Source organism: Pseudomonas sp. N40(2020) (assembly GCF_014472415.1).
Classification (GTDB): domain Bacteria; phylum Pseudomonadota; class Gammaproteobacteria; order Pseudomonadales; family Pseudomonadaceae; genus Aquipseudomonas.
Map to the genome: position 1 here is coordinate 1 of NZ_JACSZV010000043.1, position 55870 is coordinate 55870.

The 55870-nt window shown below is 56.5% G+C and carries 52 protein-coding genes and 4 pseudogenes; 35 read left to right on the forward strand and 21 right to left on the reverse strand.

What is annotated here, in order from left to right; translation table 11 throughout:
* Positions 1-128: 128 nt before the first annotated feature.
* From IAI51_RS22965 to IAI51_RS22975, 4 genes and pseudogenes are all read right to left on the reverse strand, one after another.
* Positions 129-200, reverse strand: a pseudogene (locus tag IAI51_RS22965) (DUF2256 domain-containing protein); the annotation flags it as partial.
* Positions 201-287: 87 nt separating this feature from the next.
* Positions 288-639, reverse strand: a pseudogene (locus IAI51_RS28035) (GTP cyclohydrolase I).
* Between the two features lie 162 nt (positions 640-801).
* The gene (locus IAI51_RS22970; protein ID WP_187680549.1) at positions 802-1362 is read right to left on the reverse strand and encodes a fasciclin domain-containing protein; all 561 of its coding nucleotides are present in this window, start codon (positions 1360-1362) and stop codon (positions 802-804) included.
* A 363-nt stretch (positions 1363-1725) separates the two neighbouring features.
* Entirely contained in the window at positions 1726-2631 is a 906-nt protein-coding gene (locus IAI51_RS22975; protein WP_187680550.1) for an AraC family transcriptional regulator, read from the reverse strand.
* A gap of 108 nt (positions 2632-2739) precedes the next feature.
* Between IAI51_RS22975 and IAI51_RS22980 the strand changes: the two genes are divergently transcribed.
* The 3 genes from IAI51_RS22980 to IAI51_RS22990 all read left to right on the forward strand — a co-directional run bounded on the left by IAI51_RS22980 (position 2740) and on the right by IAI51_RS22990 (position 4096).
* The gene (locus IAI51_RS22980; RefSeq protein WP_187680551.1) at positions 2740-3081 is read left to right on the forward strand and encodes a carboxymuconolactone decarboxylase family protein; all 342 of its coding nucleotides are present in this window, start codon (positions 2740-2742) and stop codon (positions 3079-3081) included.
* 176 nt (positions 3082-3257) lie between these two features.
* Positions 3258-3833, forward strand: a complete 576-nt coding sequence (rclC, locus tag IAI51_RS22985) for a reactive chlorine resistance membrane protein RclC (protein ID WP_187680552.1) — start codon at positions 3258-3260, stop codon at positions 3831-3833.
* A gap of 29 nt (positions 3834-3862) precedes the next feature.
* Positions 3863-4096, forward strand: coding sequence for a DUF2790 domain-containing protein (locus tag IAI51_RS22990; protein ID WP_187680553.1), 234 nt, complete (start codon positions 3863-3865; stop codon positions 4094-4096).
* 163 nt (positions 4097-4259) lie between these two features.
* On the opposite strand, the gene IAI51_RS22995 is transcribed toward IAI51_RS22990, so the two are convergent.
* Positions 4260-4454: a cytochrome P460 family protein gene (locus tag IAI51_RS22995; RefSeq protein ID WP_316249782.1), complete on the reverse strand. Its 195-nt coding sequence runs from the start codon at positions 4452-4454 to the stop codon at positions 4260-4262.
* A 136-nt stretch (positions 4455-4590) separates the two neighbouring features.
* Entirely contained in the window at positions 4591-5367 is a 777-nt protein-coding gene (locus IAI51_RS23000) for an alpha/beta fold hydrolase (protein WP_187680554.1), read from the reverse strand.
* A 536-nt stretch (positions 5368-5903) separates the two neighbouring features.
* Between IAI51_RS23000 and IAI51_RS23005 the strand changes: the two genes are divergently transcribed.
* On the forward strand, positions 5904-6374 hold the full coding sequence (locus tag IAI51_RS23005) for a chemotaxis protein (protein WP_187680555.1): 471 nt from the start codon (positions 5904-5906) through the stop codon (positions 6372-6374).
* 685 nt (positions 6375-7059) lie between these two features.
* The gene (gene gorA, locus IAI51_RS23010; RefSeq protein ID WP_187680556.1) at positions 7060-8421 is read left to right on the forward strand and encodes a glutathione-disulfide reductase; all 1362 of its coding nucleotides are present in this window, start codon (positions 7060-7062) and stop codon (positions 8419-8421) included.
* A 25-nt stretch (positions 8422-8446) separates the two neighbouring features.
* Here the strand turns inward: gorA and IAI51_RS23015 are convergent, their stop codons facing one another.
* Positions 8447-9379 (reverse strand): alpha/beta fold hydrolase, encoded by a 933-nt coding sequence (locus IAI51_RS23015; protein ID WP_222944258.1) that lies wholly within the window; start codon positions 9377-9379, stop codon positions 8447-8449.
* Between the two features lie 334 nt (positions 9380-9713).
* On the opposite strand from IAI51_RS23015, the pseudogene cynR reads away from it, so the two are divergent.
* The 4 genes and pseudogenes from cynR (at position 9714) to IAI51_RS23035 (ending at position 13393) form a co-directional block, all read left to right on the forward strand.
* A pseudogene (cynR, locus tag IAI51_RS23020) lies at positions 9714-10598 on the forward strand (transcriptional regulator CynR).
* A gap of 135 nt (positions 10599-10733) precedes the next feature.
* Positions 10734-11363, forward strand: coding sequence for a glutathione S-transferase family protein (locus IAI51_RS23025; RefSeq protein WP_187680557.1), 630 nt, complete (start codon positions 10734-10736; stop codon positions 11361-11363).
* 198 nt (positions 11364-11561) lie between these two features.
* Complete coding sequence (locus IAI51_RS23030) at positions 11562-12482, forward strand: LysR family transcriptional regulator (protein WP_187680558.1); 921 nt, start codon at positions 11562-11564, stop codon at positions 12480-12482.
* Positions 12482-13393 (forward strand): LysR family transcriptional regulator, encoded by a 912-nt coding sequence (locus IAI51_RS23035; RefSeq protein ID WP_187680559.1) that lies wholly within the window; start codon positions 12482-12484, stop codon positions 13391-13393. The genes IAI51_RS23030 and IAI51_RS23035 overlap by 1 nt, the downstream gene beginning before the upstream one ends.
* 37 nt (positions 13394-13430) lie before the next feature.
* Here the strand turns inward: IAI51_RS23035 and IAI51_RS23040 are convergent, their stop codons facing one another.
* Positions 13431-14207: an alpha/beta fold hydrolase gene (locus IAI51_RS23040; RefSeq protein ID WP_187680560.1), complete on the reverse strand. Its 777-nt coding sequence runs from the start codon at positions 14205-14207 to the stop codon at positions 13431-13433.
* A 264-nt stretch (positions 14208-14471) separates the two neighbouring features.
* Here IAI51_RS23040 and IAI51_RS23045 point away from each other — a divergent pair, with 264 nt between their 5' ends.
* From IAI51_RS23045 to IAI51_RS23060, 4 genes are all read left to right on the forward strand, one after another.
* Positions 14472-15095, forward strand: coding sequence for a DJ-1/PfpI family protein (locus IAI51_RS23045; RefSeq protein ID WP_187680561.1), 624 nt, complete (start codon positions 14472-14474; stop codon positions 15093-15095).
* A 41-nt stretch (positions 15096-15136) separates the two neighbouring features.
* Entirely contained in the window at positions 15137-15334 is a 198-nt protein-coding gene (locus IAI51_RS23050) for a hypothetical protein (RefSeq protein WP_187680562.1), read from the forward strand.
* Positions 15258-15938: a glutathione S-transferase family protein gene (locus IAI51_RS23055; RefSeq protein ID WP_187680563.1), complete on the forward strand. Its 681-nt coding sequence runs from the start codon at positions 15258-15260 to the stop codon at positions 15936-15938. Before IAI51_RS23050 ends, IAI51_RS23055 begins: the two co-directional genes overlap by 77 nt.
* 203 nt (positions 15939-16141) lie before the next feature.
* A complete protein-coding gene (locus tag IAI51_RS23060; protein ID WP_187680564.1) occupies positions 16142-18214 on the forward strand; it encodes a pyridoxamine 5'-phosphate oxidase family protein in 2073 nt (690 codons plus the stop codon).
* Positions 18215-18235: 21 nt separating this feature from the next.
* Here the strand turns inward: IAI51_RS23060 and grxC are convergent, their stop codons facing one another.
* The 5 genes from grxC to IAI51_RS23085 all read right to left on the reverse strand — a co-directional run bounded on the left by grxC (position 18236) and on the right by IAI51_RS23085 (position 21203).
* Positions 18236-18499 (reverse strand): glutaredoxin 3, encoded by a 264-nt coding sequence (gene grxC / locus IAI51_RS23065; protein WP_187680565.1) that lies wholly within the window; start codon positions 18497-18499, stop codon positions 18236-18238.
* Positions 18500-18525: 26 nt separating this feature from the next.
* Positions 18526-19188, reverse strand: coding sequence for a carbonic anhydrase (locus IAI51_RS23070; RefSeq protein WP_187680566.1), 663 nt, complete (start codon positions 19186-19188; stop codon positions 18526-18528).
* 38 nt (positions 19189-19226) lie between these two features.
* A complete protein-coding gene (locus tag IAI51_RS23075; RefSeq protein WP_187680567.1) occupies positions 19227-19475 on the reverse strand; it encodes a DUF2790 domain-containing protein in 249 nt (82 codons plus the stop codon).
* A gap of 101 nt (positions 19476-19576) precedes the next feature.
* A complete protein-coding gene (cynS, locus tag IAI51_RS23080) occupies positions 19577-20044 on the reverse strand; it encodes a cyanase (protein ID WP_187680568.1) in 468 nt (155 codons plus the stop codon).
* Positions 20045-20300: 256 nt separating this feature from the next.
* Complete coding sequence (locus tag IAI51_RS23085; protein ID WP_187680569.1) at positions 20301-21203, reverse strand: LysR family transcriptional regulator; 903 nt, start codon at positions 21201-21203, stop codon at positions 20301-20303.
* A 160-nt stretch (positions 21204-21363) separates the two neighbouring features.
* Between IAI51_RS23085 and IAI51_RS23090 the strand changes: the two genes are divergently transcribed.
* From IAI51_RS23090 to IAI51_RS23105, 4 genes are all read left to right on the forward strand, one after another.
* On the forward strand, positions 21364-22275 hold the full coding sequence (locus IAI51_RS23090) for an SDR family NAD(P)-dependent oxidoreductase (RefSeq protein ID WP_187680570.1): 912 nt from the start codon (positions 21364-21366) through the stop codon (positions 22273-22275).
* Positions 22276-22279: 4 nt separating this feature from the next.
* Positions 22280-23119: an NAD(P)-dependent oxidoreductase gene (locus tag IAI51_RS23095; protein ID WP_187680571.1), complete on the forward strand. Its 840-nt coding sequence runs from the start codon at positions 22280-22282 to the stop codon at positions 23117-23119.
* 299 nt (positions 23120-23418) lie between these two features.
* Positions 23419-23787, forward strand: coding sequence for a phosphonate transporter (locus tag IAI51_RS23100; protein WP_187680572.1), 369 nt, complete (start codon positions 23419-23421; stop codon positions 23785-23787).
* Positions 23784-25073 (forward strand): sensor domain-containing diguanylate cyclase, encoded by a 1290-nt coding sequence (locus IAI51_RS23105; protein ID WP_187680573.1) that lies wholly within the window; start codon positions 23784-23786, stop codon positions 25071-25073. Before IAI51_RS23100 ends, IAI51_RS23105 begins: the two co-directional genes overlap by 4 nt.
* Before the next feature lie 412 nt (positions 25074-25485).
* On the opposite strand, the gene IAI51_RS23110 is transcribed toward IAI51_RS23105, so the two are convergent.
* From IAI51_RS23110 to IAI51_RS23130, 5 genes are all read right to left on the reverse strand, one after another.
* Complete coding sequence (locus IAI51_RS23110; protein WP_187680574.1) at positions 25486-26001, reverse strand: cupin domain-containing protein; 516 nt, start codon at positions 25999-26001, stop codon at positions 25486-25488.
* A gap of 105 nt (positions 26002-26106) precedes the next feature.
* On the reverse strand, positions 26107-28509 hold the full coding sequence (locus tag IAI51_RS23115; RefSeq protein WP_187680575.1) for a TonB-dependent receptor: 2403 nt from the start codon (positions 28507-28509) through the stop codon (positions 26107-26109).
* A 67-nt stretch (positions 28510-28576) separates the two neighbouring features.
* On the reverse strand, positions 28577-29524 hold the full coding sequence (locus IAI51_RS23120) for a FecR domain-containing protein (protein ID WP_187680576.1): 948 nt from the start codon (positions 29522-29524) through the stop codon (positions 28577-28579).
* On the reverse strand, positions 29524-30033 hold the full coding sequence (locus tag IAI51_RS23125) for a sigma-70 family RNA polymerase sigma factor (RefSeq protein WP_187680577.1): 510 nt from the start codon (positions 30031-30033) through the stop codon (positions 29524-29526). The genes IAI51_RS23120 and IAI51_RS23125 overlap by 1 nt, the downstream gene beginning before the upstream one ends.
* Before the next feature lie 81 nt (positions 30034-30114).
* Positions 30115-31023, reverse strand: coding sequence for a helix-turn-helix domain-containing protein (locus tag IAI51_RS23130; RefSeq protein WP_187680578.1), 909 nt, complete (start codon positions 31021-31023; stop codon positions 30115-30117).
* Positions 31024-31185: 162 nt separating this feature from the next.
* Here IAI51_RS23130 and IAI51_RS23135 point away from each other — a divergent pair, with 162 nt between their 5' ends.
* The 5 genes and pseudogenes from IAI51_RS23135 to IAI51_RS23155 all read left to right on the forward strand — a co-directional run bounded on the left by IAI51_RS23135 (position 31186) and on the right by IAI51_RS23155 (position 37421).
* Positions 31186-32544, forward strand: a complete 1359-nt coding sequence (locus tag IAI51_RS23135; protein WP_187680579.1) for a glutamine synthetase family protein — start codon at positions 31186-31188, stop codon at positions 32542-32544.
* A 159-nt stretch (positions 32545-32703) separates the two neighbouring features.
* Positions 32704-33792 carry a polyamine ABC transporter substrate-binding protein gene (locus tag IAI51_RS23140; protein WP_187680580.1) on the forward strand — a complete coding sequence of 363 codons (1089 nt, stop codon included), beginning with the start codon at positions 32704-32706 and terminating at the stop codon, positions 33790-33792.
* Positions 33750-35090 (forward strand): annotated as a pseudogene (locus IAI51_RS23145) (NAD(P)/FAD-dependent oxidoreductase); the annotation flags it as partial. The gene IAI51_RS23140 and the pseudogene IAI51_RS23145, both read left to right, overlap by 43 nt.
* A gap of 104 nt (positions 35091-35194) precedes the next feature.
* Entirely contained in the window at positions 35195-36850 is a 1656-nt protein-coding gene (locus IAI51_RS23150; RefSeq protein WP_187680582.1) for an intermembrane transport protein PqiB, read from the forward strand.
* Positions 36851-36866: 16 nt separating this feature from the next.
* A complete protein-coding gene (locus IAI51_RS23155) occupies positions 36867-37421 on the forward strand; it encodes a membrane integrity-associated transporter subunit PqiC (protein WP_187680583.1) in 555 nt (184 codons plus the stop codon).
* A gap of 6 nt (positions 37422-37427) precedes the next feature.
* Here IAI51_RS23155 and xerC read toward each other — a convergent pair whose 3' ends face one another.
* Positions 37428-38273 carry a tyrosine recombinase XerC gene (gene xerC, locus IAI51_RS23160; protein ID WP_262410378.1) on the reverse strand — a complete coding sequence of 282 codons (846 nt, stop codon included), beginning with the start codon at positions 38271-38273 and terminating at the stop codon, positions 37428-37430.
* A gap of 447 nt (positions 38274-38720) precedes the next feature.
* Between xerC and arnB the strand changes: the two genes are divergently transcribed.
* The 13 genes from arnB to IAI51_RS23225 all read left to right on the forward strand — a co-directional run bounded on the left by arnB (position 38721) and on the right by IAI51_RS23225 (position 53736).
* Positions 38721-39869, forward strand: coding sequence for a UDP-4-amino-4-deoxy-L-arabinose aminotransferase (gene arnB / locus IAI51_RS23165; protein WP_187680584.1), 1149 nt, complete (start codon positions 38721-38723; stop codon positions 39867-39869).
* The gene (gene arnC / locus IAI51_RS23170; RefSeq protein ID WP_187680585.1) at positions 39866-40888 is read left to right on the forward strand and encodes an undecaprenyl-phosphate 4-deoxy-4-formamido-L-arabinose transferase; all 1023 of its coding nucleotides are present in this window, start codon (positions 39866-39868) and stop codon (positions 40886-40888) included. The genes arnB and arnC overlap by 4 nt, the downstream gene beginning before the upstream one ends.
* Positions 40885-42876: a bifunctional UDP-4-amino-4-deoxy-L-arabinose formyltransferase/UDP-glucuronic acid oxidase ArnA gene (arnA, locus tag IAI51_RS23175; protein ID WP_187680586.1), complete on the forward strand. Its 1992-nt coding sequence runs from the start codon at positions 40885-40887 to the stop codon at positions 42874-42876. The genes arnC and arnA overlap by 4 nt, the downstream gene beginning before the upstream one ends.
* Positions 42876-43760 carry a 4-deoxy-4-formamido-L-arabinose-phosphoundecaprenol deformylase gene (gene arnD / locus IAI51_RS23180; RefSeq protein WP_187680587.1) on the forward strand — a complete coding sequence of 295 codons (885 nt, stop codon included), beginning with the start codon at positions 42876-42878 and terminating at the stop codon, positions 43758-43760. Before arnA ends, arnD begins: the two co-directional genes overlap by 1 nt.
* Positions 43757-45409, forward strand: coding sequence for a lipid IV(A) 4-amino-4-deoxy-L-arabinosyltransferase (arnT, locus tag IAI51_RS23185; RefSeq protein ID WP_187680588.1), 1653 nt, complete (start codon positions 43757-43759; stop codon positions 45407-45409). The genes arnD and arnT overlap by 4 nt, the downstream gene beginning before the upstream one ends.
* Complete coding sequence (gene arnE, locus IAI51_RS23190; RefSeq protein ID WP_187680589.1) at positions 45406-45750, forward strand: 4-amino-4-deoxy-L-arabinose-phosphoundecaprenol flippase subunit ArnE; 345 nt, start codon at positions 45406-45408, stop codon at positions 45748-45750. Before arnT ends, arnE begins: the two co-directional genes overlap by 4 nt.
* Complete coding sequence (arnF, locus tag IAI51_RS23195) at positions 45747-46151, forward strand: 4-amino-4-deoxy-L-arabinose-phosphoundecaprenol flippase subunit ArnF (protein WP_187680590.1); 405 nt, start codon at positions 45747-45749, stop codon at positions 46149-46151. The genes arnE and arnF overlap by 4 nt, the downstream gene beginning before the upstream one ends.
* Positions 46148-47527, forward strand: coding sequence for a UDP-glucose dehydrogenase family protein (locus IAI51_RS23200; RefSeq protein ID WP_187680591.1), 1380 nt, complete (start codon positions 46148-46150; stop codon positions 47525-47527). Before arnF ends, IAI51_RS23200 begins: the two co-directional genes overlap by 4 nt.
* On the forward strand, positions 47500-49122 hold the full coding sequence (locus tag IAI51_RS23205; protein ID WP_187680592.1) for an ArnT family glycosyltransferase: 1623 nt from the start codon (positions 47500-47502) through the stop codon (positions 49120-49122). Before IAI51_RS23200 ends, IAI51_RS23205 begins: the two co-directional genes overlap by 28 nt.
* An 84-nt stretch (positions 49123-49206) precedes the next feature.
* Positions 49207-50385, forward strand: a complete 1179-nt coding sequence (locus tag IAI51_RS23210; RefSeq protein ID WP_187680593.1) for an MFS transporter — start codon at positions 49207-49209, stop codon at positions 50383-50385.
* Between the two features lie 154 nt (positions 50386-50539).
* A complete protein-coding gene (locus tag IAI51_RS23215) occupies positions 50540-51226 on the forward strand; it encodes an HPP family protein (RefSeq protein ID WP_187680594.1) in 687 nt (228 codons plus the stop codon).
* Between the two features lie 248 nt (positions 51227-51474).
* The gene (locus IAI51_RS23220; RefSeq protein WP_187680595.1) at positions 51475-52581 is read left to right on the forward strand and encodes an enoyl-CoA hydratase/isomerase family protein; all 1107 of its coding nucleotides are present in this window, start codon (positions 51475-51477) and stop codon (positions 52579-52581) included.
* A gap of 3 nt (positions 52582-52584) precedes the next feature.
* Positions 52585-53736 carry an acyl-CoA dehydrogenase family protein gene (locus tag IAI51_RS23225; RefSeq protein ID WP_187680596.1) on the forward strand — a complete coding sequence of 384 codons (1152 nt, stop codon included), beginning with the start codon at positions 52585-52587 and terminating at the stop codon, positions 53734-53736.
* A 121-nt stretch (positions 53737-53857) separates the two neighbouring features.
* Here IAI51_RS23225 and IAI51_RS23230 read toward each other — a convergent pair whose 3' ends face one another.
* Together IAI51_RS23230 and IAI51_RS23235 are read right to left on the reverse strand one after the other, a co-directional pair.
* On the reverse strand, positions 53858-54631 hold the full coding sequence (locus IAI51_RS23230) for an enoyl-CoA hydratase (RefSeq protein WP_187680597.1): 774 nt from the start codon (positions 54629-54631) through the stop codon (positions 53858-53860).
* Between the two features lie 15 nt (positions 54632-54646).
* Entirely contained in the window at positions 54647-55774 is a 1128-nt protein-coding gene (locus IAI51_RS23235; RefSeq protein ID WP_187680598.1) for an acyl-CoA dehydrogenase, read from the reverse strand.
* Between the last annotated feature and the right edge of the window lie 96 nt (positions 55775-55870).

Below are 55870 nucleotides of genomic sequence, written 5' to 3' on the forward strand. Positions count from 1 at the left end.
GAGCACGAGGCCTGCGGCCTCGCGTTTGAATTCAGTGGAAAAAGAACGACGTTGTTTGGTCATCAGACACCTCTATCTGGCGAGCATTCTCGCCTAAATGGGTGTCCGGTTTCATTAGACCACTACACCCACTTCTTACGCCAAGCGAAAGACAATCCGCAGACCGCACACGCTTTCACCGGTAGTTCACTCTTCTTCAAATCGACTCCCCTGCATCCAGTTTCGCGAACAGTTTATGACCACGCTCCCAGGGCGCTCGCTGCTTTGGTGCAACGATTTTTTTTGCGTTAACCGAGTCGCGCTATCAGTTGCAGGAACTCGTGACGCATAGCGGACGAATCACAAAAGGCGCTCAGCATCAACGAGCTTTGCTTCTCCGCGCCTCGCATCATCATGCACATGTGCTTTTGCCCCAATAGCCACAGCCACACCGGCCGCATAGGCGATTTGCTGAAGGGCGTCGGGAATTTGTGTTGTGAGACTACTTCTGTAAGCGATGGACACAGGTACTGCATCGCCCTGGCCGCGCGCCTGGGGGGGAGCAGGTAGTCCTTCATGCTTAGGGTTCTCGCCAACACCGACGATAACTTCAAGGTAATGCTCGGCTAGGTGAGCAACTGAGCTAACACAGGTTGAGATGTGACGGCGAACAGGGCGCCCAACGCAGTCTTTTACCATAGGAGGGCGGTAGGGCAATCGAGCGATGTATGAGTGTCAGCCACTCGCAGTTTTCTGTCGGTCGCTCAGGTCAGCAGTTAATCCCCGGCGGACATTAGATAATGTCCGCCGGGTTTTCAGCTATTACTTAGGCATCAGCACTGTGTCGACCACATGGATGACGCCGTTGGACTGCATGACGTCAGCAATGCTGATTGCGCTTTTGCCACCTTTGGCGTCCATCACCGATAGTTTTCCATCGTGCGCCATGACGGTGAATGACTCCCCCTGCACGGTTTTCAACATGACCTTGCCGCCATTCATCTTGGCGTCCGCCATCAACTGCTTGGCGGTGTGAGTACCAGCAACCACGTGATACGTCAGTATCTTCGTCAAGTCTGCCTTGTTTTCCGGTTTGACCAGTGTATCTACGGTTCCGGCGGGCAATTTGGCAAAGGCTTCGTTGGTTGGTGCGAACACGGTAAATGGACCTTTACTATTGAGCGTGTCCACGAGGCCGGCGGCCTTGACCGCCGCCACTAGGGTCGTGTGGTCTTTCGAGTTGACGGCATTCTCGACAATGGTCTTGTTCGGATACATGGGGGCACCACCTACCATGACGGGTTCGGCGGCAAAGCTTGGTGACGCAGCAAAAAAGAGGGTAGCGAAGCAGACCGCGGCGATGCGTTGAGCAAGGGTAAGCATGGTACTTCTCCTAGATTCTTCGGTCCTTCGGATGAAGGTGATAAATGTACGGAGCAAGTCCCTGAACGGATGCATCAGGGCGACAATATTTTCCCTTGGGCGATGACCGGTCTGGTCGGCACCCTGATAGGTCCACGTCCAAGATATCCTTGCGAATAAACATGTTTCACTGATTCTTGGAGACCTAGACTCAGTCATAAAGCCACTTGCAAGCGTATTCACACGTCATTTGTGCGGGTGTTAGAGGTGAGCGACGGATTGATTACTAGCCTACGAATGTTGAAGGGTAGCTTTGCCGTATCCTGAGCTGCGCGAGGCTAGTGAATAGTGCCTGTGATCCGGCATATGTAAATGTCGGAGATGTTACATTCCGCGCCTCACTCTCCCCGGCGCTTCACCGTATATCTCCTTGAATTTTTTGCTGAAAGCCGCCTGGGATTGGTACCCGACCTGGGAGGCAATATCACTCAAACCTAAATGTGAGTGGCTAAGCAGGTTGAAAGCCAATTCCATTCGGACTTGGGTCAATAACACCCAAGGCGACACACCGGATACCCGTACGAATGCCCGCATGAATGTTGCACGAGACATGCTCGCGGTTTCGGCAAGAGCATCTACGGTCCACTCGTATGCGGGATCGGCCAACATTGCTTGCCACGCGCGGCCCAGTCGCTTATCGGACAGCAAGGCCAGCGTGCCGGTGTCTTGACCGTGGCTCGCGATGTGCGCGCGTAGGATCAATGTGAACAGCGCTTGGGACAAAGCGTCTAGTAAATAGTGCGCACCGACCTGATCGCTATCTGCTTCACCTCGCAACATTTCGACAAGCGCCGGCAGTGGGGTACTTGTAGGGAGGGCAGCGCTTGGAATTACGAGATGTTCGGGGAGGGCGGCGAATAACATTGATGTGCGATTGTAGTGAAAGCCTCCGCAAAGCATATCCAGGTCAGTACTCACACCTCCAATGCGGTAAAGCGGCAATGTCCCACCGGAAATCAGCCTCGGCGTACTGGGTTCAACCGTTTTCCCAATGCTATGCATAATGTGCGGTGCGCCACGAGGCAAAAGTAAAATGTCTCCTGCTCGCATGGGCAGGCGCTGTCCGTCCGGAAACTCAACTCGACACTCTCCCTCCAGCACAATGTGGTAAGGCGCTTTCCCTAAGATTTCTTGCTCGTGACCTCGAGCCCAATCTCCCTGAAACTGACATCGGAGATCCAAGCTGCCTCGGACGTTAGCCAAGCTGATGAGTTTATCGATCGAATTCATTTGAGAGCTTCGCTTAAAAAATTGAGCGGATCGGACAAACTGACATCTCGCCGCAGGGGAAAACTGAGTCTGTCGAATTACTACACCAACATGCTCAGGAGTCATGCGATGTTCAACAACTGGTCCGAACTACTACCCACCATCCAGAAAGCCTTCGGCTCGCTCGGAAAGAGTAATCCTAAAATGGTAAAGGCTTACATGGCTCTTGGTGAGGCCGCCGCCGAAAACGATGTGCTGGATGCCAAAACTCGTGAGTTGATTGCAATTGCTGTTGCTGTCACCACCCGCTGTGACGGCTGCATCGCCGCCCATGCGGATGCAGCGATCAAAGCTGGAGCAAGCCGCGAAGAAGTGGCGGCCGCATTGGCGACCGCAATCTCTCTCAACGCCGGCGCTGCTTACATCTATTCGTTGCGTACGTTGGAGGCGTATGACTCGCTGAAGAAATAGATCACTGACCCGCACGCGATTGGCCTCGGTACCGCAAGGTATCGAGGCTTTTTTACACCTGCAAGATCTTCAGCAGCATGTTGAGACGATCAAGCAATAAATTGAGCAAGATGCACAAAAATAGCTTTCGGACCCACATCAGACTACCTCCACATTCAAACATTTGGAGAAGCCTCATGCTCACATCTTTTACTGCCTGGCTCCGATTTATCAGCAAAGTCGATACTGTCGGAACGTCACTCATGCGATTGGCTATCGCTATCGTTTTTTTATGGATCGGAGCGCTGAAATTCGTTCCATACGAAGCTGACAGCATCACCCCTTTTGTTGCCAATAGCCCATTCATGTCTTTCTTCTATGAGCACCCCGAAGAATACAAAGCGCACCTCACGCATGAAGGTGAGTTGAACGCAGAGAAGCGTGCTTGGCAGACTGCTAACAACACCTACGGTTTTTCAACCGGCCTCGGAATCGTAGAAATCCTGATCGGTCTGCTTGTCCTTTCAAATTCAATTTCGCGACGTACTGGTCTGTTGGGAGGAGCGCTCGCTTTCGGTACACCGCTGGTAACGCTTAGCTTTTTGATTACCACACCTGAAGCCTGGGTGGGGGCTCTCGGTGATGCGCAACATGGCTTTCCCTATCTGTCGGGGGCAGGTCGTCTGGTGCTCAAAGACGTACTGATGCTAGCCGGCTCTTTACCCGTGATGGCTGACTCCGCGCGTCAATTGCTCCGCGAACGCTCCGCGTAATCACTTCGACCACAACTCGGGAAAACATGATGAAAACCTTAATTGCTTTGTTCTTAACTGTCGTTGCCGGCTCCGTGTTCGCTGCCGAGGGCGCCCAGACTGCACGTACAGGCGTTCCATTGGACGTTGCTAAAACTATCAGCATCACTGATACCTCCTTCGCGTGCGGTATCGTCCCAGTTGAGATGGTTTATGAAGACTCAAAAGGTGAGCGGCATACCGCAACCTACTTGGTGCAGGGCGGGGGATGCATGGGGGGCTAAATACGCTGTGCGTTGCTTTGACAGCACAGCTCTGCATGCTGATTTCACAATCTGCGGGGCGGCGCGAAATACTTTCGGACACTGATTCATATCGGGCGTATTACCTGATAGGTCGTTCGCCGAATTCCGAGGCAAAGAACTCAACATAAAGGACGCCTGGCGATTACTTCCAATATTTTGTGAAGATGAAGTCATCCTGAGGAGGCAATTTTGTATGGCAAGCGAAACAGGTGTTCATGAGCGGCTCACTAGGGTTGGCTTTTCCATTTTCAAACTGGCCGTAACCCCAACCTCCAGTACTTGCGTAGCGCTTTGAGTCTTTAACTTCTATCTGCACATTCGTCGGCTCTCCGGCTATGTATGATTGACAACACTCCTACTCCGGCTCCGCGAATCTGTCGATTGCATCGTCTAGGGCTTCAAGTAAGCATCCGTAGTACGACCGGATGCTCGTTTAATGATGAAGCGGCTCAACTCTAAGCCGCGACTTGTCGTCATTTGGCGTTAGCTGCCTTTTCGATCAAGCTGGCAACGACTTTCGGGTTGGATACCATCACCACATGAGAGGCGCCCTTGACTGCGACGGTTTGCTTGGCGTGTGCCCGCTCGGCCATGAACACCTGGGCTTGTGCAGGGATGTTCTTGTCGGCGGTCCCATAAACGAACCAAGAAGGAATGGTTTTCCAGGCCGGCTCGGTCGATGCTTCGTTTAAGGCGGCGACAGTGACGGGACGTTGAGTCGCCGCCATGACGCGTGCGTCAGCGTTTGAGACGTCCGCCGCAAACTGGTCGTGAAATTTGTCTTGTTGGATATACAGATCCTTACCGCCGTCAGCCAAGGCTACTGGAGGGGCGAGGGTAGGGCCCAGCGTACCGCCTGGGAAACGTCCAGATAATTCTGCGGTGGATTCACCTGCTTCGGGTGCAATGGCTGCGACGAATACCAGCGCTTTAACATTGGTGTTGCCATAAGCCGCTTCGCTGATGACCGGACCACCATACGAATGCCCGACCAGCACAACGGGCGTTTTGATGCTGGCGAGCACGTCGGCGACCGACTGCGCATCACCTTTGAGTGAGCGCAACGGGGTCGACGCTGCGATCACTGGGTAGCCATCTTTTTCCAGAATCTTGACGACGCCATTCCAACTGCTGGAATCGGCGAAAGCGCCATGAACCAATACGACAGTCGGTTTGACCGGCGCAGCCATCGCTGCGGTGGCTGTAACCATTGCGGCCGCTAAGGCCAGGCCTGAGAATAACTTGTTCATCTAGAGTTCCTGTGTGTGACGAAGGTTGACGCAATTCCATCAATTTGTGCCGGGTACAGAATCAGCCCTCCCTTTCGGGTGGGCACGTAGTAAGTCTGTGCAACGATTCAGAACCTTCTTTGCATCATCAAAAAAACGAATTTCATCAAGTTGATGCCTCTGCGGCCGGTTGCAAATCAATGCACTGCGCGGCCCATGGTCTGCCCTAAACAAACCCGGGAGAACGACCAAAAAAGACAATCTACTGTTCCGGTTTTTGAAATGGCCGCGATTATTTCGGTCGGGAGAGGCGTTGCGCTTGAGGGGTTATTGAATTCAAAGCTGATGAAATTCGACGGAATGCGTCCCTGCACAACCTCTAGAGAAGATCCTTTGATTTTCATCGGTTCGCGCAAAACCAATTTAGAGTCCTCGATGCCCTGTAGGCCAGATGCCGATACTCGTTAGCCCGCTCACTCCCAAAGGTTTTTTCTCACTTCTGCCTTCAAGTACTTTTCGCGAACGTCGATACAGCAAAGACAAAAAGGGAGAATCTCATGCAAATCAATGCCGCTGCCCACGCTTCGATTAAAATCATAGAACCCTCAAATGCTGCGAAATCAGTGCCGAGTGACACGTCAGGCGACTCCGACGTACCAGCAGTTACCGAAGGTGTGAAAGTGACTTTGTCCCCCGAGGGGACTGCGAAAGCGTCAAGTGAGACCGACAAAAATGCGGATATCGACGCTAGCAATCTACCGGATGGCGTGAAAAAAATTCTCAAAGCGATAAGAGACATCCAAGAGAAAATTCAAAAGAAAATGGAAGAATTGGATGCCATCAAGAACAATCACTCTCTGAGCGAAAAAGAGCGTGAGGGGAAGGTACAGGGCATTCTCGGGGAGTTAGGTATTCTCACTAGCCAGCTCACTACTACCACGAATGATCTGCACCGCACAGAAAACGAGATGAAGCTCTCGTCTTCGATGAAAAAGCTTTCGAACTCCCTTTCAGCTCCTAGAGATTGACATACACCGCCGCACATGGAGCCTCCACTAACGCCACCGGAAAGCGGTGGGGGTGCAACCTTCTTTCAAGAGACCATCGTCATTAAGAATGGCGTATCACTCACAGCCTTCGACCACGTTGACCCGGTAACGCTCCTCCGCGAGTTCTGACCAGCCAAGCAGGTCGGCCCGCCTCAGGCTTGTCGGCACTCGATTCGGAAGAGACCTCCATCTGCGTATTGCTCTAAATCCTTCCCGAATAGATTGATTGCCTGTTCAGAAGGCTCTACCAACATTGTTTCATCCTGCACAATTAAGCCATGACATCTCTGCTCATTCTCTGAACCCCATTTGTTGGTGAAACTGTTCCCAGAAGCGATCAACTATTGGAGTTGTCGCAGCGTTCTCCATTAATGGGAGATTCCAATGTTCGGCACTCATCAATCCTGTCCTGGCGTCTCCCATCCGGATACCTCAATGGTGCTTCATCGTGAGCACGAAGCCGGCTTCTTGCTTCCCCAATTCATGGGAGGCTTGGCAAGTGAGACCAGCGGATTAGGCATGACTGATTTGTGCCAACCGCAATCAGGCGGAGGTTTGTTTTCGAGGCTTTGTACCTCACTGATGCATTCGCTGAAGCTCCGGTCGTTATCCCTCAAATGAAATTGGACAGCCGGGCGCTGTGCATTCCCTACAGAGAACTGAAATGAGCTACGACTTCGATCTATTTGTCATTGGTGCCGGCTCGGGTGGAGTGCGTGCTGCAAGGTTTGCAGCAGATTTTGGTGCAAAAGTAGCGGTTGCCGAAAGTCGATACTTAGGCGGCACGTGTGTGAATGTCGGCTGCGTTCCAAAAAAACTGTTGGTTTACAGTGCCCATTTTTCTGACGACTTCGAACAGGCCGAAAGCTTCGGCTGGACAGCGGGCAAGGCGAATTTCGACTGGTCATCGCTTATTGCGAACAAGAACCGTGAGATCGATCGTCTCAATGGCATCTACCGTAAGCTTTTGATTAATAGCGGCGTCACGTTGCTCGAAGGCCATGCGCGATTAGCAGATGCGAACCATGTTGATGTAAATGGCCAGCGTTTCAGCGCTGAGCGGATTTTGATTGCGACTGGCGGTTGGCCGCGGATCCCGGAGATTCCGGGACACGAGTATGCGATCACTTCGAATGAAGCATTCTTCCTGGAAGAGTTGCCTAAGCGAATCCTGGTGGTCGGCGGTGGTTACATTGCCGTCGAATTCGCCGGCATTTTCAACGGGCTAGGAGCTGATACTCGGCTGCTGTACCGAGGCGATATGTTTTTGCGAGGATTCGATCAGTCGGTTCGTACTCATCTGGCAGAGGAGTTGACTAAGCGCGGGTTGCGATTAGATTTCAACACTGACGTTGTCCGAATTGATAAGCAGCCAGACGGAAGTTTGCTAGCGACGCTTCAGGATGGAACGCAGCTCGAAACTGATAGCATCTTCTACGCTACTGGTCGAAGGCCTATGCTCGATAGTCTTGGGCTGGAAAACACGCGCGTCGAACTCACCGAGGCTGGCTATATTGACGTGAATGAGCACTTTGAAACTCGCGAGCCTTCCATATTGGCTCTGGGTGATGTCATTGGCGGTGTCCAGTTGACACCCGTTGCGACAGCAGAGGGCATGGCAGTTGCCCGTCGGTTGTTCAAACCTGAGCAATATCGTCCGGTCGATTATCGGCACATTCCGACCGCTGTGTTCAGTCAGCCGAACATAGGCACGGTGGGGCTTACCGAACAGCAAGCCGTTGATCTGGGCCACAAAGTAGTTGTGTTCGAGAGCAGGTTCCGCCCTATGAAATTGACTCTCACCGAGTCGTCAGAACAGACGCTGATGAAGCTGGTAGTGGACGCAGAATCTGATCGAGTGCTGGGATGCCACATGGTCGGTCCGGACGCGGGGGATATCATTCAGGGCTTAGCGATTGCTCTTAAGGCGGGTGCCACCAAACGACTTTTTGATGACACTATTGGCGTTCATCCGACCTCCGCAGAAGAGTTCGTTACCCTCCGTACGGCGGTGAGCAGCAGGTGACTGATCAGGTCAGGGTGCGCTTTTTTCATTTTTGCTTGATCAGGAATTTTCGAGTGAGGTTCGCGACGTCTTCCAGCCGGGTGTCCATAACGAAATGTCCCCCGTCGAGAATCGCAATCTCTGCATTGGGCAAGTCCCTGCGAAAAGCTTCAGCGCCCGCAACGGTAAAGGCCAAATCATGCTTGCCCCAGATAACCAGTGTGGGTAGCTGATGTTCACGCAGCCATTTCTGCCACGCCGGGTAGGCATCGATATTGGTGCGATAGTCGTAGATCAGTGCCATTTGAATCGCGCCTTCACCGGGGCGGTTGAGGAATGCCACTTCGTCCTGCCATAAATCGGGGTTGTACGCTGTGACGTCTGGATCGCTGCCGACATGCCGCTGTCGGGTTACGTCCAGGGACAAATGAGCAGCCTGAAACTTGGCCTCATAAGCACCACGATCCGCCCAGTAGGCTTTGCGGCTGTCCCACATCTTGCCCAAACCTTCTGCATAGACATTGCCATTTTGGAACACCATTGAAGTCACGGCTTCCGGCCTTGCCATCGCTAATCGCATACCAACGGGAGCGCCGTAGTCTTGCATAAACAAGCTGTACCGTTTGAGCCCGACTGCGTCTGTGAAGTGCTCCATCACCTTTGCAAGGTGATCAAATGTGTAGACGAACTTGTCTGGTGGGGGCGCATCGCTGTTACCGAAGCCTGGGTAGTCCGGAGCAATGAGGTGGAAACGGTTACCCAATTGCTTCATGAGATCGTCGTACATGCGAGACGAGCTGGGCACTCCATGAAGGAGTAATACGGAGGGGGCGCTCGGATCGCCAATTTCTCGATAGGCAATATTTACGCCATCGACCATCACTTGGCGATACTTCATTTTTGGCGTTTCTGCTTGGGCGTGTCCGAGGCCCAAAAGCATCGTCAAAACGAGAAAGGAGAGGTATTTAAGTAAGGGCATCACCGGTACTCCAGTGGTTGCAGAGCTAATCTGCGGAGAGGTTTGGTCTGCGCGTTGATGTTGTTTTGCGCTGTATCCAATACTCGATAAACCACTGAATCTGAGGAATGACTAATAATGACAATGCGGTATTTCACCTGGTGAAAGAATCATGAGGACGGGAGTACTCTAATGCCAAAACAGAGCTGGGCATCTGCGCGGCAGCGGTGCTCACGGAAGGTCCATTCCATTTTGGGAGACTCGGTTGAGAAAAATAAGCTGATACCTGCTCTGCCAATCGCTGCGCAACGGTCAGAGATACAATGCATTACGAACCCAATCTTGCGGTGATCCAATGCTTCTAAGACATTTGCGGTATCTGTTGGCAGTAGCTGACCACGGTGGTTTCACCCGAGCCGCAGAAGTCCTTCATGTGTCTCAGCCGACACTGTCGCAGCAGATACGGCAGCTGGAAGAAACGCTTGGCGTCAGCCTTTTTGACCGAACATCCCGGACTGTCAGACCCACAGATGCTGGGCTCGCCTACATCGAATGCGCCCGGCGCGTACTGGTAGAGCTGGCGGCGGGTAAACGGGCATTGCACGACGTGAAAGACTTGTCCCGTGGCACGTTACGGCTTGCCATGGCCCCAACCTTCATGGCGTACGTCTTAGGTCCACTAGTGCGTGATTACATCTCCCAATTCCCGAACATTCGCTTAGAGATTTTCGAGTTGTCGATGGGCGACATCGAAACGGGATTGGTCGATGACTCGCTGGATATAGCTGTTGCATTTGACCAAGTGAGAAACGCCGATATCGAATCAATCCCGGCCTTCGTCGAGACGCTCGGTCTGATGGTTGGGCGCGCTCACCCACTCTATGACTGCCAGGAAGCACTCACGACGGGCCAGTTAGCTCAACTGGATTTTGCTTTGCTGACCCCTGACTTCGCTACGCGCATTTGTATCGATGAGTACTTCACCAAAGCGAAGATCACGCCCAAGGTGACGATTTAGGTCAACTCCGTAAACACGTTGCTTGAAGTCATTCGAAACACCGCGGTCGCCACCATTCTTCCTGAACCCATCGCCACGCAGGATCGCGCTCTGCATAAGCTAGCCTTGATCGATAAGGCGCCTCAACGGGGAGTGTCGATTCTAAGGCGAAAAAATAACTACCACAGTGCCGCGTCGGTCGCATTCATGAATTTGATGCTTGGATCCGCGGCAGTGGACTGAGAATAGGGTGCTGACCATTACGCCCAGTGAAATGCTGGATTGTAAATAATGGTAATTCCTCTGTTTGGTAGGGGAGAGCAAGATGACTCCATCGACACGATCACCGGGTCGAATCCAGAACAGCCGGAGTACGTCATGTCCCAACAACCAATCAAGCTTTATCGTCATCCATTGTCTGGCCACGCGCATCGTGTCGAATTGATGCTCTCACTGCTCGGCCAGCCAACAGAATTGATATTTGTGGATCTGATGAAGGGCGCGCACAAAATGCCCGAATTCCTAGCGCTCAACAGCTTCGGCCAAGTACCGGTGATCGATGATAACGGCACCGTTCTAGCTGACTCGAACGCCATTCTGGTCTATCTCGCTGCTAAATACGGCAACGGTGAGTGGCTGCCCACTGATCCTGTAGCGCAAGCAAAAGTACAACGCTGGCTGTCCGTTGCCGCCGGGCAGATCAACTCAGGCCCCGCTACCGCTCGACTGATCACGGTGTTCGGTGCCGGTTACAATGCGGAGGATGCGATCAGCAAGTCCCACACCCTGTTGACGGTGATGGAGCAAGAGTTGGGTAAAAGCAAATTCCTGGCTGGCGACAAACCGACCGTTGCAGATGTCGCAGCCTACACCTACGTCTCCCATGCTCCAGAAGGCAATGTTGCACTGACTGACTATCCTAACGTTCGGGCCTGGTTGAGCAGTATCGAGGCATTGCCAAATTTCGTAGGTATGCAGCGTACTGCCAAGGGTTTGCAACAAGCTTGATCCAGCGGCCGGAGCTACCCGGGAAAAATTCCGGGTAGTCTTCGCTCATTCAACTACGATCTCTTCGAATTTTCGCCTGTCGCACTAGTCATCTGGATAGGGTTTGCACTAGTCGCTCTAGGCGACACTTTTTTGCATCTACGTCTGCTCGCTCTCGCGATCAGATCTTGCTGTCCCTACACCACGGCTGAGTCGCCTATGGATCGCTTTCAGGAAATGCAGATATTCATGACGGTGGCCGAAGAAGAAGGTTTTGCGGCCGCCGCCCGTCGTTTGAATATTTCTCCCCCCAGCGTTACCCGTGCCATTGCTGCTATGGAGGAACGCATCGGCACTCAGTTGCTTTCACGCACAACTCGTAGCTTGCACTTGACTGAGGCAGGGCAACGGTATCTTGATGATTGTCGGCGAATACTCGGTGAGGTCAATGAAGCGGAGGAAGCTGCTGCCGGCAGCTACTCAATTCCGTGTGGGCACCTGACGGTGACAGCTCCCGTGCTTTTTGGTGAGTTGTACATTGCGCCTTTGCTGGCTGAGTATCTGGATCAATTTCCTTCTGTACATCTCAACGCGTTACTGGTTGACCGCGTGACAAGCATGGTTGATGAAGGTATCGATGTGGCGATCCGTATTGGCCATCTGCACGAGAATAATCAGCACGGTATCAAAGTTGGCGAGGTGCGCCAGGTAATTTGTGGCGCCCCCAAGTATTTCGAGGAATTCGGCAGACCCCGCCATCCTGGAGAATTAGGTTCTGCCAAAATCGTTATGTCTTCCGCGAGCCATTTGTTGAGCGATTGGCAATTTGAGAATGAAGGAAATGCACTCAGCTTTCGTTTCGATCCGCGGCTAGTCGTTACCGCAAATCAAGCTGCCATCAATATTGCTTGTCTGGGCTGGGGTGTGACACGCGTGTTGTCCTACCAGGTGGCTAGTCAAGTAGCCGCCGGTGAACTGGAGGTGGTACTCCAAGATTTTGAACCGCCCGCTTTGCCCATCCAGGTCGTTTACCTCAAGAGTAACCGCGTACCAGCGAAGATACGTACGTTCGTGGATTTCCTCACGGAGCGTCTGGGACGTGATACGGCGCTTCGACCTACTATGAAAAGCGCGCTCTAATGGACCGCTTTCATGAAATGCTTATGTTTGAAGCGCTCTCAGAGCGGCCAAGCCTGGCGGCAGCTGCGCGCCGCCTGAACGTTTCTGGCCCGACAGTCGTTCGCGCGATTGCCCGATTGGAGGCGCGCCTAGGGGTGCAGCTATTGCAACGAAGCACTCGTGGAGTTTCGTTGACTGAGTCGGGTGCTGCTTTTATGGCTGATTGCTCCCGCATCCTCAAAGAAATCGAAGACGCAGAAGCATCAGCTAAAGGCCTTCATGTTCAGGCTCAGGGTAATCTGACTGTATTGCTTCCACTCCTTTTCAGCCGCTATGTAATGACGCCTTTGCTTGCGAATTACATGGAGTTTTATCCCGAAGTCAGAGTATTCGCCCATTATCATGATCGTTTTCCGAACATGAACGAGGAAGGGCTTGACGTGGCCGTGCTGGTGGGGAATTTGCCCAGTTCTTCGTTGATCGCCAGGCCTGTTGGCTTCGTTCGTACGATCGTTTGTGGCAGTCCTGCCTATCTCGAAGTCCATGGTGTGCCCGCCGAGCCTGAGGATCTTAAAAGTCACCGGCTGATTGGCATTCAAGCTTATCGGGAGAAGATCAACTGGGATTTTTCCAACCAAGGCTTTCAATCCACCATTAAGGCCCGATCACGCGTCAGCTGCACCACCGTTCAATCTGCCATCGATGCGGCGGCTCATGGCGCGGGGCTTACGCGCTGCCTCAGTTATCCCGCCTACGATTATTTAAATGGCGGTCGGTTGCGCAGGGTGTTGCAACCTTTCGAACTGCCAGCGCTTCCAGTTCATGTCGTTTACCGAGAAGGGCGTAGAGCTTCAATGAGAGTGCGCAGTTTTGTCGACCACATTGTCGAGGGCCTGCGCGAACATCCGGCAATGTTGCCGGATGTTCATTGAGCGTGCGGCGATCCCGGACTGAGGTCGCCGACGAGCTTCATTTGGCGTTCGCTGCCTTTTCGATCAGGCTGGCGACGACTTTGGGATTGGACACCATCACAACGTGCGACGCGCCTTTAACTACGACGGTCTGCTTGGAGTGCGCTCGTTCAGCCATAAAGGCTTGGGCTTGTGCTGGGATGTTCTTATCAGCGTCGCCGTAGACAAACCAGGAAGGGATGGTTTTCCAGGCCGGCTCTGTGGATGCTTCATTGAGTGCTGCAACCGTAACGGGACGTTGAGTCGCAGCCATCAATTTGGCGTCTGCGTTGGAAACGTCGGCTGCGAACTGGTCGTGGAATTTGTCTTGTTGGATATACAGATCCTTACCGCCGTCAGCCAAGGCTACTGGGGGGGCGAGGGTAGGGCCCAGCGTGCCACCCGGGAAACGTCCAGATAACTCTGCGGTGGACTCACCTGCTTCGGGTGCAATAGCGGCGACGTATACCAGTGCTTTGACATTGGCATTGCCGTAAGCCGCTTCGCTGATGACCGGACCACCATAGGAGTGCCCAACCAACACGACCGGCGTTTTGATGCTGGCGAGCACGTCGGCGACCGACTGCGCGTCACCTTTGAGTGAGCGCAGCGGGTTCGAGGCTGCGATCACTGGATAGCCATCTTTTTCCAGAATTTTGACGACGCCATTCCAACTGCTCGAATCGGCGAAAGCTCCGTGTACGAGCACGACAGTCGGTTTGACCGGCGCGGCCATCGCTGCGGTGGCTGTAACCATCGCGGCCGCTAAGGCCAGACCTGCGAATATCTTTTTCATCTGATGTTCCTGTGCAAACGGGAGATGGGTGGTGGAGCGACAGGAATATTTAGAACGCTAGCTGTGTCCCGTATGTGTCCGGTTTTCCAGCGCTATGCATGGAAACGTGTCTGATACGGCCTTTGTTACAAACCGATACAAACGTCCCCCAGCATTTCAGCAGGCGAAACATTGGATTGTGTTTTGTGTTCGTTCTCACCAAAGCGATTAAAGCGGAGCATGCGTTTCAAGCACTTTATTAAACGCCTGACCGCGGAGACAACAATGAAACGAGTACTCATGCTGTTAGCCAACGGTGTAGAACCAATGGAAATGGCGGCCTTCACTGACGTGCTCGGTTGGGCCGATTTGCTCGGTGATTGTCCTCTTGAGTTAGTGAATGCAGGCCTTCGCAAAAAAATCATCACCACATTTGGTCTCGCGCTTAATCCGAGCTTTCTGCTCCGTGATCTAGACGTGAGTAGCTTTGATGCACTGGCTTTGCCGGGTGGTTTTGAACCTGCAGGATTCTATGAGGAAGCTCTTAGTGAGCCTTTTCTTGAAACCATTCGACAATTCGTTGAAGCCGGCAAACCCGTCGCCAGCGTCTGCGTGTCATCGGTGTGTTTGGGGGTGGCAGGCGTGTTACGTGGCAAGCATGCAACCACCTATCACCAAGAGGGAGGAAAAAGGAAAAACCAGTTAGTGGAAAGCGGCGCTCTCTTCGTAGATCGACCAGTCGTTGTTCACGACAACATCATTACTTCCAGCGGTCCTGGTACCGCCACAGAAGTCGCTTTTTTGCTGCTGGAAAAACTAACCAGTTCAGAAAACGCGACTTATATCCGTCAAAAAATGCGTTTCGCTACACCCGATCGTGATTGGTACGACGCGCCGCAAGTAGCCTAGCCCCACTGAGTATTCTGTATCGACTTTCTGGAGGCAATTGTATGGCTGACACCGCACTCATCCTCGCTGATATTCAGAACGACTTTTTTTCCGGTGGAAAATGGGAACTCAATTCGAATATCTGTCCTGGTTTTCCCGTCGATGTGTTCAGAGGTTATACCGATGTCAAAACCATCCGAAGTATTGGACTACTACTACTGGCCAACACCGAACGGGCAAAAGGTGGCGATTTTTCTTGAAGAATCTGGTCGACCCTATACAGCCCACCCGGTCGATATCAGTAAGGGCGAACAGTTTTCTCTCAGTTACACACGACTTTCACCAAACCAACGCATACCCGCAATTGTAGATAATGAAGTTGGCGTATCGGTTTTTGAGTCGGGCGCGATTTTGCTTTACTTGGCTCAACATCGAGGTCAATTTTTTCCAAAGGATTCGACAGGGGCGGCGTCGGTTCTACAGTGGCTATTCTGGCAGGCTGCCAGTCTCGGACCGATACTCGGGCAAGCAGTGTTTTTTTTAAACTACGCCTCCGAGCATGTACCGCTTGCCGTAGAGCGATTCAGTAAAGAGACCGAGCGACTTTATAGAGTGATGGAGCAGCAGTTGAGCCATCAACCTTTCATTGCAGGTGAATACTCGATCGCTGACATGGCGATTTACCCATGGTTGCTGCAACACGAGAAGCAAGGCATGAAATTGGATACCTATCCGCACATTGCCGCCTGGCTTGCGAAAATTACTACCCGGCCAGCGGTGATCCGTGCCTACGCTAAAGGAGAGGAAATTCGCCCATCAGGGCAAACCGATCAGGACAGGAAGAAGCTTTACAAGCTGTCGTAAGCAGCGTCACGGCGACTGAAGTAAATGATGTAAAGGCGCGCGGGACGCTGTTGTGTCTCGCAGATCCGTGCAGCGCTCCGGCCTGCAAGGCGTTGCATTGAGGGTGTCGGTAGCTGCGTAGCTAGACGCATCACTGGTGAATCAATCAATAGACGCTGGGTGGCGAGTGAATTGCACCTGTTTACGAATACGTAGAGGTGATCATGAATAAAACGAACGAGCCGGGCTCTTCACCCTGGCACGCTGGTGAGCGGCAGTTGCAAGAAAGTGTCGGCGTGGCGCAGCAGATGGAGCAATTTGGGCGAAAGGTTGTTCGCGACTACATGCCGGATCAGCATCGCTCGTTCTACAGCCAGCTTCCTTATCTAGTGTTGGGTGCGGTTGACGAAAAAGGCATTCCTTGGGCGACGTTGATAGAAGGCCCTCCAGGGTTCGTTCACTCACCCGATCCACGCATTTTGCAACTCGACCGCCTCCCCGCAGAGGGTGACCCAGTCAAAGCAGCTTTGGTAACGGGTGCCGCAGTCGGGCTGCTGGGCATCGATTTGAAGACCCGAAGGCGCAATCGAATGAATGGCAACATCAGTACCGCCTTATCTGGCGGTATTGCCGTTTCTGTCGTGCACGCTTTCGGCAACTGTCCGCAATACATCCAGTTGCGGAGCGTAGAACCGGTCAGCGTTGGTCGGCCCTCATCCAATGTTGCAGCGGAATGCTTAAGCGAATTGGACGAGGCCGCAAGAGAGATGATTCGCAAGGCCGATACCTTCTTCCTCGCCAGCTACATCGACCTCGAAGGAGATTCATCCAGGCGCTCGGTAGACGTCTCGCACCGCGGAGGTAACCCCGGCTTTGTCAGGGTCCAAGGCAATGTTCTGACGATTCCCGATTTCGCTGGCAATCTGCATTTCAATACATTGGGCAACTTGTTGCTCAATCCTAAGGCTGGATTGGTCTTTGTCGATTTCTCGTCAGGTAATGTGCTTCAGGTGGCAGGGCGCACTGAGATTATTCTTGAGGGGCCGGAAGTCGCAGCATTCCAAGGGGCGGAAAGACTCTGGACTTTAACGGTAGAGCATGTCGTTAGAAGGGTAGGCGTGCTGGCCCTGCGCTGGGCGCTTGAAGGTTTCTCGCCTAATAGTCTGATGACCGGCAGCTGGGAAAAAGCAGAAGGCCGCTTAAAGGCCGATGCACTACGCGACCAATGGCGGCATCTGCGCGTGACCCGTATCGTTGAAGAGAGCAGCACCATCAGTTCTTTTTATCTGGAACCTGACGATGGGGCAGGATTGCCGCGCTTTGAGGCTGGCCAACATTTACCCGTACGGTTTCACCTGGCTGAAGGACAGCCACCTCTGGTCCGAACTTACAGTGTGTCGAGCGCACCTTCTGACACTTTCTTCCGGATCAGTGTCAAGCGTGACGGGTTGGTTTCGTCGCACTTGCACAACCAGATTCGGGTGGGGGATCTCATTGAAGCTCGTGCCCCCCAAGGTCGTTTCACAGTGCACGCCGATGAGCATCGGCCATTGGTTCTATTGGCCGCTGGCGTTGGGGTCACGCCGTTGCTGTCGATGCTGCGCGAAGTCATCTATGAAGGAGAGCGAATCCGTCGCACTCGGCCGACCTGGTTCATTCAAAGCGCGCGTAGTCTGGCGGAGCTGGCATTTCGCGATGAACTGTTTGAACTGGCGACCCGTGCAAAAGACAAGATTCGCGCATTGCGACTTCTAAGTCAGCCGGAGCAACACGCTCGCGAGGGCGAAGACTTCGAATTAGCTGGACGTGTAGACGTAGCTTTACTCAAAGCGCTGTTGCCCTTGGATGATTATGACTTTTACTTGTGCGGTCCGGGCGCCTTCACCCAGGCTCTATACGATGGGCTACGAGAACTACGCATTGGCGATGATCGCATTCACGCCGAAACATTCGGGCCTTCGACTCTGGTTCGATTACGCGATCAGTTGACCCCGGCGGTAGAGCAAGTTCTGCCAGCCAGTGGACCGGTTAAAGTGCTGTTCGCGACTTCTGCGAAAGAGGCCCGTTGGGAACCAGGAAACGGCAGTCTGTTGGAGCTGGCTGAAAGTCGTGGTCTGAATCCGGACTTCAGTTGCCGCGGCGGGTCATGTGGGACTTGTCGTACAAAATTGATCAGTGGCGAAGTGCACTATTTGAACTTGCCCGCTGAAATGCCGGCGCAGGGAGAGGTCTTGATTTGCTGCGCAGTACCAGCGCAAAGCAAGGAGGGCGACGCCCCCCTGGTTTTGGATCTGTGACATGAACGCCTTCTCTATCGCTCATCCCGCGAGACGCGGGTTGAGCGCTTGAGCCAAACCGCCTTCACGGTCGAGTTGAGCGAGGTCGTCAAATCCACCCACATGCCAGTCGCCGATGAAAATTTGCGGAACCGTGCGACGGCCGCTGCGATTTATCATTTCGATCTTCTGATCAGCTGACTGAACGTCGATTTCGGTAAAAGAAATACCTTTAGAGTCAAGCAGCTGCCTAGCACCACGGCAGTAAGGGCAGGTGCTAGTGGTGTACATAATGATTTCAGGCATGAAAAATCCTCCTCGTTTAGACAATTTCAGGCTGCGGCTTTTTCTACGCGAGCGTGTACAGCGCAGGTATCAGGGTACTGTGCCAACGATTTGAAGCTGCGGTTATCAGAGTCAAGAGCGTCAACCGATCCGGTTTCGATGTCGTAAACCCATCCATGCAAATTCAACAAGCCTTTTTCCTGAGCGATGCGCACGCTCGGGTGAGTCTGGATGTTGGCGAGTTGGGCAATCACGTTTTCTCGAACCATCGAGCTTACTTTTGCCGCGTCATTGACGTGAGAGCGAGACTCGTTGATTACTTTTGCGGACTCTGCATGCTGCAGCCAACCGGCGACGGCGGGAAGGTGATCCATGCATTTGCACTTGGCGACAGCCGTCATTGCACCGCAATCCGAATGGCCGCAGATCACGATGTCGGTCACCCCGAGCACCGCCACGGCATATTCGACCGTTGCCGACACACCCCCTGGATGGGGGCTGTACGACGGCACGATATTGCCCGCGTTCCGGATCACGAACAGCTCGCCAGGTTCTTGTTGCGTTAACAGTTCCGGTACTACGCGGCTATCGGAACACGTGATGAACAACGTGCCTGGATGCTGTGTGGTGGCCAGGTGTTTGAACAGGTCTGTCCGCTGCGGAAATGCTTCTTTCTGAAACTTCAAAAAACCTTCAATGAGCGCTTTCATGGGATTGGCCTTTAGCAGGTAATTAAGTTGGGTGACATTCAGTTAGTACAGCCGCGACCTATCACGCTGTATTCAAGAGCACGAGTGTCACCGTGCGAATCTTTGTAGGTCATTTGCACTGGCACTGGACCGCAGATGTCTGCTGCTTCAGTGATGTTGATGACCTCGGCAATATCCAAGTGCATGCCGTAGACATACGGAGTGGCTTTTGGCGCAACTGAAACTTCCTGTGCATAGGCCGACAACGAAGCTGACAGGGACAGGGCGAGAAACAGAAATTTTTTCATGACGAATCCTCCATTTAGATTTGGTGAGTCGGTGAAATGGGTAAATGTGTTGGGGCTGGCCCGCTTCGAGTGCGGGCCGAATTACATTTCCAGTCGCTTTCTTAGAAAGGACGCAGTGGCAGGAACTTGCCGTCGAGGGTGATCAACGCGCGGTGGCCGCCTTCAGGATCCTCAACTTTTTTCATATCGAGCTTGAAATTAATCGCGCTGATGATGCCGTCGCCGAACTGTTCGTGAACCAAGGCTTTCAAAGTAGTGCCGTAGATTTGGATCATTTCGTAGAAGCGGTAGATGGTCGGGTCTGTAGGGACCCCCGAAAGGCTTCCACGCAGTGGGATGATTTGCAGGCGCGCTATCGAGTCGGCGTCCAGGTCCAGTTTTTTACCGATCACTTTCGCGGCAGTTTCTGGAAGTGGGTGCTGGCCGAGGAGGGCGGCGGTCACGTAGGCCAGACCGAGGCCAGTGCCTTCTGCCATGTCTTCGAAAGACAGGTTTTTGCGGGCTTTGGCGTCCAGAATTTTAGCGGTCAGTTCAAGACTGGTGTCGTTGTAAGCGTGGGACTGTTGCATGGTGTTTCTCCTATCGGAATGCTTGGGTTAGTGCTGCTTGGTGTGAAGCTATGTTCTGCCGTTTGCTTGATAGCGTCCAAGACCGATAGACAATGCTTCGCATAAGCTCAACCTATAGATTCGAGTCGGGAGAGTTCATGGACGTTTAAAACTCGGAAGCGATATTGCTGATTACTGGCGGTTACTTGGTTTGGCTTGGTGCAGTTGAACGCGGTTCCCGAGAAATCGCAGTGTTGGCTGAACCAGGCACAGAAGCTCAGCCTTTCTTTTTACTGATCAGATTCTCCGACACAATCTCACGGACAACGTTGACGAAAGCCCGAAGCCCCGCAGGCATATGACGATTCGCGGGATAGTAGAGACGCAGTCCCGGATACGGAGGTGTCCAGTCCTCCAGTACGCGGATGAGTCTTCCGGACGCAATATGGGCTGAAGAGGCTATGCCGGCGCCTTGCAAAGCAGCCTCTAACATCAAGTGGTGGCTATCGAGGGTCAGCGATCCTCTGACATCGACTGATTGCTCTTCACCGCGCTTCTCGAATTCCCATTTGTAGATCGTGCCGCTGGGGAAGCGCACGCGTATGCAGTTGTGTGCGAGCAGGTCTGCCGGAACCTTTGGTTTTTTGCATTTCGCGAAGTACTGAGGAGAAGCAACCACCGCAAAACGGAGCGGGGGAGTGATCGCAATGGCGATCATGTCCTGCGGAACGCTTTCCGCCAACCGTATGCCGGCGTCGAATCCACCAGCGACGATGTCTACCAGGCTTCTATCGGTGACGATGTCCACCCGCATGTCTGGATAACGCCTCAAATACTCCAGTACCACCGGGGTTAGCACCATTTGCGCGGCACCTTCGGAGGTGTTCAGGCGCAGGGTTCCCGCCGGTGTATCGCGGAACTCGCTAACCGCCTCCATGGCCGCGGATATATCACGCAGTGCGGGCTGCACTCGAACCAGAAATTGCTCGCCTGCTTCAGACAGCGAAACACTGCGCGTGGTCCTGTGGAACAACCTCACGCCAAGGCGTTTCTCCAGGGCAGCGATCGCATGACTGAGTGCTGATGGCGACATTCCCAATTCCACTGCCGCACGACGAAAGCTGCGATGAGTGGAAACGGCGACCACAGCGTTTAGTTCGAGGAGCCCGGATTTCTGCATTGTGCTAGTTCCTGCATCAGTTCATACGATATTAGCCTGATTGTTTGCGACAGTGCTGAGGCCTATCTTGATCGCAGCAACTTAACTGGATCGGGCCCCTATAGCGGGAATGGTGACATCCCAGGCGCCCAGCAGCCATTACACATGCGAGGAATAATTCATGACGCGTATCACTACACCGTTCGGGTTTCACTCAACCGCACAAGAGGTCATTGAAGGGGTCGACCTCACTGGTAAACGGGCGATCGTAACGGGAGGGGCCTCTGGTATCGGCATTGAGACAGCGCGCGCATTGGTCAGCGCCGGCGCAAACGTGACGCTTGCAGTGCGGCGTCCGGAGGCGGCGGAATCGATAGCCGCCGAACTGCGCTCGGAGGGCAGGGGTAATGTTGATATCCGTTCAATCGATCTGGCGGATCTGTCCTCTGTGAAATCGTTTGCTGAGGCTTGGTCCGAGCCACTTGATATCCTGGTCAATAACGCAGGGATCATGGCAGTTCCTGAGCGCGAGTTGACAGCGCAGGGTTGGGAAATGCAGTTTGCAACCAACTTTCTCGGCCATTTTGCGCTCGTGCTTGGGTTGCAGGACGCCTTGATAAAAGCCGAGGGAGCCCGAATTGTTTCGCTGAGTTCAAACGCTAATCTGTTAGGGCCAGTGGTTTTCGATGACCTCAATTTCGACTTTCGCCCATACGATGCTTTCGCGTCATATGCCCAGGCCAAGTCGGCATGCGCGCTCATTGCCGTAGAGATCACACGCCGTTGGGCGGAGCGAGGTGTTTTCGCTAACGCTTTGAACCCTGGGGCAATCGCAACCAAACTTCAGAAGCACACCGGTGGGCTTAAGACGCCAATTGAACGTCAGAAGAGCGTGCAACAGGGTGCCGCAACATCGGTGTTGCTTGCGGCGTCTCCGCTGTTGGAAGGTATTGGTGGTCGTTATTTCGAGGACTGTAACGAGGCGCTGGTTGTCACCAAACGGCCTGCCGATTACACGGGCGTTGCACCTTACGCTGTTGACCCTGATAACGCGCAGCGCTTGTGGAAAGTTGCCATGCGGATGATTGGGTGAGGTCATGTCCAAAACAACAATCTTGAAGGTAGGCTTCATTGGGCTCGGTGATCAAGGGGGGCCGATGGCTCACGCAATCGCCGAGTCTGGATTTGAGCTGCACATTTGGGCTCGTCGTCCCCAATCGTTGGAAGCCGTGACAGGGGCGCCTTACATCGTTGAAAAAACGGTTCAGACGCTTGCCGAGAATTGCGATGTTGTCTGTCTCTGCCTCACCGACGACAAGGATATCGTCGCTCTTCTCGACAATGGGCTTCGGGATGGACTTAAGGCCGGCGCGGTTCTTGTCAACCATGGCACCGGCGACCCGCGAGAGAGTCGCCGGCTGGCTGCTGAACTTCAACAGCAGGGAATCACGTACCTTGATGCCCCTGTGAGCGGTGGAAGACAAGGCGCGTTGGCTCGTACGTTAACCACTATGGTGGGCGGCGAGTCGCAGGCTTTCTCCCGAGTGCGTGCGGTCTTCGAGACTTTTTCCCGGAAAGTCTCGTTATTAGGACCTTCAGGCACCGGCCAGATGGCGAAGCTTCTGAATAACGCGCTCACCATGTCCAATTTAAAGAACGCAGTAGATGTCTTCAGCTTGGGTAAGTCGGTAGGTATGGACTTGGTACAGCTGCATGACGTCATTGCCGTGAGCAGTGGTTCGAGCACAGTGCTTCGAGCGATCAATAACGAGATCACCTCGGTTATTGCACCGCATCTGCAGGGACTTATGCGCAAAGACATAGAGCATTTTGCTGACGCTATTCGTGACGCTGGTTTGAATCCCGAAGACTTACATAACCGCTGCCTTGCAGGTGCTGATGGACTTGTGGAGCTGGTAGGACAGCTTGCCGTCTAACACCAGGTGATCGATGCCCGCCCTGATTGATAGTCAGGGAGCGGGTTAAAAAAGTGAGTGGACAGACCAATATAAAATGAGGAGCTATTCTTGATTTGATACTACACTGGACTGCAGCGTACCGAAGGGAGGTGCTTGAGATGCGAGCCAGTAAAACAGGCTCTCAAGTTTAAATTGGCAAACAGCCATCCGCTCTCCGAAATAATTTTCGGTTACTGCTTATTACAATCCGGTTAGGCGGAAACAGCCAGGCTGGGACGTGCTAAAACTAATATTCTAATTCGCGAGTGAGCAGGGAAATGAATCTTACATTCGAAGAAGCATCGATACAGGCATTGTTGGCCGAACCTGACCGGCTGGACACTCTAGACTTCGGCGTTATTGGCTTTAATGGCAGCTCAGAAGTGGTAGTGTACAACGCTTATGAGGCCTCAAGTGCAGCCTTAAGGCAGGCGCGCGTTTTAGGTAAGAATTTATTTCTGGAAATTGCTCCCTGCTTGAATAACTCTATGGTCGCTCAAAGATTTGACAATGAATCTGAGTTGGATGTGATCATTTCTTATGTCCTCGCACTTAGAATGCGACCAATACCCGTTAGGTTAAGATTGCTGAAAGAAAGTGATACTAGCACTCGTTTTCTATTGGTTGATCGGGCGACTTCAAAATGATTAGTGATGATCAGGATGATGATTCAATTGAGTCAGAGTACGAAGCGCTGCTGTCATTTATGTATCTATCGCCTGTAGGATTGGTAAGAATCGATCCAAGCGGCAAGATTGATATGCTTAATCCGATGGCAACTCAACTGTTGATGCCGCTAGTTAAGTCTCTAGGGCTTGAAAACTTATTTGAGACGCTTTCTTCTGTCGCACCTGAATTACGTAACCTCGTAACGAGCTTTAGAGAGTCGTGCGGATCAATATGTGTAAACCATAGAGTTCACGTGTCGTCAGCAGCCGACGGGGGTATTGTCCTCGCATGTACAATCGTAAAGGTCAACGAAGATGTCCTGATAACGGTTTTGACTGATGTCTCTTGCCAAGTCGCAACAGAAAGGAGATTAAGGCAGACTGACTCGTGGTTAGACGCCATCTATACGATTGTTAACGACTTCGCAGTTCTCGGTTTGACAAAGCAGGGGATAATCAATAGCTGGAGTCCTTCGGCAGAGCGTTTAACAGGTTACACAGAATTCGAGGCTATTGGTGAGAAATTGGGTCGCTTCTGTAATTTGTCTGCCTTGGAAGTTGATATTCTGGATGAACAACTCACATTCGCCCGTGAAGAAGGTTGGCACTCACGAGACTATCTCTGCCAGCACAAATCAGGACACAATTTTTTTGCTCAAACAATGATCGCCGTGCTGCGCGACGAAGATGACGAGTTTTCTGGCTATACCGTTGTATTTCGAGATATCACCGAGCGAAAGGTGTCGAGTGATAATCTGGCTAATTTACTAACTAAAGACCACCTCACTGGCGCAGTTAATCGCGCTCACTTTTTTAACTTGGCAGAAAAAGAGTTTGCTCGGGCAAATCGATATCAGCACTCAATATCTATAATCATGCTAGACGCCGATCACTTCAAGCACGTTAACGATAGCTGGGGGCATCCAATTGGCGACGAAGTTCTTAAGTCTATAGTGAAAATTGCCGAGGGAGTTCTTCGTCCCGGAGATACTATAGCGAGGTTTGGGGGTGAAGAGTTTGTCGTTATGCTGCCTAAGATCAATAGTGTCGAGGCGTCAGTTATTGCGGAGCGGCTTCGGAGCAGCATTGAGGCGTCTAGTGTAGGTGCCGGCGGTGAGGAAATAAAAATTACAGTGAGTATTGGCTGCGCTTCAATGAATGAATCGAGATCCACTCTCAAGCAGTTGTTAGTCTCCGCAGACAGTGCACTCTATAATGCAAAATCCAAGGGTAGAAACTGCATAGTAGATATTGACGATCTCTAATTAATGTCGCCCGGAGGGCAGGCGTTAGACAGGTGAATAAATTGCCTGTGTTTTAACTTTTTCTAAAGGCTGACAGATTTCTAGAGCTACAACTCGCCTGACTCGTTGTAGTGCGCATGCTGCCAGTCAACGCGCTTCGGAGATCAAGTCGAGCGCGGTGGACTGCTGACGATGGGTGCAGGTTGGTGTAAAGCGAGGGACGTTCACACGAAATCCTAAATACCCGTCGAATCAGTATCTTATGAGCCTCATGAACATATCTGACACAGCATTTAATTTAACATAATATACATTACACGTAACAAGATGTTTCGGGATTACCCCCGTTGCACGCAGCATTTCAATCTCCAGCACTGCATAACCCCTAAGCTACTTTCTCTTGATCCTGATGAGCTCTTGAAATGCAGCATACTCAATCATCCTCACGCGTCAGCTTTTCAATCAGCGTTCGATGCTGTGGAAATTGCGCCGTGAGTTTCTGGCGATTGCCCATCTCCATATCGGCGAAGTCAAATCCTGGCGAAACTGCTTCACTGATCAGGCCGAATCCGCTTGAGCCATCCAGTAATCGCGAAGCCTTCCAGATTCCACCTGGTACGTGTAATTGCAGATGTTGTCCCGCCAAAACATCGCTGCCCATCACCAGCGTCTGCAGTGAGCCGTCCGCCCGAATCAGGCTGTATTCGATGGCGTCGCCCAAGTGAAGATAATGCAGGATGTCGGACTGATTGAAATGAAACTGGCCCACCGGCGATTGCTCGGTCAACAGATAGTAGATCGACGTCATCAAGTAACGCGTGCCGTTAGCGCTTTGCAGCATATCGCGATGGTCGGCTTGGTAGGTTCTGCGGAAATAGCCGCCTTCAACGTGCGGTGCCAGATCCAGCGCGGCGATTACGTCCTTAATGGTTGTTTTGCGCTGAGTCATGACCTGCCCCATTGATTTGATTGAGGTTTTTTGCTAGCTCAACTAAACAGCTATTTAGTGTAGTTAACGGAATATAGCCGATGATCGAAGCAATTTCCCGCCTTTCTAGAAGTCTACCGTCGCCGAAAGCAGATAAGTTCTTGGCGTCGAAAGCGTCAGTCCCGGCTCACTGTCATCCGAAGCCCCGGCCGAACTCCAGTAGCGTTTATCCAGCACGTTCTCGACATTGGCGCGCAAAGTGATGGTCTTGTCGTCGACTTTGAACGCATAACGCGTACCTACGTCAAACCGCTCCCAGGCATCGATTTCCTTCTCGTTCGACTGATCCAGATACTGCGAACTCGAATAGATACCGCGCGCTGTCAGTGTAAGCCCGTGCACGTTCGGCACATCCCATTCCGCGCCGAGGTTGACGTTGTACTTGGGTGTTGCCGGCGCACGGTTGCCGTCGAACGTGCCGTTGGTGGTCTCGGTCAACTCGCTGTCGATGTACATCACGCCGCCGAGCAGTCGAACGCCTTTCAGTGGCTCACCGAACACACTCAACTCCACACCGTCGTTCCGCCGCTTGCCGTTCGGGCCAAACACGCGCGTCGTGGCGTTGGTCTCGTACGCCGGCTGTTTGATGCGAAATACCGCCGCCGTCAGGGCATACGCCCCGGCATCGTACTTGGCGCCGACTTCGACCTGACGACTGATGAATGGCGGGAAGATTTCGTCCTCGTTCACCGAAGTCGACGGCGCGATCTTGCCCTGGCTCAGGCCTTCCATGTAGTTGGCGTACAGCGACAACTTGTCCGTCGCCTTGAACAGAATGCCGCCCGATGGCGAGACCTTTTCTTCGTCGTAGGCGGTATCTCCCTTCACATCATCACTCCAGTCATCGACCTTCACGCGCTGCCACCGGGCGCCGAGGTTCAGCAACAGGCGATCATCGAAGAAACCCAAGGTGTCCGACAGCGCCACGCCACTGAAGCGGTTTTCGGTGTAGACCTTGGCGTCATAACGTGTCGGCGCGCCGGGTTTGGTGATTTCCACCGGGTCATACAGGTTGCTGCGCCCCGCCGCATAACGGGCGCCACCGTTTTCAAAGTCCATATAGAAGTAGCTGGCTGCCAGATTGACTTCATGGCTGACCGGGCCTGTGTGGAACCAGTTACGCACGCCCGCCGTGGCGGTGCGGACATTTTCGTCACGGGTGAAATCGCGGGGTTGCACGCTGAAATCGCCAGTATTATTGGTGACTGAAACGGCATGGCGCAGGAAGTCGTGATTGCTTTTGCGCGCGCCGACACCGCCGTACAACATGACCGAGTCATTTACGTCGAATTCGGCGTTGACCGTGCCGAAGGTGTCCTTGGTTCGCGCCTGGCTCCAGGGTTGCGCATAGTTGTCGCGCACGTCGTTCGCGTTCGGCACCTTGGCATTGGCGCCGACTTGCACGCGCTCTTGCGGTGCGTCGGTATCACGTTCGGTATGGCCGACATCCGTCGACAGTCGCAGGCGCTCACCGCGAAAATCCAGGCCCAGCACCGCCATGTCGCGGTCAACACTCTGGTGATCCCATTCGGTATCGCCGGACTGTTTTACACCGTTGAAACGCAGGCCGAACTGGTTGTCCTCGCCAAAACGCCGCCCGACATCCACTGCGCCACCGACTTGATTGTTTGAGGCGTAATTGGCTGTCAGCGAGGTGATGGGTTGGTCCGTCGCGCGTTTGGGCACCACGTTAATCCCCCCTCCTACACTGCCCCGCGGTGAAATACCGTTGATGAGTTGGCTCGGGCCTTTGAGGATGTCGACGCGATCGGCCATTTCCATGTCGATGGTGTACGTCGGCAGAACACCATAGAGGCCGTTATAGGCAACATCGCTGTTGAACAGGCTGAAGCCACGGATGGTGAATTGTTCATAGCGCCCGCCCGCTGGATTGGTCGCGCGCACTGAAGGATCTGTGGCAATCAGGTCGCCCAGGGTTCGGGCCTGTTGATTCTTGGCCGTCTCACTGGTGTAGGTGGTCATGCTGAACGGCGTTTCCATGAAGTCTTTAGACCCCAACAGCCCTTGCGAACCTCGACGTGCGACCTGGCCGCCGGCAAACACGTCGGCACCCGAAGAATCAGTGGCACCGAGAATCGAAGTCGGCGCCAGTTGCAGGCTGCCGCCCTCCGCCGCCGGAATCAGCGTGTAAGCATTGCCACCCACCGGTTGCAGCTGCAAACCAGAGCCCAGCAACAATCGGGTGAAGCCCTCCTCTACCCCATATTCACCGCTCAAACCCTTGCTGCTCTGGCCGCTGACCAGTGCGGGGTCCACCGACAGATTGACCCCGGCCAAACCGGCAAATCGTGTCAGTGCTGAACTCAAGCTGCCAGCGGGCACCTGATAACTGCGTCGCGAAGAGTCGTCAGCCCAACTGGACTGGATCATCAAGGGGCTGGCACTCAGGCTCAGCAGGAGGCTCAACTGCAATAACGGACGCAAACGGCTTGGGAATACTGCGGGCATTGGAAGAAGCTCTCGATTTTGTTCACTTGCCTGGAATGACCAGCGAGGCGAAAAAAAGGGACAGGCTTCAGCCAGTTTTTTTCTGAGGGATGAGAGAAACCCAGAAACGGGTGCGTGTATGCACTTCGATTGGCAGGCTCGCCGCCAACAGCGAAAGGACTTGGTCGGTATTGTCGAGACGGAAACTACCCGTGACGCGCAGCGCCTCAAGCGCAGGATCCCAGCGCAGCACACCTGAACGATAACGGCTCAACTCGCGCAGAAAATCCCCCAGCGGTTGGTTCTGCGCCATCAATACACCCTCGCGCCAGCCCGGCATCAAGACGTCGAATGCTGTAACAGGCCCCGCGCCAGACGCTTGCAGACTGACTTGTTGGCCCTGGTTCAAAATCAGCGCCGGTCCGTGCAGCGGTTGTAACTGAACCGAACCACTGAACACGGAAACAGTGCAATCACGCTCGTTGAGTCGCACGCAGACTTCACTGCGACTGACGCTGATCCGACCGTAATGAGCGTCGATCATCAGCGCTGAGCTGCCGGGAACGTTGAGCGCCATTTCGCCACGCACCAGCGTTAACTGACGGGCAGCAAGGTCTACGTTTACCGCACTGTTGGTGTTCAGTTGCACCGAACTGCCATCCGCCAATGGCAAACGTTTATGTTCCCCGGTACTGGTGTGCAAATCGGCACGCCAGACATCCAGCGGCAATTGCCGACTGATCAGCCATGCCGCTGGCACAAGCGCCGCCAGGCACAGCGCGCGTTTCAGCGCTGCCCGGCGTGCCGGGTCAGGACGATCCAGCGTGGCCATGGCCAATGCCGACGGCAGATCGTTGAACCGTTGGCGCAATAGCTGAATCTTCTGCCAGGCGTTTTCATGGCGGCTATCGCTGCTGCGCCAGTTTTGCAGGCGCGCGTGATCTTCATCCGTCGCTTCGCCCGATTCGAGCAACGCCAGCCATTGTGCGGCGGCGCGTGCCACCTCGCGCGCTTGTGTTTCGGGCGCAACGCGCATCATAGATCCAACATCAAACAATGCTCGTAAGCCTGCGCCATATAACGTTTTATTGTGCGTTCAGACACCTGCAAACGCGCGGCGATCTCGCGGTAACCGAGGCCCTCGAGCTGACTCCACAAAAATGCCCGGCGCACTGGCCTTGGCAAACCATCAAGCAGTTCATCCAGCGCTTGCAGGGTTTCCAGCAACAACCAGCGCTGCTCCGGTGACGGCACGCTCTCCTCGGGCAATTGCGCCAAGGCTTCCAGATAGGCTTTTTCGAGGCTGCGGCGGGTGTAGAAATTGCTCAGCAAGCGTTTGCCCACGGTCAGCAGATACGCACGTGGTTCCTGAATATCTCTAAGTGGCTGAGCGCTGCCAAGCACGCGCAAGAAGGTGTCCTGACTCAGATCTGCCGCATCCCAGGCGTTACCCATGCGTCGACGCAGCCAGGTTTCCAGCCAGCCGCGATGATCGCGGTACAAGTCGTGCAGGTTCTGCTCCGAGGCCGGCGCTGCTTCAATCATCCAGGAGACCCTGCGCGAAGTTAGACTCAAATGAGACTGATTCTATTTAACTTCGCGTGGGACACAAAGGGATTTTCGTCGTTACGCCGTTCGCGAGCGCTTGAGAGTCTCGCTGGGCAGCTCTTTGAACAGTGCCTGATAACTGCTGGAAAACCGCCCCAGATGCCAGAACGACCAGTGCATGGCCACCTCAGCGACTGTGGTGTCCGCCGGTCTGCGTTTAAGCAATTCGCGGTGAGCGCTGTTTAATCGGCGCAAGCGCAACCAGTGGCTTGGCGTCATCCCGGTATAGGCCTTGAAGGCCTGTTGCAATTGCCGCAGTGGCACGCCGGCGACGTGCGAAAGCTCCAGCAAATTCAACGTCTCTTCCGGCGAGTCGGCAGCCCACTCACCTACTCGTTTCATGATCATTCGTTCTTCGTTGCGGCGCTGCAAACCGCCACGGTCAAGATCAACACGCGCGTTATCGAGGATGAACAAACAATCTTCAAGTAATTGCTGGGTTAGCGATTCTTTACTCGGTAAATCAACGGCTTGCGTCAACTTCGTGAGAGTTGAGCTTAACCAGCGACTGAACAGCGCGTTTTGCCCGCCGTTGAGCGGCGCCATAAACAAGCCTTCCAGTTTCGCCACATCCAGACCGTGCTGGCGGACAAAATCCGGACCGAACACCACGGCGATTTCCTGATAGTTCTCCGGGGTGATCCAGATGTTGCGGCTGTCTTCATTGAGCAGATACAGCGCGTTGTCGCTGCGATCAAAACAGAACGCCAGAGCACCCGATGGCGCGCTGAAATTCTGCTCGACCCGGGTGTTCATCTGCTCTTCATAGACCTCGACACCCTGCAGATCCAGATAGCGGATCTGCCCGGCGAAATGGCCCGGCGACATCTGTTGGTAATGCTGGACCCAACCCGGCGTGGCGCGGATCTGTTCGCTGACATCAGCGGTGTTGAAAGCCTGAACCTGTAGCGGATTACACGTTGTCATGGGGTGACCTTGCGCACTCTTTTGGTGCGCTTTGGTGCTGCTTAAAGTGGATAGATGGAACTGCAAGGCTCGCCCAAGATAGTCGTCAACGCGCCACAGGGGAAGGGGCGGAAGATGAAACCCGCCCTCCCCGGCGTCTACAAAACCAATAACGAGGTCTTTATGAATGCCCCTTTCGATCAGCTGTTCACGTGGCTGAAAGATCACAAGATTACCGAAGTTGAATGTGTGGTCAGCGACCTGACCGGCATCGCCCGCGGCAAGATCGCACCGACCAACAAGTTCCTGCATGAGCGAGGCATGCGCCTGCCGGAAAGTGTGCTGCTGCAAACGGTAACCGGGGATTTTGTCGACGACGACATCTACTACGACCTGCTCGACCCGGCCGACATCGACATGGTCTGCAAGCCAGTGGCCGACGCGGTCTACGTGATTCCATGGGCGATCGAGCCAACCGCCATCGTCATCCACGACACCTTCGACAAGTTCGGTAACCCGATCGAGCTGTCGCCGCGCAACGTGCTGAAGAAGGTTTTGCAGCTCTACACCGACAAAGGCTGGAAGCCGATTGTCGCGCCAGAAATGGAGTTCTACCTGACCCAGCGCTGCGAAGACCCGGACTTGCCGCTCAAGGCACCGCTGGGCCGTTCCGGTCGCGCCGAAAGTGGTCGGCAGTCGTTCTCCATTGATGCCGCCAACGAATTCGATCCGCTGTTTGAAGACGTTTACGACTGGTGCGAACTGCAAGGCCTGGACCTCGACACGCTGATCCACGAAGACGGCCCGGCGCAGATGGAAATCAACTTCCGTCATGGCGACGCACTGGATCTGGCGGACCAGATCACCGTGTTCAAACGGACCATGCGTGAGGCTGCGCTCAAGCACAACGTCGCGGCGACGTTCATGGCCAAGCCGATTGGCGACGAGCCGGGCAGCGCCATGCACATCCACCAGAGTGTGGTGGACATCGCCACGGGCAATCCGATCTTCGCCAACGCCGACGGGCAGATGAGCGAGTTGTTCCTGCACTACATCGGTGGTTTGCAGAAGTACATCCCGAAAGTGCTGCCGATGTTCGCGCCCAACGTGAACTCATTCCGCCGCTTCCTGCCGGACACCTCAGCGCCGGTCAACGTCGAATGGGGCGAAGAAAACCGCACCGTTGGTTTGCGTGTGCCGACCTCCGGCCCCGAGTCGATGCGCGTGGAAAACCGCCTGCCGGGCGCCGATGCCAACCCGTACCTGGCGATTGCCGCGAGTCTGCTCTGCGGTTACATCGGCATGGTCGAGGGCATCGAGCCGAGCGCTGCGGTACAAGGCCGCGCCTACGAACGACGCAACCTGCGCCTGCCGATCACCATCGAAGAGGCCCTGACGCAGATGGAAGAGTGCGAAACCGTTGCGCAATACCTGGGTGAAAAATTCGTGCGCGGCTACGTCGCGGTGAAACGCGCCGAGCATGAAAACTTCAAGCGCGTGATCAGCTCGTGGGAGCGGGAGTTCCTGATGATGAGCGTCTAAACCACTTCACAAATCCCATGTGGGAGCGAGCCTGCTCGCGAAGCCGTCGGCACAGTCACCATTGATGTTGCCTGACCCACCGCTTTCGCGAGCAGGCTCGCTCCCACAAGGGGAATAGCGAACCACCTGAAAAAACCAATAAATTTAAGAGGTGTCGAAATGCGTTTGTTGAAATCCATGGTTCCCGCTGCACTGGCGATGTTGTGCAGCACTGCTGCTCTAGCCCAGCCACAAGTCAGCGTCTACAACTGGACCGACTACATCGGTGAGACCACCCTCGCCGACTTCCAGAGCAGCAGCGGGATCAAGGTGATCTACGACGTTTTCGACTCCAACGAAACCCTCGAAGGCAAGCTTCTGGCAGGCCGCACCGGCTATGACGTTGTGGTGCCGTCCAACCACTTTCTCGCCCGTCAGGTGAAGGCCGGTGCATTCCTCAAGCTGGATCGCTCGCAACTGCCGAACTGGAAAAACCTGGACCCGAAGCTGCTTGAACTGCTGGAGAAAAACGACCCGGGTAACGCGCACGCTGTGCCGTACCTGTGGGGCACCAACGGCATCGGCTACAACGTCGACAAGGTCAAGCAAGTGTTGGGCATCGATCACATCGATTCCTGGGCCGTGCTGTTCGAGCCGGAAAACCTGAAGAAACTCAGCCAGTGCGGCGTGTCGATGATGGACTCCGCCGACGAAATATTCCCGGCCGTGCTCAACTACATGGGCATGGATCCGCGCAGCGAAAACCCGGAAGACTATAAGAAAGCCGAAGCGAAACTGCTGAGCATTCGCCCCTACATCACCTACTTCCACTCATCGAAGTACGTATCGGACCTGGCCAATGGTGATATCTGCGTCGCCTTTGGTTATTCCGGCGACGTGTTCCAGGCCGCCAACCGTGCCAAAGAAGCCAAGAACGGCGTGAATATCGCCTACGCCATCCCGAAAGAAGGCGCCAACTTGTGGTTCGACCTGTTGGCAATCCCGGCCGACGCCAGCAATCCCAAGGAAGCCCACGCCTTCATCAACTACCTGCTCGATCCACAAGTGATCGCCAAGGTCAGCGCTTCGGTCGGTTACGCCAACCCGAACCCCGCCGCCAAGCAGTACATGGATCCGGATCTGGTGAACAATCCTGAGGTTTATCCGCCACAGGAAGTCCTCGCCAAGCTCTACATCTCCTCTACCCCGCCCCAGGCGATCATGCGTCTGATGACCCGGTCCTGGAGCAAAGTGAAGTCGAACAAATGAATCAGTACACCCAGGAACACGCTCGCTCCTATTACGCCGCATCGGCTCGGGCGAGCACCCCCTACCCCATGCTCGATGGCGAGCTGACGGCTGACGTGTGCGTCATCGGCGGCGGGTTTACCGGGGTCAACACTGCCATTGAACTGGCTCAACGCGGGCTCTCGGTGATATTGATCGAAGCCCGGCGAATTGGCTGGGGCGCCAGCGGGCGCAACGGCGGCCAGTTGATTCGCGGCATCGGCCATGAGGTCGAAGGTTTCGCGAAAAATGTCGGCCAGGAAGGCGTGCGCTATTTGCAGCGCGCCGGGATCGATTCCGTGGAGCTGGTGCGCCAGCGCATTGGCGACAACGCCATCGACTGCGATCTGCGTTGGGGCTTCTGCGAACTGGCCAACACGCCTGCGCAATTCGCCGCGTTCAAGGAAGAACAGGTTGGCCTCGCCGAACTCGCTTATGCCCACGAAACACGCTTGGTCGGCCCCGAGCAGATCCGCCAGCAAGTGGTCAACGCCGATGGCTATGCCGGCGGATTGATCGACATGGGCTCCGGCCACCTGCATCCACTGGATCTGGTGCAGGGCGAAGCGCGTCTGGCCGCGTCCCTTGGCGTGCGGATCTTCGAGCAAAGTCCGGTGCTGGAAATCATCCATGGCGCAACCGTGCAAGTCCGCTGCGCCAGCGGCACCGTGCGCGCCGGCAGTCTGGTGCTCGGTTGCAACGCGCATCTGGATGAACTGGAAAAACAGCTCAGCGGTAAAGTGCTGCCGGCCGGCAGTTACATCATCGCCACTGAGCCCTTGTCCGAAGAGCGCGCCGCGCAACTGATCCCGCACAACCTCGCGCTGTGCGACCAGAAAGTCGGCCTCGACTACTACCGGCTCTCAGCAGACCGGCGTTTGCTGTTCGGCGGCGCCTGCCATTATTCCGGGCGAGATCCGGCAGATATCGCCGCCTACATGCGCCCAAAGATGCTCAAGGTCTTCCCGCAACTGGCGGACGTGCGCATCGACTACCAGTGGGGCGGCAAGATTGGCATCACCGCCAATCGCTTCCCGCAGGTCGGACGGCTCAAACAGCATCCGAACGTGTTCTACGCCCAAGGCTATTCCGGCCATGGCCTGAACGTCACCCATTGGTGCGCCAAGCTGCTCGGCGAGGCGATCCATGCCGGCCACAGCCAAGGCATGGACGTATTCAGCGGCGTGCCGCACATGACCTTCCCCGGCGGCCCGGCACTGCGCTCGCCGCTGCTGGCCCTGGGGATGTTCTGGTATCGGTTGCGCGAGATGCTCGGCTGAGGTGTTTGCTCCTCTGCATTTGCTCTATCGCCAAGCACTTCTATATTGATGAAGTGCTTTGGCGTTCCTGACGCTCAGTGCCTAATTATTCGAGGAGGACACGGATGAAGTCGTCAGCCACCGACGAGCCGCGAGCACCAGGCCAGGCCCCAATCAAAACCCGCCGTTTCAGCGTATCGCTGGTGTGGATCGTACCGATCGTTGCCGTGTTGGTAGGCATTTCGCTGGTGGTGCACAACGTGATGCAGGAAGGGCCGGCCATCGTCGTCAACTTCAAGACTGGCAGCGGTCTGGTGGCCAACAAGACCGAGGTCAAGTACCGCAATGTGGTGATCGGTCAGGTGACCGAAGTCGAGTTGAGCAATGACCAGAAGAGCGTCAACGCCACCATCAAACTGGCCAAGCAGGCCGAAAGTTTTACCCGCGAAGACTCGCAGTTCTGGGTTGTCCGACCGCGCATCGGCGCTGGCGGTGTGTCAGGCATCGATACCCTGCTCTCCGGCGACTACATCGGTGCCGATATCGGCCAGGCCAACAATCGCGCCAAACAATTCAAGGGCCTGGAAAACCCACCGCCGATCACCTACGGCGAACCGGGCAAGCGCTTCATGCTGCACACCCAGGATCTCGGCTCGCTGGACATCGGCTCACCGGTTTACTACCGCAAAATTCCGGTCGGCCAAGTCGTCACCTACGAGCTGGCCCCTGACGGTAAAGGCGTGAACATCGAAGTGTTCATTCATGCGCCCAACGACGCCTTCGTCACCGAAAACACCCGTTTCTGGAACGCCAGCGGCATCGACGTCAGCGTCGGAGCCAACGGGTTCCAGGTCAAGACCGAATCGCTGTCATCGATGCTGGTTGGCGGCATCGCCTTCCGTGCGCCGGACTACAGCCCCAACGACGTGGCGGCGGCCGATGACAAGAAGTTCGAACTGTTCGAAGACCAGCTAACCGCCCTCGCCCCGCCCAACGGCAAGGCGCAGTACCTGAGCTTGCGCTTCGACCAGTCCCTGCGCGGCCTCAAGGTCGGCGCGCCGGTGGAATTCCTCGGCATGGAGATCGGCCGGGTCGTGGCGATCAATCTGGATTTCGACGCGAAAAAACGCAGCTTCCCGCTTAACGTCGGCATCGTCATTTATCCGCAGCGCCTCGGTATGGCCTACGGGAAAATGCTCACCGCGTTCAAACACGACCCCAACGACGAAGCCGCCGGCATCCGCCTGATGGGCACCTTTATCGACAATGGCCTGCGCGCTCAGGCCCGCAGTGGCAACCTGCTGACGGGGCAGTTGTACGTGGCGCTGGATTTCTTCCCGAAAGCCGAAAAAGTCGCGTTCGACCCAACGGCCCGCCCCGTTGTGATTCCGACCGTGCCCGGCAGCCTCGAACAGCTGCAGGAAAAACTCGAAGCTGTGGTCGACAAGCTCAACAAATTGCCGGTGGATCGCATCGCCAACAACCTCGACAGCAATCTGGTCGAACTGCGCAAAGGCCTGGCCCAGTTCAACGCCAAGACCTTGCCGGGCGTGCAGAGCACCCTCGCCGATGTCAGCAAGACCTTGCAGTCCGCCAGTTCAACCCTGGCCGAAGATTCGCCGCAGCGCGAGAAACTCACCGAGACCCTCGACGAACTCGGGCGCATGTCGCGCTCGCTGCGTGAGCTGTCGGATTATCTGGGCCGCCATCCGGAATCACTGATACGTGGCCGCCCCGACAACGCCGCGCCAATCGATCTGAAAGGACCGCCACGCAATTGAGCACAGGAGCTTACCCATGGCTGTACCGCTGAAGATCACCGTGCTCGCAGCGTTCATGCTGCTCGGCGCCTGCCGCAGCGACCCGATCAGCTTTCATACGCTGACACCGGTGCAACTGGCCAATACCCGTGCTGGCGGACAAATTCCGATTGAAGGCATCAGCGTGCCGCCGCAGGTCGATCGGGCGCAAATCGTCATCCGCCAGGGCAACAGCGGCCTCGCCATTCTGGACACCGATTGGTGGGGCGCGACGCTGGCCGATGAGTTACGCGGGGCGCTGAGCGATCAATTGAGCAATACCGGTGGCCAAGGCAACGTCTCGGTGCGCATCGAGGTGCAACGCTTCGATTCAATCCCCGGCCAATACGGCTTGATCGACGCCAAATGGCGCCTGCGCCCTGTCGGCGCCACTGACAGTGGCCTGCTGACCTGCCGCTCGACCCTGCAGACCCCTTCGGGTCCGAGCATCGATGACCTGGTGAGCGCTCAGCAAAACAACGTCAAACGTCTGGCTGAACAGATCAGTCGGGCGGCAGCAGGCAACGCGCGCACCTGCCCTTCCCCGCCCTGATTCGGCTTACAGGTCGAAGCGATCCACCGCACGCCGCCGCTCGTTGTCGTCGCGCACGTCATAATTCGCCGTCGTCTGGATATTGCTGTGATGCGCCAGCTTCTGCGCGATCGACAGGTCATGCTCCTCGATCACCCGAGTGATGAACGAGCGGCGGAAATCGTGGGGCATGATCTTCACGCCGACCTGCGTGCCACGCTGGCGGGCGATGTAGTAGATCGCGTGTTTGGTGATGCGCTCGCGGGTGATATGACTGCCACGGCGGATGCGGTTGAACAGAAACGCGTCATCGCTCTCGCCTTCCTTGAGCTGTGAGCGGCGCAGCTCCAGCCAGGCATCAAGCTTGGCGAACGCCCAGGCCGGTGCGTACTTGATCAATTGCTTGTTGCCCTTGCCGGTCACGGTAAGGCTGCGCTCCGTGAAGTCGACCTGATTGAGGTCCAGATCCACCGACTCGGATTTGCGCATGCCCGTGCCGTACAACAACGCAATGACCGCAGCGTCGCGCAGGCCCTGCGGACGCGGGTCGGCGGCGCAGACTTCCATCAATTCATGAATCAGCGTGCGTTTTAGATTGCGCCCTTGAGACAACCGCGTGCCGGCGATGCCTTTTACCGAGCGCATCTTCAGCAGGTGATCCTGACTGATCAGGCTCATCCGCCAGGCTTCGTTCATCACGCCGCGCACGGCGTTGACGTACAGCGACGAGGTATTCGGCGCATAACCGTCGGCGCGCAACGCAGCGACCAGTGCCACCACGTCCTCCGGTTGCAGCGCGTGCCAGGGGATTTCCTCGACATTCACTTCTTCGAAACCGAGACGGTCGGCAGCGTCCTGCAAGACGTAGCGCATGGTCAATTGGCTGGAGGGCGCCAGTCGGGCCAGATAAAGCGTCAGCGGATTAGTGTTGGTCGGGGTGGATTGGGAACTCGACAAGTCAATCAAACGAAACGGCCTTGAATAGAAAACAGTTCAACAAAACAACTTAAAAGTGCAAACAAACTTATATAAAGAGCGACTCTTCTCTATGACTTTTTCACTAAAGATGCCGATAAGCGGAAGAAGTCTGAACGACGGCTGTATGACTTACAGATAGACGAATAGCCGACCGTTTTTTCATGTTCCTTTCACAAAAACGGGCATAACCTTAATTACAACAGGTTGCCCCGAAAGGCCTGCAACCCTGCCGTCCGTGGGCACAAAAGTCAATCAGGCATTCCCCGGCCGGTATTCCAAACCATTGAAATCACGTGTTTTTCAGACAACTGGCTGAAGGATGGCTGTCGCCTCGAGGTTCTTATGAGACAAGCGTTTCTGCCCTTTTCCCGGCCGAGTATCGGCGACGAAGAAATAACCGCCGTCGAACAAGTATTACGTTCTGGCTGGATTACTACCGGCGCTAAATGCCAGGCACTCGAAGAACAGTTCGCCCACTATGTCGGCTGCCGCCACGCCGTCGCACTATCTTCTGCCACGGGCGCAATGCATATCGCATTGCTGGCATTGGGCATCGGCCCGGGTGACGAAGTCATAACGCCGTCGCAAACCTGGGTGTCGACCGCCAACATGATCTCGCTGCTCGGCGCCAAACCGGTGTTTGTCGACGTCGACCGTGACACGCTGATGACGGACGTGGCGCATATCGAAGCGGCCATCACCCCACGCACCAAAGCGATCATCCCGGTGCATTACGCCGGGGCCGCGTTCGATCTCGATCCGCTGTATGCCCTCGCCGACAAGCACGGCATCGCGGTAATCGAAGACGCCGCCCATGCCGCTGGCACCCGCTACAAGGGCCGCCACGTGGGTTCGCAAGGCACGGCGATCTTCTCGTTCCATGCAATCAAGAACATGACCTGTGCCGAAGGCGCGATGTTCGTCACTGACGACGAAGCCCTGGCCAGCCGTGTGCGCATGCTCAAGTTTCATGGCCTTGGTGTCGACGCCTATGACCGCCTGACCGGTGGCCGCAAGCCGCAGGCACAAGTCATGGAGCCGGGTTTCAAATACAACCTCGCCGACATCAACGCCGCGATAGCACTGGTGCAACTGGAACGCCTTGACGCGATCAATGCCCGCCGCACCGAGCTGGCCACAGCCTATCTACAAAAGCTCGAAGGCCTGCCGGTGCAGCCATTGGCCTTGCCCGACTACGCCCAACAACACGCCTGGCACCTGTTCATCCTGCGCATCGACAGCGAACGCTGCGGCATGGATCGCGAAACCTTTATGAAAGGTTTGCAGGATCAGGGCATCGGCACCGGTATCCACTTCATCGCCACCCACCTGCACACCTGGTATCGCCAGCGTGATCCCGACCTGTGTCTGCCGAACACCGAGTGGAACTCGGCACGGCTGTGCTCAATTCCGTTGTTCCCCGACATGACCGATCAAGACCTCGACCGCATCGTCGGCGCCATCGCCACCCTTATGGATAAACGCCCGTGAAACCTTACCCGATCCGCTGCGTGTCGATCGTCATCCCGGTCTACAACGAACAGGAAAGTCTGCCGGAGCTGCTGCGCCGTACTGAAGCGGCCTGCCGGTTATTGCGTCACGACTATGAAATCGTTTTGGTGGACGACGGCAGTCGCGACGAGTCCGCCCATCTGCTGGAAGAAGCCGCCACCCGTGAAGACAGCCCGTTCGTGGCGGTGATCCTCAACCGCAACTACGGCCAGCACGCGGCGATCATGGCCGGTTTCGAGCAGTGCAAAGGCGATGTGGTCATCACTCTCGACGCCGACCTGCAGAACCCGCCGGAAGAAATCCCGCGACTGGTCGCCGAAGCTGAAAAGGGTTACGACGTCGTCGGCACCGTGCGCGGCAACCGTCAGGATTCGGCCCTGCGCCGCTACCCGTCGAAGCTGATCAACCTCGCCGTGCAACGCTCCACTGGCGTGGCCATGAGCGACTACGGCTGCATGCTCCGCGCTTACCGCCGCACGATCATCGACGCGATGCTCGCTTGCCGCGAACGCAGCACATTCATCCCGATCCTGGCCAACAGCTTCGCCCGCCACACCACCGAAATCGTCGTCGCCCACGCCGAGCGTGAACACGGTGATTCGAAGTACAGCCCGATGCGCCTGATCAACCTGATGTTTGACTTGATCACCTGCATGACCACCACGCCGCTGCGGTTACTGAGCATCGTCGGTTTTGCCATGGCCGGGCTCGGTCTGCTGTTTGCCCTCGCGCTGATCCTGATGCGGCTGATCTTCGGTTCCGGATGGGCCGGTGACGGCATGTTCGTACTGTTCGCCGTGCTGTTCGTGTTCACCGGTGGCCAGTTCATCGGCATGGGGCTGCTCGGCGAATACCTCGGTCGCATGTACAGCGACGTGCGTGCCCGCCCGCGTTTCTTCATTGAAAAAGTATTGCGCAGCCACGCCGTTACCCCGGCGCCTGCGGTCACCGTTGATGGTCTCTCCTCTTCTTCTACTACCGGTCAGGTTCTCTCATGAGTGCAAAAACTGTTGTCTTCGCTTACCACGACATCGGCTGCGCCGGCATTCAAGCCCTGATCGACAGCGGCTATGACATTGCTGCCGTGTTCACTCACGCGGATGACCCAAAAGAAAACGCTTTCTACGCCTCGGTTGCGCAACTGTGCGCAAAAAAAGGCATTCCCGTGCACGCCCCGGAAGACGTCAACCACCCGTTGTGGATCGAGCGCATCGCCAAACTCGACCCTGACTACCTGTTCTCTTTCTACTACCGCAATCTGCTGAGTGAGCCGTTGCTGGCCACGGCGAGCAAAGGTGCATTCAACCTGCACGGCTCGTTGTTGCCGCGCTACCGTGGCCGCGCCCCAGCGAACTGGGTGCTGGTCAACGGTGAAACCGAAACCGGCGTAACGCTGCACCGCATGGTTAAACGTGCCGATGCCGGCGCCATCGTTGCCCAGCAGCGCGTCGCCATCGAGCGCCGCGACACCGCGCTGAGCCTGCACGGCAAACTTCGCCTCGCCGCTATCGACCTGTTGCGTGATGCACTGCCCGCCATGCTGCAAGGCCGGATCAGCGAAACCCCGCAGGATGAATCCCAAGCCACGGTATTCGGCCGTCGCACCCCGGCGGACGGCAAACTGCTCTGGGCGAAACCGGCCGAGCAACTGTTCAATCTGATTCGCGCCGTCACCCAACCGTATCCGGGTGCGTTCTGCGCCGTCGGCGAACACAAGCTGATCGTCTGGAGTGCCGAAGTCGTCAAAGGCAACGACGGTCAGGCCCCGGGCCGGGTGATCAGCGTCGATCCGCTGCGCATTGCCTGCGGTGAAGATTCGCTGGTGATCCTCTCGGGTCAGCGTAACGACAACGGTCTGTTTCTCAGTGGCCCGCAATTGGCCAACGAACTGGGGCTGGTCGACGGCTCGTTACTGCGTGGTGCCGAATCCGGCCGTGCGCCCCGCCGTACTCGCGTGCTGATCCTTGGCGTCAACGGCTTTATCGGCAATCACCTGTCCGAGCGTCTGCTGCGCGATGACCGCTACGAAGTCTATGGCCTGGACATCGGCTCCGACGCCATCGACCGTCTGCGCAGTCATCCGCACTTCCACTACGTCGAAGGCGACATCAGCATTCACTCCGAGTGGATCGAGTACCACATCAAGAAGTGCGACGTGGTGCTGCCGCTGGTGGCCATCGCCACGCCGATCGAATACACGCGTAATCCGCTGCGGGTGTTCGAACTCGACTTCGAAGAAAACCTGAAGCTGGTGCGCTACTGCGTCAAGTACAACAAGCGCGTGATCTTCCCGTCGACCTCGGAAGTCTATGGCATGTGCCAGGACAAGAACTTCGACGAGGACACGTCCAACCTGATCGTCGGCCCGATCAACAAGCAACGCTGGATCTATTCGGTGTCCAAGCAGTTGCTCGACCGGGTGATCTGGGCCTACGGCGCCAAGGGCCTGAATTTCACCCTGTTCCGCCCCTTCAACTGGATGGGCCCGCGTCTCGATCGTCTGGATTCGGCGCGCATCGGCAGCTCCCGCGCCATCACGCAACTGATCCTCAATCTGGTGGAAGGCACACCGATCCGTCTGTTCGACGGTGGCGAGCAGAAACGCTGCTTCACTGATATCGCCGACGGCGTCGAAGCACTGGCGCGGATCATCGATAACGACAACGACGTCTGCAACGGTCAGATCATCAACATCGGCAACCCGGACAACGAAGCAAGCATCCGGCAGTTGGGCGAAGAGCTGCTGCGCCAGTTCGAGGCGCACCCGCTGCGCGACAACTTCCCGCCATTCGCCGGTTTCCGCGACGTCGAAAGCAAGGCGTTCTACGGTGCCGGTTACCAGGACGTCGAGCACCGCAAACCCAGCATCGCCAACGCCAAGCGCCTGCTGGACTGGACGCCGACTGTGGAAATGCGCGAGACCATCGGCAATACGCTGGATTTCTTCCTGCGTGAAGCCATGCTCGAAATCGCGGACAAGAAGTAATGCAGGCCGGTCTACGCATCGACGTCGACACCTTTCGCGGCACCCGTGAAGGTGTGCCGCGCCTGCTGGAAATGCTCGATGAAGCGCAGGTCAAGGCAACGTTTTTCTTCAGTGTCGGCCCCGACAACATGGGCCGGCATCTGTGGCGCCTGATTCGCCCGCAGTTCCTCTGGAAGATGCTGCGTTCCAATGCAGCCGGCCTGTATGGCTGGGACATTTTGCTGGCCGGCACTGCGTGGCCCGGTAAACCGATTGGCCGCGAACTCGGGCACCTGATGCGTCAGGCCCGGGACGCCGGTCATGAAGTCGGCCTGCATGCCTGGGATCACCATGGCTGGCAGGCCAATGCCGGGCGCTGGAGCGACAAGCAACTGATCGAGCAGATTCGTCAGGGCGTCGACACCTTGAGCGACATTCTCGGAGCAAAAGTCGAGTGTTCGGCCGCCGCCGGTTGGCGGGCGGACGAGCGTGTGATTGAAGCCAAGCAGGCCTTTGGCTTTCGCTACAACAGCGATTGCCGTGGGACACGCCTGTTTCGGCCGTTGCTGGCGGACGGCACGCCGGGCACCCCGCAGATTCCGGTGGATATACCGACCTTCGACGAAGTTGTCGGCCCAATCGTCGCGGCGCGGGACTTCAACCCATTCATTCTCGACCACTTCCTCCCGCGACAGCTCAACGTCTACACCATTCACGCCGAAGTGGAAGGGATTCTGATGGCTGAGGGTTTTCGTCAACTGCTGGCCGAGGCTCACCTGCGCAACATCCAGTTCCAACCGTTGGGCGACTTGCTACCCGAGTTCTTCAACACCTTGCCCGTGGGTCGCGTGCAACGCGGCGCCCTCGACGGCCGCGAAGGCTGGCTGGGAGTGCAAGACGCATGACCAAACGCTGGACATTGCCGCTGCTGTTGCTGGGCATCTGCTTGCTGGCTTACTTGCTGCCGCTGGGCACGCATGGCTTGTGGATTCCCGACGAAACCCGCTACGCGCAGATCAGCCAGGACATGCTGCTAAGCGGCAACTGGGTGTCGCCGCATTTCATGAGCCTGCGCTACTTCGAGAAGCCGATTGCCGGTTACTGGATGATCGCCCTCGGCCAGGAGTTGTTCGGGCAGAACCTGTTCGGCGTACGTTTTGCTTCGGCGTTGAGCAGCGGTTTGAGTGTGTTGCTGTGCTTCCTGATCGCCCGGCGCTTGTGGAACGAGCCGCGCAAAAGCTTCGTCTGCGCCCTGCTCTACATGAGTTTCACGATTGTTGCCGGTCAGGCCGGTTACGCCAATCTCGATCCGCAATTCACTTTTTGGGTCAACCTGAGCCTCGTGGCGCTGTGGTTTGCTGTCGACAGCCGCTCCAGCGGCAAGCGCATGGCCGCTTGGGCGGTGCTGGGGCTGGCCTGCGGCATGGGGTTCATGACCAAAGGGTTTCTCGCCTGGCTGCTGCCGGTGCTGATCGCGTTGCCGTGGATGCTCTGGCAGAAACGCTGGCGTGAACTGCTGCTGTACGGCCCGGTGGCGATTGCCATCGCGATCATCGTCAGCCTGCCGTGGGTGTTGGCCGTGCATGCCCAGGAACCGGATTACTGGCGGTTCTTCTTCTGGCACGAACACATCCGCCGGTTTGCCGGTGACGATGCCCAGCACGATGCGCCGTGGTGGTTTTATCTGCCGCTGCTGGTGGCGTTCAGTTTGCCGTGGGTCGGCCTGTTACCGGCAGCGTTCAAGCAAGCCTGGCAGACCCGCACTCAGCCGCCAGTAGTTTTCCTGCTGCTTTGGCTGCTGATGCCGCTGCTGTTTTTCAGCCTGAGCAACGGCAAGCTGCCGACTTACATCCTGCCGTGCCTGTTGCCGATGGCGTTGTTGCTGGGTAACGCGTTGGCCGATCGCTTGCGGCTGGAGCAAGGTCGGGCGCTGAGCATCAATGGCCTGCTGAACTTGTTGCTTGGCTTGGTGATGCTGATTGCCGTGGTGTATCTGCAACTGAAAAAGCCGCTGTACGACCACGAACTGCACAGCCTCGTGCTGCTGTTCATCGGCCTGATCGGCTGGATCATCGCCAACCTGATGCAAGCCTTCCTGCCGTTGCAATGCGGGGCGGCGCCAGCGCTGGGCAGCCTTCTACTGGTCGGCGTACTCCCGGCAGCACTACCCAAATCGGTGGTCGCCAACAAGATGCCTGACCAGTTCATTCGCCATCACGTCACGGAACTCGCGCAGACCACGCACTTGCTGAGTAACGATCTGGGCGCGGCCTCGGCCCTGTCCTGGCGCCTGAAACGCCCACAGGTCACGCTATACAACACGATAGGCGAATTGAAATATGGCCTTGCCTATCCTGACGGCATTCAACAGCGGGTCGATCCCGATCAAGTGCAACAGTGGATGCGCGAAGCCCGCCGCAGCGGTTCGGTCGGCGTGGTGATGCGCGTCAAGGGGCAGGACGAACTGGACGAAATCGACAGACTGCCAAAGGACGGCATCCGATACGAACAGGGCAATCTGGTGATCATGATTCTCCCTAGGGAGGCGTCATGAGCCTGTTGCTGCTGTTGGCCGCGTGCGTGCTGACCTGCCTGGGCCAGATAGCGCAGAAATACGCCGTGGAGAGTTGGCGCGGCGTCGAGTCGTCCTGGCCCGAAAAATTGCGTACGCCGTGGCTATGGCTGGCGCTGCTCGCCCTCGGTTCGGGCCTGTTGGTCTGGCTGCTGGTGTTGCAGCGTCTGGAAGTCGGCATCGCCTATCCGATGCTCAGCCTCAACTTTGTGCTGATCACCTTGATCGCCCGCGTCGTCTTCCGTGAACCCATCGACCGCCAGCACTGGCTGGGCGTGGCGCTGGTAATCGGCGGCGTGGCTTTGCTGGGGCAACAATCATGACCCAGCGTCGTGGAATCACTTTCGCCCTCGGCAGCGTGATGTTGGTCAGCGCTGCGCAACTGGGCATGCGCTGGAGCATGACGCGTCTGCCGGCGCCCGAACAATGGTTGACGCTGAACAGCCTCGACTGGCGCGCACTGGCCGTCGTCATCACCGCGATTTTCGCCTATGCCCTGTCGATGCTCTGCTGGCTCGGCGCCCTGCGCGATCTGCCGCTGGGCCGTGCCTATTCGCTGCTGAGCATCAGCTATGCGCTGGTGTACCTGTTGGCGGCGAGCCTGCCGCTGTTCAACGAATCCTTCAGTTTCACTAAATCACTGGGCGTGGCGCTGGTCATGTTCGGGGTCATCACCATTAACACGCGTCCGGCTCGTGCGCCCGAACTCAGGAGTGCTCCATGAAAATCACAGTATTTGGCAGCGGTTATGTGGGCTTGGTACAGGCGGCTGTGTTGGCCGAGGTCGGGCATGACGTGGTGTGCATGGACGTCGACCAGAAGAAGGTCGATCTGCTCAAGCAAGGCCACGTCAGCATCTTCGAACCGGGGCTGGCCAGTCTGGTGCGCGAGGGGCTGGATTCGAAACGCCTGCAATTCACCACTGATGAACAACTCGCCGTGCAGCACGGTCGAGTAGCGTTCATTGCGGTCGGCACGCCGTCCCGTGAAGACGGCTCGGCCGATCTGCGTTACGTGCTCTCGGTCGGTGACGCCATCGCCCGCCACCGTGAGCAGCCGTTGATTCTGGTGGAGAAATCCACCGTGCCAGTGGGCACCGGCGACACCTTGCGCACGCACATCGAAAAGGCTTTGATCAAGGTCGGCCGGCTGCTGCAATTCGATATCGTCTCCAACCCGGAGTTTCTCAAGGAAGGCTCGGCCGTCGCCGACTGCCGCCGTCCGGATCGCATCGTCATCGGCTGCGAGGGTGATGAGGTACGCGACGTGATGCGCGACCTGTATTCGCCGTTCAACCGCAACCATGACCGCATCATGTTCATGGACCTGCGCAGTGCCGAGCTGACCAAATACGCCGCCAACTGCATGCTGGCGACCAAGATCAGCTTCATCAACCAGATCGCCGAGCTGGCCGAACACCTGGGCGCCGACATTGAGTCGGTGCGTCAAGGCATCGGTGCCGACTCGCGCATCGGCTACCACTTTATCTACCCGGGCTGCGGTTATGGCGGCTCGTGCTTCCCCAAAGACATGCGCGCCTTGATCCACAGTGCCGAAGAAGCGCATTGCTCCAGCGACTTGCTGCAAGCGGTCGAAGCGATCAACCAACGGCAGAAACACAAGCTCTTCGAACGCATCAACGCGTTCTACCAAGGCGAACTGCGCGGCAAGACCTTTGCCTTGTGGGGCCTGGCGTTCAAGCCCAACACCGACGACATGCGCGACGCGCCGAGCCGGGTGCTGCTGGAGGAATTGTGGGCCGCCGGTGCCAGCGTGCGCGCGTTCGACCCCGAAGCCATGCAGGAAACCCAGAACCTCTACCCGGACGAGTCGAAACTGATGCTGATGGGCACCCCGGAATCGGTACTGCCCGGCGCCGACGCGCTGATCATCTGCACCGAATGGCAGCAGTTCAAGGCCCCGGATTTCGACCTGATCAAGCAACGCCTCAACACCCCGGTGATCTTCGACGGTCGCAACCTGTATGACGCCGAGCGTTTGGCGCGCAACGGCTTCCAGTACTTTCCGATGGGCCGAGGCGAGTCGCGCAAATTGCCGATACCGTTGCAACAATGGCCTCACAGGTCAGACGTCGCTTGATCACGTTGTCGCCTGCCATCCGCCGGCAGTCCCTGATCGCGGGGCTGCTGGCGTTCTTGTTGTTCGTCGCCGAGGTCTACTGGCAGGCCCCGATCGGGTTCGATTCACGCTTTGTACTTTTCGCTCAGGAGATGTTGCGCCACGGGCCGACGGTGTTTCCGACCACGTATGGTCAACCCTATGCCGACTATTCGGCCGTATCGACACTGTTTGTCTGGCTGCTGTCGTTGCCATTCGGCGCGGTCAACGCTTTCACCGCGTGGGCACCGAGCGCCATTGCCGGTGCGTTGATCGTGACGTTGATGTATCGGCTGCTGACCCCTTATTCCCGGCGCTGGGCATTGATCAGCATCGCGTTGCTGATGCTCACCGGCGCCTTCGTCACCGAAGTGCGCGCGGTGTCACAGGACTTGATGCTCGCTGCCGTGGCGTTTGCAGTGTTCTATCTGGGTTATGCCCATGATCACTTTGGCGGTGGAGGGCGCTGGCCGCTGATCTTCGTTCTGTTGCTGCTCGGTTTCGGCATTCGTGGGCCGATCGGGCTGGTGGTACCGACCGGCATGTTGTGCAGCTATTACCTGCTCAATCGGCAGTGGTCGCGGTTGCTTGTGTTTGGTGTGTTGGCTTCGATGTTGCTGGTGGTGTGTGTGGGCCTGCTGTTGTGGTTAGCCAAACTCAGTGGTGGGCCAGTCTTTATGCAAGACGTGATTCGCATGCAGTTCATGGGACGCATGGACGGCAGCGAGGGTGTCAGTGGCTCGTTGTATTACTTCACCAGTTCACTGGGTAACTATGCGCTGGCGTATCCCATGGCATTGCTGGCACTCGCGGCCGCATGGTTGAGCAAGCCACACCAGCGCGGGCCGGCCTTGCGGCTGGTGCAATATTGCGCGGCGGCGGCACTGATCGTGATGGTCGGCCTGTCGATTCCGCAGGCGAAGAAGGCTCGGTACCTGCTGCCGATGCTGCCCATGGCGGCGATCATCGCGGCGTATCCGTTTCAGGTGATACACGGACAAGTGTTCAGGTGGTTGCGCGGTTTGCTGCTGGGTGTGTGGCTGCTGACCCCGGGATTATTGATAGCCGGTCTGTTATTCGCCCAGCGACGGTTTCCCGAGCAACTGACCGAAGTCGGCGTGGTGCTGATTGCGTTAGGGGTGCTGCAGTTGGCGGCGCTGTCGCGGATATTGATCCCGCGATGGCGCGCTGAAGTGCTGGCGCTGTGTTCGGTGTTGGCGTTGTGGACGGTATATGTCGCGGTATTTGAACCCGTTGAGCAGCGTCTGTATGACACTCGCACCTTCAGCCGTGCTGCGTTTGCCCAGGTGCAGCAAAACCCCGCCCCGCTGGTGCTGCACGGCATGGGCAAGGACGCGAAGGCGATCAAGTTCATGGTCAACCTCGAACAGGATCTGCAACCGCAGTTCAGCGAAACCGCGCAGCAGCTGGAAGCACTCAAGGGGCCGGCGTGGCTGATGATGGACCGCAGTGATTTCCTGGCCCTCAAAGGTACTCCGCTGGAAAACCTGCAACCGGTACTCAGCGGCCCTTTCGACAAAAACGACTACATCCTGCTGTATCTGAAACCCTTGTAGGCGCTGTCAGGTTGACCGTTGAGCGAGACCCGGTGAGGATGTCGAGCCTGCCCTCGAATCCGAAATAAGGACATTGACCTCTTCGTGGCCACCTATTCGCCCCTCATTCGCCGGTTGATGATCAGCTCGCTCACCGTCGTCATCAGCCGCGCCCTGATCAGCCCGTTATTGACCTTGTTCCTCAGCAACAAACTCGGCCTCAACCCGCAAGACGTCGGCCTGTTGTTGGGTATCGCAGTGTTCAGTGCCACGCTGCTGTCGCTGTATGGCGGCTACATCATCGATAAGCTGGACAAGCGCCAGTTGCTGATCCTGACCATGCTCTCGAGCGGCATCGGCCTGATCCTGCTGACCTTCGCGCAGAATCTGTATCTGGTCACGTTGGTGCTGATCATCAGCGAGACGGCGTCGGCGCTGTTCCTGATCTGCTCCAAGGCGATCCTCAGTGAAAACCTGCCGGTTGGCCAACGGGTCAAGGCGTTCTCCCTGAACTACACATTGACCAATATCGGTTACGCCGTCGGCCCGATGATCGGCGTGGTAATTGCCGGTATCCAGCCGTCGGCGCCGTTTATCGTGGCGGGTGCGATTGCCATTGGCAGCATTTTTCTGCTGCTCGGTGCCGCCAGAGACGTCAAGCCGATAGCGCCGGTCGGTCAGCCGCAAAGCTTTCTGAAGACCCTGATCATCCTGAAAAACGACCGCACGATGATCCTGTTCACCCTCGGCTGTCTGCTCAGCACCTTGGTGCACGGGCGCTTCACGTTGTACCTGTCGCAATACCTGCTGGTGACCCACACCCAGCAACAGACCCTCGATACCATGGCCGTCGTGCTCGCTTGTAATGCAATCACGGTGATTTTGCTGCAATACCAGGTCGGCCGCCTGCTCAGCCGCGAGCACTTGCGTCACTGGATTGCCGGCGGCACTGCGTTGTTCATTGTCGGGCTGATCGGGTTCAGTCTGGCCGACAGCCTTATTGGCTGGTGCGTGGCAATGTTCATCTTCACTCTGGGCGAAATGATCATCTACCCGGCCGATTTCCTCTTCGTCGACACCCTGGCCCCGGAAGAACTGCGCGGCAGCTACTACGGTGCGCAGAATCTGGCGGCGCTTGGAGGTGCGGCGAGCCCGGTGATGTGCGGGTTCCTGCTGATGCACACACCGGCGCCGAGCATGTTCTACGCTCTGAGCGCCCTGGCCGCCGTGGGCGGTTACTTGTGTGTTGTCAGTGGTCGGCGAGTCGCTTCAATTCAGAAATAATGCACTAAAGCTGCATTAATATGAATTTGTCAGCATCGAGATAGATCGGCACACTGTGCGCGTTCCTCCCCCAATGTTGGAACACTTCGAGGGCTTTCCGGATTGTCGGACAGTCCTTTTTTTTGCCCCGAATTTGCTGCAAGGACCGATTCACATGCTCGCTCGCTGGTTGCCCGCCGCCATCAACACCCGCCCCACCGAATGGAGCCGCGCCGCTATCGGCATGGCGTTGGGGACGTTGTTCAGTGTGTGGCTGTGCGCTCAGGTATTTGGCCATGACGTCGCCTATCACCTGATCGGGCCTTTGGGTGCCTCGGCAGTGTTACTGTTTGCCGTGTCCTCCGGCGCCCTCGCCCAGCCGTGGTCGATTCTGGGCGGGTATTTGTGTGCCGGTGTCGTGGCGTTATTAGTCGCCCATGTGCTCGGGCGCACCCTCGGCAGCGCCTGCCTGGCAGCGGGCATGGCGTTGATTCTGATGTGCTGGTTGCGCTGCCTGCACCCACCGGCTGGTGCTTTGGCACTCACTCTCGTGCTGGCCGATCCGGCGACCATCGCCATGGACTGGAAAGCCATGGAACCGGTGATGCTCGGCGCGGCGTGCATGCTGCTTAGTGCCCTCGCCTACAACAACCTGACACGCATTCGTTATCCGAAACGTCCGGCTGAACCCGCGCCCGTGGTTGTCCCGGTCGACAGCCAGGCGATCACTGCTGAAGACCTGAAACTCGCATTGGCCGACATGGGGGCCTTCATCGACATCACGCCTGAAGACCTCGAACAACTGATCCACGCCAGCGAACTGCACGCCAAGCGGCGTAGCATCGGAGAAGTCTTCTCCTGACACCACCCTCCCCCTGTAGAAGCTGTCGAGTGAAACGAGGCTGCGATCTTTTGATCCTGATTTAGAAGATCAAAAGATCGCAGCCTGCTGCAGCTCCTACACTGTTGTGGCATTCCATGACTTAGGGCAAAAACGCAGACTGCCCCTGCACATATCCCCGTTGTACACGGCAAATTTGCACTGTTACGATCCGTTAACGCTCGCGCGCGAGCTTCTCGAATAAAGACAATAAAAGCAGGGAGTTAGTGATGACTGCTCAGGCTTCATCCCCGAGGACGTTGTCCATGGATGCCACGCAAAACGAAGTGCTGGCCGAGGTTCGCAACCACATTGGTCACCTGACCCTCAACCGCCCCGCCGGCCTCAACGCCATCACCCTCGAAATGGTTCGATTGCTGCAACAGCAACTCGACGCCTGGGCCACGGACGCTAATGTCCACGCAGTGGTGCTGCGCGGTGCCGGTGAAAAAGCCTTCTGCGCCGGCGGCGACATTCGTTCCCTGTACGACAGCTATAAAAGCGGCGACACGCTGCACGAAGAATTCTTCGTCGAGGAATACGCCCTCGACCTGACGATCCACCACTACCGCAAACCGGTGCTGGCACTGATGGATGGGTTCGTCCTCGGCGGCGGCATGGGCCTGGTGCAAGGCGCCGATCTGCGGGTGGTCACCGAGAAGAGCCGTCTGGCGATGCCGGAAGTGGCCATCGGTTATTTCCCGGACGTCGGTGGCAGCTACTTCCTGCCGCGCATTCCCGGTGAGCTGGGGATTTATCTGGGCGTCAGTGGCGTGCAGATTCGAGCGGCCGATGCGCTGTATTGCGGCCTCGCCGATTGGTACATCGACAGCAACAAACTCGTCACGCTCGATGAACAACTCGATGGCCTGGAATGGCACGACACGCCGCTCAAGGATTTACAGAGTCTGCTGGCCAAAAACGCCGTGCAAACCCTGCCCGGTGCGCCGCTCCAGGCCTTGCGCCCGGCCATCGACCACTTCTTCGCCCTGCCGGATGTGCCGAGCATGGTTGAACAATTGCGCGTGGTAACCGTCGCCGACAGCCATGAATGGGCGACCACTACGGCGGATCTGCTGGAAACCCGCTCACCGCTGGCCATGGCCGTCACCCTGGAAATGCTCCGTCGTGGCCGGCATCTGAGCCTGGAACATTGCTTCGCTCTGGAGCTGCACCTGGATCGCCAGTGGTTCGCCCGTGGCGATCTGATCGAAGGTGTCCGCGCCCTGCTGATCGACAAAGACAAGTCACCACGCTGGAACCCGCCGACTCTCGCCGCACTGGACGCTGCGCATATCGCGAGTTTCTTCCACGGTTTTGATGAGAGCGGGAGCTGAGCCATGCACGATCTCGAACTGACTGAAGAACAAGTAATGATCCGCGACATGGCCCGGGACTTTGCCCGTGGCGAAATCGCGCCCCACGCGCAAGCCTGGGAAAAGGCTGGCTGGATCGATGACGCCCTCGTGGCGAAGATGGGCGAACTGGGTCTGCTGGGCATGGTCGTCCCCGAAGAATGGGGCGGCACCTATGTCGACTACGTGGCTTACGCACTGGCAGTAGAAGAGATTTCCGCCGGTGACGGCGCGACCGGCGCGTTCATGAGCATTCACAACTCGGTCGGCTGTGGCCCAGTGCTCAACTATGGCAGCGAAGCACAGAAACAAACCTGGCTGGCCGATCTGGCCAGCGGGCAAACCATCGGCTGCTTTTGCCTGACCGAACCGCAGGCCGGCTCCGAAGCGCACAATCTGCGCACCCGCGCCGAACTGCGCGACGGTCAGTGGGTAATCAACGGCGCCAAGCAATTTGTCAGCAACGGCAAACGGGCGAAACTGGCAATCGTGTTTGCCGTGACCGATCCGGATCTGGGCAAGAAAGGTATTTCGGCGTTTCTGGTGCCGACCGACACCCCAGGTTTCATCGTTGATCGCACCGAACACAAAATGGGAATCCGCGCCTCCGACACCTGCGCGGTGACGCTGAACAACTGCAGCATTCCCGAGGCCAACCTGCTCGGCGAACGTGGCAAAGGCCTGGCGATTGCTCTGTCCAACCTTGAGGGCGGACGCATCGGGATTGCCGCGCAAGCCTTGGGCATCGCCCGTGCTGCGTTTGAAGCGGCGCTGGCTTATTCGCGAGACCGGGTGCAGTTCGGCAAACCGATCAACGAGCACCAGAGCATCGCCAACCTGCTGGCCGACATGCACATGCAATTGAATGCGGCACGGCTGATGATCCTGCACGCGGCGCGGCTGCGCACGGCGGGCAAACCGTGTCTGTCGGAGGCGTCACAGGCCAAGCTGTTTGCCTCGGAAATGGCCGAGAAGGTCTGTTCGTCAGCAATTCAGATTCATGGCGGGTATGGGTATCTGGAGGACTATCCGGTCGAGAAGTACTACCGCGATGCGCGGATTACCCAGATCTATGAAGGGTCGAGCGAGATTCAGCGGATGGTAATTGCACGGGAGTTGAAGAACTACCAGATCTAACAGCAAAAGCATCGCTGGCAAGCCAGCTCCCACAAGGTTTTCGGTCGATCACAAATGTTGTGTACACCGAAGATAATGTGGGAGCTGGCTTGCCAGCGATGACGTCAGTAAGACTGCTGCATTACTTGCCCTTAAACTCCGGCGGCCGCTTGGCCACAAACGCCGCCATGCCTTCCTTCTGATCCTGCGTGGCAAACGCCGCATGGAACACCCGGCGCTCGAAGCGTACGCCTTCAGTCAGATTGACCTCAAACGCGCGGTTGACGCTCTCCTTGACCATCATTGCAATCGGCAGTGATTTGCTGGCGATCACTGCGGCAACCTTGAGCGCTTCATCCAGCAGTTCATCACTCGGCACGATCCGCGCAACGATGCCGCAGCGCTCGGCTTCCACCGCATCGATCAAACGCCCGCTCAGGCACATTTCCATGGCCTTGGCCTTGCCCACGGCTCGGGTCAGGCGCTGGGTGCCGCCCATGCCCGGCAAGACGCCGAGATTGATCTCCGGCTGGCCGAACTTGGCGTTGTCGCCCGCCAGAATGAAGTCGCACATCAACGCCAGTTCACAGCCGCCACCGAGAGCGAAACCGTTGACTGCAGCGATCATCGGTTTGCGGCGATTGGCCACGCGATCGCTGTCGCTGAACAGGTCGTCCATGTAGATCTGCGGATACGTCAGCTCGGCCATTTCCTTGATGTCGGCACCGGCAGCGAAAGCCTTTTTTGAGCCGGTGATGACGATACAGCCGATGTTTGAATCCGCCTCCAGGCTATCGAGCGCGGTGTTCACTTCGCGGACCAGTTGCGCGTTCAGGGCGTTCAGCGCCTGCGGGCGGTTCAGGGTGATCAGGCCAACGCGGCCATGGGTTTCCAGCAGAATCGTTTCGTAAGTCATGGGCAAGATTCCTTGTCAGAGATTGCGCGAAATAACCATGCGCTGGATGTCGCTGGTGCCTTCGTAGATCTGGCAGACACGCACGTCGCGGTAGATGCGCTCCAGCGGGAAGTCGTTGAGGTAACCGTAACCGCCGAGGGTTTGCAACGCCATAGAGCAGACCTTCTCAGCCATCTCCGAGGCGAACAGCTTGGCCATCGAGGCTTCGACCAGCGCTGGCTGGCCGCTGTCACGCAGGGCGGCAGCGTAATGCACCATTTGCCGGGCGACAGCGATTTGCGTGGCCATGTCGGCCAAGCGAAACGCCACGGCCTGGTGTTCGATGATCGGCTTGCCAAAGGTGTCGCGCTCGCGGGCGTAGTCACGGGCCGCTTCGAACGCGGCGCGGGCCATGCCCACCGCTTGCGAAGCGATGCCGACGCGGCCGCCTTCAAGGTTGGCCAGGGCAATCTTGTAACCTTCGCCCTCCTCGCCCAATCGGTTGGCCACCGGCACTTTGACGTCTTCGAAGAGAATCTGGCAGGTGTCCGAAGCGTGCTGGCCGAGTTTGTCTTCGACGCGGGCGACTTTGTAGCCTGGTGAATCGGTCGGCACGATAAGCGCCGTGATCCCGCGTTTGCCGGCACTCGGGTCGGTCACGGCAAACACGATCACGATCCCGGCGTTTTGCCCGGAGGTGATGAACTGTTTGCAGCCATTGAGCACGTAGTGATCGCCTTCAAGGCGCGCGCGGGTTTTCAGGCTGCTGGCATCGGAACCAGCCTGAGGTTCGGTCAGGGCAAATGCACCGAGCATCGCGCCGCTGGCCAGCGGTTTGAGGAAACGTTCGCGCTGATCGTCGTTGCCGAACTTGAGGATCGGCACGCAACCCACCGAGTTGTGCACGCTCATGATCGTCGAGCAGGCGCCGTCACCGGCGGCGATTTCTTCCAGGGCCATGGCGTAGGCGAGATAACCGGTGTCGCAACCGCCCCACTGTTCCGGCACGAGCATGCCGAAAAAACCCAGTCCGGCCATTTCGCCGATGGCTTCTTTGGGGAAACGGTGTTCGCGATCCCACTCGGCGGCGAACGGCTTGAGCCGTTCCTCGGCAAACTGCCGGGCCATGTCGCGGATCTGGTTTTGGTCTTCGTTGGGAATCATGGTGAATCCTTGATTGTTTCCCTATGTAGGAGCTGCCGCAGGCTGCGATCTTTTGACCTTTTTTTTAACAATCAACAAGATCGCAGCCTGCGGCAG

Coding starts and splice junctions, on each gene's coding strand:
- IAI51_RS23135 (WP_187680579.1), top strand. CDS start 31,186: ATGAATGCCCCTTTCGATCAGCTGTTCACGTGGCTGAAAGATCACAAG.
- IAI51_RS23125 (WP_187680577.1), bottom strand. CDS start 30,033: ATGATTGAAGCAGCGCCGGCCTCGGAGCAGAACCTGCACGACTTGTAC.
- arnA (WP_187680586.1), top strand. CDS start 40,885: ATGAGTGCAAAAACTGTTGTCTTCGCTTACCACGACATCGGCTGCGCC.
- cynS (WP_187680568.1), bottom strand. CDS start 20,044: ATGCAACAGTCCCACGCTTACAACGACACCAGTCTTGAACTGACCGCT.
- IAI51_RS23045 (WP_187680561.1), top strand. CDS start 14,472: ATGAAACGAGTACTCATGCTGTTAGCCAACGGTGTAGAACCAATGGAA.
- arnT (WP_187680588.1), top strand. CDS start 43,757: ATGACCAAACGCTGGACATTGCCGCTGCTGTTGCTGGGCATCTGCTTG.
- IAI51_RS23055 (WP_187680563.1), top strand. CDS start 15,258: ATGTCAAAACCATCCGAAGTATTGGACTACTACTACTGGCCAACACCG.
- arnF (WP_187680590.1), top strand. CDS start 45,747: ATGACCCAGCGTCGTGGAATCACTTTCGCCCTCGGCAGCGTGATGTTG.
- IAI51_RS23130 (WP_187680578.1), bottom strand. CDS start 31,023: ATGACAACGTGTAATCCGCTACAGGTTCAGGCTTTCAACACCGCTGAT.
- IAI51_RS23205 (WP_187680592.1), top strand. CDS start 47,500: ATGGCCTCACAGGTCAGACGTCGCTTGATCACGTTGTCGCCTGCCATC.
- IAI51_RS23225 (WP_187680596.1), top strand. CDS start 52,585: ATGCACGATCTCGAACTGACTGAAGAACAAGTAATGATCCGCGACATG.
- IAI51_RS23015 (WP_222944258.1), bottom strand. CDS start 9,379: ATGCCCTTACTTAAATACCTCTCCTTTCTCGTTTTGACGATGCTTTTG.
- IAI51_RS23000 (WP_187680554.1), bottom strand. CDS start 5,367: ATGAACAAGTTATTCTCAGGCCTGGCCTTAGCGGCCGCAATGGTTACA.
- IAI51_RS23100 (WP_187680572.1), top strand. CDS start 23,419: ATGAATCTTACATTCGAAGAAGCATCGATACAGGCATTGTTGGCCGAA.
- IAI51_RS23110 (WP_187680574.1), bottom strand. CDS start 26,001: ATGACTCAGCGCAAAACAACCATTAAGGACGTAATCGCCGCGCTGGAT.
- IAI51_RS23085 (WP_187680569.1), bottom strand. CDS start 21,203: ATGCAGAAATCCGGGCTCCTCGAACTAAACGCTGTGGTCGCCGTTTCC.
- arnE (WP_187680589.1), top strand. CDS start 45,406: ATGAGCCTGTTGCTGCTGTTGGCCGCGTGCGTGCTGACCTGCCTGGGC.
- gorA (WP_187680556.1), top strand. CDS start 7,060: ATGAGCTACGACTTCGATCTATTTGTCATTGGTGCCGGCTCGGGTGGA.
- IAI51_RS23215 (WP_187680594.1), top strand. CDS start 50,540: ATGCTCGCTCGCTGGTTGCCCGCCGCCATCAACACCCGCCCCACCGAA.
- IAI51_RS23070 (WP_187680566.1), bottom strand. CDS start 19,188: ATGAAAGCGCTCATTGAAGGTTTTTTGAAGTTTCAGAAAGAAGCATTT.
- IAI51_RS23030 (WP_187680558.1), top strand. CDS start 11,562: ATGGATCGCTTTCAGGAAATGCAGATATTCATGACGGTGGCCGAAGAA.
- arnD (WP_187680587.1), top strand. CDS start 42,876: ATGCAGGCCGGTCTACGCATCGACGTCGACACCTTTCGCGGCACCCGT.
- IAI51_RS23035 (WP_187680559.1), top strand. CDS start 12,482: ATGGACCGCTTTCATGAAATGCTTATGTTTGAAGCGCTCTCAGAGCGG.
- arnB (WP_187680584.1), top strand. CDS start 38,721: ATGAGACAAGCGTTTCTGCCCTTTTCCCGGCCGAGTATCGGCGACGAA.
- IAI51_RS23090 (WP_187680570.1), top strand. CDS start 21,364: ATGACGCGTATCACTACACCGTTCGGGTTTCACTCAACCGCACAAGAG.
- IAI51_RS23060 (WP_187680564.1), top strand. CDS start 16,142: ATGAATAAAACGAACGAGCCGGGCTCTTCACCCTGGCACGCTGGTGAG.
- IAI51_RS23150 (WP_187680582.1), top strand. CDS start 35,195: ATGAAGTCGTCAGCCACCGACGAGCCGCGAGCACCAGGCCAGGCCCCA.
- IAI51_RS23140 (WP_187680580.1), top strand. CDS start 32,704: ATGCGTTTGTTGAAATCCATGGTTCCCGCTGCACTGGCGATGTTGTGC.
- IAI51_RS22990 (WP_187680553.1), top strand. CDS start 3,863: ATGAAAACCTTAATTGCTTTGTTCTTAACTGTCGTTGCCGGCTCCGTG.
- IAI51_RS23200 (WP_187680591.1), top strand. CDS start 46,148: ATGAAAATCACAGTATTTGGCAGCGGTTATGTGGGCTTGGTACAGGCG.
- xerC (WP_262410378.1), bottom strand. CDS start 38,273: ATGCGCTACGTCTTGCAGGACGCTGCCGACCGTCTCGGTTTCGAAGAA.
- IAI51_RS23120 (WP_187680576.1), bottom strand. CDS start 29,524: ATGCGCGTTGCGCCCGAAACACAAGCGCGCGAGGTGGCACGCGCCGCC.
- IAI51_RS23075 (WP_187680567.1), bottom strand. CDS start 19,475: ATGAAAAAATTTCTGTTTCTCGCCCTGTCCCTGTCAGCTTCGTTGTCG.
- IAI51_RS22970 (WP_187680549.1), bottom strand. CDS start 1,362: ATGCTTACCCTTGCTCAACGCATCGCCGCGGTCTGCTTCGCTACCCTC.
- IAI51_RS23040 (WP_187680560.1), bottom strand. CDS start 14,207: ATGAAAAAGATATTCGCAGGTCTGGCCTTAGCGGCCGCGATGGTTACA.
- grxC (WP_187680565.1), bottom strand. CDS start 18,499: ATGCCTGAAATCATTATGTACACCACTAGCACCTGCCCTTACTGCCGT.
- IAI51_RS23230 (WP_187680597.1), bottom strand. CDS start 54,631: ATGACTTACGAAACGATTCTGCTGGAAACCCATGGCCGCGTTGGCCTG.
- IAI51_RS23005 (WP_187680555.1), top strand. CDS start 5,904: ATGCAAATCAATGCCGCTGCCCACGCTTCGATTAAAATCATAGAACCC.
- IAI51_RS23050 (WP_187680562.1), top strand. CDS start 15,137: ATGGCTGACACCGCACTCATCCTCGCTGATATTCAGAACGACTTTTTT.
- IAI51_RS23235 (WP_187680598.1), bottom strand. CDS start 55,774: ATGATTCCCAACGAAGACCAAAACCAGATCCGCGACATGGCCCGGCAG.
- IAI51_RS23095 (WP_187680571.1), top strand. CDS start 22,280: ATGTCCAAAACAACAATCTTGAAGGTAGGCTTCATTGGGCTCGGTGAT.
- IAI51_RS22975 (WP_187680550.1), bottom strand. CDS start 2,631: ATGAATTCGATCGATAAACTCATCAGCTTGGCTAACGTCCGAGGCAGC.
- IAI51_RS22980 (WP_187680551.1), top strand. CDS start 2,740: ATGTTCAACAACTGGTCCGAACTACTACCCACCATCCAGAAAGCCTTC.
- IAI51_RS23220 (WP_187680595.1), top strand. CDS start 51,475: ATGACTGCTCAGGCTTCATCCCCGAGGACGTTGTCCATGGATGCCACG.
- IAI51_RS23025 (WP_187680557.1), top strand. CDS start 10,734: ATGTCCCAACAACCAATCAAGCTTTATCGTCATCCATTGTCTGGCCAC.
- rclC (WP_187680552.1), top strand. CDS start 3,258: ATGCTCACATCTTTTACTGCCTGGCTCCGATTTATCAGCAAAGTCGAT.
- IAI51_RS23115 (WP_187680575.1), bottom strand. CDS start 28,509: ATGCCCGCAGTATTCCCAAGCCGTTTGCGTCCGTTATTGCAGTTGAGC.
- IAI51_RS23155 (WP_187680583.1), top strand. CDS start 36,867: ATGGCTGTACCGCTGAAGATCACCGTGCTCGCAGCGTTCATGCTGCTC.
- IAI51_RS23105 (WP_187680573.1), top strand. CDS start 23,784: ATGATTAGTGATGATCAGGATGATGATTCAATTGAGTCAGAGTACGAA.